Genomic DNA, 57,522 nt, shown 5'->3' with positions numbered 1-57,522 from the left:
GCTGGATGGGACTTGGGTCGGACGTGGACATGACCGGGGCTACGCGGCCCGAGGTCGTCCATACCGGACTTGGCGAGCCACCGGGTATGGGCGAAGTGCTGGATCAGGATTCAGACCTTCTGCCGATCGTTCAGGCCGGTGCCCGTTCGCGCGGCTTTCGCGGTCCGCTCTGGGGTGAACAGGAGGCACGGCTGCGGCACTTCCATGTCGAAATGGATCGCTGGCTGGACGCCGATTCCTGACATTCAGAAGACCGGTGCTACATAAAAAAGCCCCGCGTCCAGTAATGGAGGCGGGGCTTTTTTGCGCAGGGGTACGATCAGAACGGCCTGATTGTCACCGCGTTGTCCACCACCAGTTCGGCGCCGTTGATGAACCGCGATTCGTCCGAGGCCAGGAACAGCACCAGCGCGGCCACGTCCTTGGGATGGCCCGGCGTTCCGGGTGGGAGAACACCGTCAGGTATCTCCTTGGCCTGGCCGATCCGGCCTTCCGCCGTCTGCACCATCGGCGTCTCTATCGAACCGGGGTGCACCGAATTGCAGCGGATCTTGTACCCTTTTTCCTGGCACATCACCGCCACCGACTTGGTCATGGCGCGCACTGCGCCCTTGGCGGCGGAGTAGGCGAAAAAGATCGGATAGCCGAGCAGGGCGCCGGTTGAACTCATGTTGATTATGGAGCCGCCATCGCGCTTGTTCATCAGCGGGATGGCGTGCTTGCAGCCAAGGAACACGCCATCGGACATGATCGCGTTGACCCAGCGGTATTGCTCTAGCGTCGTATCCTCAACGTCGGCGCTGAGCACGACGCCGGCGTTGTTCACCAGCACGTCAAGCCGGCCGAACCGGGCGTCGATCTCTTGCATGACCGCAATCCACTGCGCTTCGTCGGACACGTCCAGCGCCATGGCGACGGCGCCGTTGCCGATCCGGTCGGCCACCGCAAGCGCGGTTTCGAGCTTTACGTCCGTCACCACCACGCTCGCGCCTTCACGCGCCAGCGCTTCACTATCGGCGGCACCCAACCCCGAACCGCCGCCGGTAACCAACGCCACTTTGCCTTCTACGCGGCCCATGCATCTCTCCTGTGTTATGTTTTTGACTTCGCGTTCTTGGGGACGGGTAGGGCGTTCAGGCCGCGCCGTCGTCCTTGAAATAGTCCGGCATGCCACCGGGCCAGATCACGCCCCATTGGGCCTGCCCACCATCGATAACGATGAGATCGCCGTTGATGAAACGGGCCGCCGGCGAGGCAAGGTAGGCGATCGCTTCCGCCACGTCCCAGGCGTTGCCGCGCATGCGCATCGGATTGGCCTTGTGAAACCGCGCCAGCGCTTCTTCGGGATACATGCGGAAGCCTTCGGTCTCGATCACGCCGGGGCCGATGCAGTTCACCCGAACGTTCCACTGCGCCCACTCCGTGGCCAAAGTCTTGGACAGGTAGATCACGCCGGCGCGCGCCGCGCAGGTGTGCGCGGCCTGCGGCATCCCGCGTTCGACGTTGGCGACAATGTTGACGATGTTGCCCGCCTTGCCATCCGCGCGCCAGCGCTTGGCGGCTTCCTGCATCATCCACCAGGTGCCGTTCAGATTAGTGTCGATCACCGCCAGCCAGCCTTTGCGGCTGAAATCGATCGCGTCCTGCGGAAACTGCCCGCCGGCGTTGTTTACCAGCGTGTCCAGCCCGCCGAAGTGATCATGCACCTTGGCGATCAGCGCCTCGACCGCATCGGGATCGCGAATGTTGGTGGGAACGGCCAGCACCTCGCCGCCGGTCTCCTCGCGCACCAGATCGACGGTGGTTTGCAGCTTTTCCCCATCGCGCCCGCAAATCGCAACCTGCGCGCCCAGCTTCGCGGCCAGGAACGCGGTGGCCTTGCCCATGCCGCTTCCCGCGCCGGTGACCAGCACCGTCTGGCCGGCAAGCATGTCATCGCGGTATATCGTGGTCTGCTGTCGCAGGGCATCCCCGTCGAGCCCGCGTGCGGGGCGATCGGGGCCGTCATCTTCCGGGCGGAACACCTTGGCGGTAAAAGTCTTGGGAGCGTCCAAATCTCTGTCCTTGCGATTGGCGGCAGAGAGCGGTCTGCGCCGCTATGTGTCCTCTACCCAACCGGCACGGTAACGCGGCAAAATCAAAAAGACAAACAAGATTGTTTTTACGAGACGGATCGCGGCTTGAGGGAAGGCATTAGGGCGCGGATCTGGTTTTGCAGATGCGCCAGCATGCGCGGCACTTTGGCCTTGTCCATCGCGCCGGTCTGCACGGCGATTCCCATGCCTTCCAGGATCGTCTGCGATAAATTCATCGCCATGTCGAAGGCCTCTTCGGAGCCGCGCCATTCGGGAAACAGCGCTTCGGCCTGGGCATTGAAGCGATCGCGAAATTCTTCCTGCAGGGGAAACAGGATTGCACCCAGTTCCTTGTCTGTGCGCGCGGCCATCGCCAGCTCGTGGAAGGCAATGAATGCGGGCTTCTGGACTTGTGCCCAATAAGTTTCGACCAGCGTTTCAACATCGTGATCGTCCGGCCTTTCGGCAGCCCGGCGAAAGGCGCGCAGCCGCTTTTCATGAAGCTCGATGATCGTTGCCTTGATCAGCGCGGCGCTATTTTCGAAGTGATGCATCATCGCTCCGCGCGAAAGGCCCGCTTCTTCCGCCACGCGCGGCGTTGTCGTTTTTGCGTAGCCATGCTTGACCAGGCATCGCACGGTCGCGTCGATCAGGCGGGCCCGGGTCTGGGCGGCCTTGGTGGCCTGCAACGTACTTCCCGATCCTTTCACGCTCGTCGCCGCCTTTGCCTTTGCAGCAGCAGGCCTGGTCGTACGAAGGGTTCGGGTCTGCGATGAGGCCATGTGATTCGCCTGAATGATGCTGTCACGCGTGTAGGAGGGAACGTTCGCTTACGCCCACGTGCGCTGTTTAGGCAAGCATGGGCGCATCGTGCAATTTCGTACACCGTGCGCCACCTGACTGCTGTTCGCGATGGCCTGCCCAAGATCGAAAACAAAACATACATGACTGATTGTGTTTTCTGATCTGCTTGGTAAGCTGTCACTCAATGAAGTGATCCTCCGCGCGCCCGGCAATCCGGGCGGCGGGACAAAGCACAGACATGGGAGAGCGGGCATGGGCGAACAGCCGATCCTGACTATGGGCGAGATGATACGATCCTCGGCGGCGAGGTTCGCGCAGAGCGATGCTATCGTGATGCCGGACCAGCGCCTGACGTACGCCGAATTGGACCAGGCGGCGCGGGCGTGGGCCAAGGCGCTTATCGCGATCGGCGTTAAGCCCGGAGATAACGTGGGCCTGTTGCTGCCCACGTGCGTGGACTTCATCACTGCCTTCTACGGCATCGTGATGATCGGCGCGGTCGCGGTGCCGGTGAACGCGCGCTACCAGGCCAGCGAACTGGGCTTCGTCGCCAATGATGCGGACCTTGTGACCATCATCACCATCGGCAAAGTGGCGGACGGCCTGGATTTCAGTGCGCGGCTGGAATCGGCCTTGCCCTCCTTGAAGCATGCCGCCGATCCGTGGTCGTTGTCACTGCCGGAAGCCCCGCGCCTCCGCAGCATCGTGTGTCTGGACAACCAGTGCGCGGGATACCTTGTTCCGGCCCGGGCGGCGCTTGCCGGGGGCGAAAAGATTGCCGATGGCGATGTCGATGCCCGGATAGATGCGGTGAACCCGCTCGATACGGCGATGATCCTCTACACATCGGGCACCACAGCGAACCCCAAGGGGGCGATGATCAGCCACCAAGCGCAAGTCGCCAACAGCCGTAACCTTGGCGTGCGCTATGAATGCACCAGCGCCGACAAGGTCTGGTCGCCGTTGCCGATATTCCATATCGCGGGCATCCTGCCGATGACGATGATCCTGGATCTGGGCGGGGTCTACATGACCATCCCGCGCTTCGATGCCGGCGTGGGCCTCGCCATGCTCGGCGGGGAAGGGGCGACGATCGCGTATCCCAGCTTCGTGACCATCATGCAGGATCTCATCACCCATCCGACCTTCAAGGATACGGACTTGTCCGCGTTGCGGATCATGAACTCCAACTTCGCGGTGCAGCCCGAATGGATCAAGCTGGCCGTGGCCGAAGCTATGCCGCACACCATCCAGGTGGGGACGTATGGCCTTACCGAAGCAGCCGGAACGGTATCCACCAGCCGCTTGTCCGATAGCTACGAAGTGCGCACCGGGCGGTGTGGAACGCCGCTGGACGACTGGCAGGTCCGCATTGTCGATCCGGAAACCGGAATGGATTGCGCGGCGGGCGAGCAGGGCGAGATCGTGCTTGGCGGACCGAATGTCCTGAAAGGCTACTACAATGCGCCGGAGAAGACCGCCGAGGCCATTCGCGATGGTTGGTTCTACACCGGCGATATCGGCTCGATCGATGCTGACGGCAACGTGATGTTCCACGGTCGAACCAAGGACATGATGAAGGTCGGCGGCGAGAACGTGGCCGCAGCCGAGATCGAAGCGATGCTGCAGACCCATCCGGCGGTGAAGCTGGCGCAAGTCGTCAGTCTTCCGGATGATCGCTATTCCGAAGTCCCCGCTGCATTCGTGGAATTGAACGACGGGGAAACCGCCAGCGAGCAGGATCTCATCGCGCATTGCAAGGGCCGCATCGCCAGCTTCAAGGTTCCGCGCCATGTGCGTTTCGTGACGCAGTGGCCGATGTCGACCTCGAAGATACAGAAATTCCGTCTGCGTTCCGAACTGATCGCGGAACTGCAAACCGCCTGATCTGCCGGCTTTAAAGCGGCCTCTGGAGTAGACGGATGGAGCCAAAGGATAAATAAAAAAGGCAGTCGTGCTTGTCTTTTTTATTGCATAGGCGGTCTGGAAGGGCTTACATCCCGATCAAGACATGACGTGCCGCGATAGCGAATCCGCAGGTGGCGCAACGGAACAAGGGAACATCGCAATGGATCTGGGACTGTCGGGCAAGAAGGCGATCCTCATCGGCGCGGCGCGCGGCATCGGGTATTCAGTGGCCGAAGTTCTGGCGCGCGAAGGATGCGATATTGCGCTCACCGCGCGCAGCGAAGACAGTGTGAAGGACGCCGTTGCCAACTTGTCCAAGTACGGCACCAAAGTGGTCGGCAAGGCGGTCAACGCCAAGCAGGCGGACGATTACAAGGCGTGGATCAGCTGGGCGATCGAGGCGCTGGACGGGGTGGATATCCTCGTTCCGTTCACTTCCGCCGGCGGCGGCATGGGCAGCGAGAAGTACTGGTACAACGCCTTTGAAACAGACGTGATGGCGGTCGTGCGCGCCGTTGAAGGCGTGATCGAGACGATGACCGAGCAGCAGCGCGGGTCGATTGTCCTGCTGGGCACAACCTCCGTTTCCGAAGCAATGGGCGGTCCGCAGCCGTACAACGCGATGAAGGCCAGCCTCATCACTTGGGCAAAGCAGTTGGCGCTCTGGCACGGCAAGAACGGCATTCGCGTCAACGTCGTGTCCCCCGGCCCGATCGAGTTCGAAGGTGGCAACTGGGACATGATCAAGGGGACGATGGAAAAGTTCTACGCCTCGCAGCTCCGCCAGCAGCCCATGGGCCGCCTTGGCCGTCCCGAGGAGGTCGCCAAGGCTATCGCCTTTCTGGCGAGCGATGCTGCCAGCTGGTGCAACGGATCGCATCTCGTCGTTGACGGGGGCTTCACCAACCGGACCCAGTTCTGATGAAACCGCATGTCATGGGCTGGGACCGGGAGGCGATGGACGTAAAGCGCGTCGTCGACGTGTTCCGCGTCGATCCCGAGTCCGTGGGCAACGGCACCCCGGTGGAACGGTTCCCGGACCCGGAACTGGGCACCGCGCTCATCCCGGCGGCGCGTTACTATTCGCCGGAGTTCATGAAGCTGGAATGGGAGCGGGTGTGGACCAAGGTGTGGCTGCTGGGCGGCCGCGGCGACGACCTGAACGAACCCGGCGATTACATCTGCACTGACATCGGCAAGGAATCCGTGCTGATCGTGCGGCAGGCCGATGGCTCCATCCGTGCCTTCCCCAACGTGTGCCTCCATCGCGGCAACCGCCTGCGTCCCGAAGGGCGCGGCAACGCCGAGAGTTTCCAGTGCATGTACCACCACTGGACATACGGCCTGGACGGCAAGCTCGATCATATCCCGGACCTGTGCACCTTCCATCAGGGCGGCCCTCCGGGGATGACCCTCACCGCACTACCATGCGTCGAATGGAACAGCTTCGTGTGGTTCTCGCTCGACCCCAATGTCGAGCCGTTCGAGGATTTCATCGATCCCCTCAAGCGTCATCTCGAACCGTATCATCCCGAACGGATGGCATGGAAACGCGACGTTACGGTGGAGTGGGACTGCAACTGGAAGGCATCGGTCGATGCATTCAGCGAAACCTACCACGTGCAGGGCATCCACCCGCAGCTCAAGTGGTATCTGGATGACGTCAACGTCCAGATCGACTGCTTCGGCAAGCATAACCGCTACCTGATTCCCTTCGCGGCGGTGTCGCCGCGCGTCGCCATGCCCAGCCAGATCCCCCCCGCGATCCAGGAGATCATGGTGCATGCCGGGATGGACCCGGCCGAGTATGAAGGCCGCGTGTCCGACATCCGGCGCGACGTGCAGCTGTTCAAGCGCGAACACGGTGCCGCGCAAGGCAAGGATTATTCCGAGCTGAACGACGAGCAACTCACGGACGACTATCACTATACGATCTTCCCGAACGTATCGGTGAATGTACATTCGGATGACATTATGCTGTTCCGGCAGCGTCCGCACGCCACCGATCCGAACAAGATGTATTACGACATCTGGATGTTCGAGCTGGTGCCCGAAGGCGAGGAATGGCCCGAGCGGGTCCGTCACCAGACCTTCAAGCATGGCGACAAATCGATCGGCCAAGTGCTCGACCAGGACGCGTTCAACCTGCCGACGGTGCAGACGGGCATGAAGTCCGACTTCTATCCGGGCCTGTGGATCGGCGATCAGGAACTGCGCATCCGCCACTTCCACAAGGTTCTGGACGATTACATCTACGCCGACGGCAAGCAGCCGACCGACCTGTAATGCCATTGAGAGGAAAGCGCGGATGCAACTGAACCGCGATGAGCTGCTGGGCGCCTATGGCCGGATGAAGATCATCCGCGAATTCGAGCAGCGCCTGCACGAAGAAATCAAGACCGGGGAAATCGGTGGCTTCACCCACCTTTATGCCGGCCAGGAAGCGGTTGCCGTGGGCATCTGCGATCAGTTGACGGTGGAAGACAAGATCGTCTCCACCCATCGCGGCCACGGCCATTGCATCGCCAAGGGCTGCGATGTGAAAGGCATGATGAAGGAGATCTACGGGCGGGAAGGCGGTTTGTGCAAGGGCAGGGCAGGCTCCATGCATATCGCCGATCTCGACGTGGGCATGCTCGGCGCCAACGGCATCGTGGGCGGCGGTGCGCCCCAGGCGGTAGGCGCGGCGATTGCGGCGCGAATGGATGGCAAGGGCCGGGTCGGCATCGCCTTTTCCGGGGACGGTGCATGCAACCAGGGCACTACCTTCGAGGCGATGAACCTGGCGGTCGTCACCAAGGTACCCGCGATTTTCGTGTTCGAAAACAACCACTATTCCGAACACACCGGCGATGCCTATGCCGTGGGCACCAACCAGGACATCGCCAGCCGCGCCGAGGCTTTCGGGATGAAGGCGTGGCGCGCCAATGGCTGCGATTTCTTCGAAACCTACGCGGCGTTTGCGGAGCTTCTCGAGTATGTCCGCGCAGGCAATGGCCCGGCGGCGATCGAGCTGGATACCGAGCGGTATTATGGCCACTTCGAGGGTGATCCGCAACGCTATCGCGGCAAGGGTGAACTGGATCGCATCCGGGCGGAGCGGGATTGCCTCAAGGCGTTCCGAGCCCGCGTTACCGGTGCAGCGCTGCTTACCGACGAGGATCTGGACGGCGTTGACGCGCAGGTCATGGCCCTGATCGACGAGGCCGTTGCCGAGGCGCGTGCCGACGCGCAGCCCGACCCGGCGACCGTCGCTGACGACGTCTACGTCGAATATTACTGAAGGATCGCAGATGGCCATCATGAACATCCGCGAGGCGATCGTCTCGACGTTGCACGCGGAAATGGAGCGCGATTCTGACATCATCCTGTTGGGCGAGGATGTGGTGGGCGGCAACGGCACTGCCGGCGGTCCCGAAGCGATCGGCGGGATCTGGGGCACCAGTCCGGGGCTGTGGAAGAAGTTCGGCCCCGAACGCGTGATCGACACGCCCATCAGCGAAAGCGCGATCATCGGCGCGGCGGCAGGTGCGGCGCTTTCGGGCAAACGGCCGGTCGCGGAGCTGATGTTCGCTGATTTCGTCGGCGTCAGTCTAGACCAGATATGGAACCAGATGGCTAAGTTTCGCTACATGTTCGGCGGCAAGACCAAATGCCCCGCCGTGGTGCGGCTGGTCTACGGCGCGGGCATGCAGACGGCGGCCCAGCACAGCCAGTCCGTCTATGCCATGCTGACCGCGATGCCGGGCCTGAAGGTGGTGCTCCCCACAACCCCGGCAGACGCCAAGGGGCTGCTGACCGAAGCGCTGCGCGGCGATGACCCGGTGATGTTCTTCGAACACAAGACACTGTACGGCGTGAAAGGCGAAGTGCCTGACGGGGATCACCGCCAGCGCTTCGGCGAAGCGCGCGTCGTGCGCGAAGGCGGGGACGTGACCGTCGTTGCCTGCGGGCGCATGGTCAGTTTCTCGGAAAAAGCGGCGGACAAGCTGGCAGCTGACGGTATCGGCATGGACTTGCTGGATCTGCGCACCACCAGTCCGCTGGATGAAGACGCGATCCTCGAATCCGTGGAGCAGACCGGCCGGCTCGTGGTCGTTGACGAAAGCCCGCCGCGCTGCAGCCTTGCTGCAGACATCGCGGCGATGGTGACGGAGCGTGCCTTCACCAGCCTGAAAGCACCGCCCGCGATGGTGACCGCGCCCCACAGCCCGATCCCGTTCGCTCGCAACCTCGAACGCGCCTGGGTGCCGTCGCCGCAGAAGATCGAGGATGCCGTGCGCCGCGTCCTTGCGTTCCGCTGAAGGGCACCGGCATGGCCAAACTCACCCCCTTCACCATGCCCAAGTGGGGCATCGAAATGGCCGAAGGCACGATCGCGGACTGGATGGTGGCCGAAAACGCCCCCTTCGATCGCGGCACCGTGTTGACGCTGATCGAAACCGACAAGATCACCAATGAGGTCGAGGCCGAGAAACCGGGCCGCTTCGTGCGCATCTTGGCCAAGCCGGGCGAAACGTACCCGGTGGGCGCTTTGCTGGCGGTGTTGAGCGACGGCGGCGAAGCCGGTGCTGACGAGATCGATGCGGTCGTCGCTGCATTTCGGCCCTCCGAGGCTGGCTTCGGCCCGGATGGCGATGATACGCCGGGCGCGCCCGAACCCACCGATCAGGCACCCCCGGCCAAGGCCGAGCAACCGGTGCCGCCGGGCATTGCGATCAGCCCGGTTGCTTTGGCCGAAGCGCAGCGCCTTGGCGTGGATCTTTCCGCCGTTACTGGCAGCGGGCGCGGCGGACGGATTTTCGCCCAGGACATCCATCAGGCGGCGCGCCCTGAAGCAAAGCCTCACCTGATCGGCGCTTTCGCAGCAACGCCGGACAGTCCGGTTCTTTCGACGCCGGTGGCGCGCCGGCTTGCCGGCCTGCATGGCCTCAAGCTTGAAACGATCACCGGCACCGGGCCGCGGGGCAAAGTCCGCCGGGATGACGTGCTGGCATTGGTGCAACAGGCGGCGCCGCCCGCGCCCGCGCCAGCCCCGGAGCCGAAGGCGGCGCTGGCCTCGGCAGCCCCGCCACCCGCGACTTCGTCTGGCGACGTCGATGTGATGCCGATGTCGTCGATGCGCCGCACCATCGCGCGCCGGCTCACCGAATCGAAGCAGCAGATCCCCCACTTTTACGTGCGCCGCCGCGTGCGGGCCGACAGGCTGATGGCCTTGCGGTCCGCCGTCACCGGCGACAGGCCCAGCATCAACGATTACATCGTCAAGGCCACCGCTCTGGCCCTGCTGGAAGTGCCGGCGGTCAACGTGCAAGTGCACGGCACCGACATCCATCGGTTCGGATCGGCGGACATTTCCGTTGCCGTGGCGACCGAGCGTGGCCTGGTAACGCCGATCGTGTTCGGCGCGGATAGCTTGTCCGTTGGCGCGATCGGCACCGTCATGAAGGGCCTTGCCCAGCGCGCCCGCAGCGGCAAGCTGAAGCCGGAGGAATTTGCCGGCGGCAGTTTTTCGCTGTCCAACCTTGGCGGCTTCGGCGTTGAACAGTTCGATGCGATCATCAACCCGCCGCAAGGCGCAATCCTTGCGGTCGGCACCGCGCGGCCCGAGCCCATCGACGATGACGGGGCGATCAGGATCGTGCCGGTTCTTCACGTGTCGCTGTCCTGCGATCACCGTGCGATCGACGGCGCGGATGCCGGGCGCTTTATGGCAGCGCTCGCAAGCCTGCTCGAACATCCTCACTTGCTTTGAAAGACGACAATCGATGAACTTCAAGCTCACCGAAGATCAGTTGCAGCTGCAGGACGCAGCGCGTCAGTTCGCCCGCGCCGAGCTTCCCGCCATCGCCGCCGAGCTTGAGCGTGACAACAAGCCGCCAAGCCGGGCGCTGCTAAAGCGCTACGCGGAGATGGGTTTTCTGGGCATCAACGTGTCCAGCGAACTTGGTGGCCTTGGCCTGGGCAACATCGAGGCGCTGATCGTGCTGGAAGAGTTCGGCAAGATCTCGTCCGCGGTGGGCTTCCCGATTTTCGAAAGCTCGGTGGGGCCGGTGCGCGCCATCGAACATTTTGCATCGGACGCGCTGAAGAAGCGGGTGGTGCCGGCTGTCTGCTCCGGCGATATGGTGGTGGCGGTGTCCATGTCCGAGCCGGATGCGGGCAGCGCGTTGACCGATCTCAAGACCAAGGGCGTGATCACGGGCGACAAGGTGATCATCAACGGCACCAAGCGGTGGTGCTCTGGCGGTGGCCATTCCGATGCCTATGTGGTGTACTGCCGCCTGTCCGACGAACCGGGCGCCAAGGGCATCGGCGCGGTGCTGGTCGAGAAGGATGCGCCGGGCCTGTCTTTCGGACCCAACGAGCAGTTGATGGGCTTTCGCGGCATACCGTCCTCCGATCTCAACTTCGATGATTGCGAAGTGCCGCTCGACAACGTGATCGTGCATGCCGGCGGCGGCTTCAAGAAGCTGATGGAAGCGTTCGACCTGGAGCGGTGCGGCAACGCCACGATGTCTCTGGCGCAGGCCTCCGGCGCGCTGGAAGATGTGAGCGCCTATGTTCAGGAGCGCAAGCAGTTCGGCAAGGCGATCGTCGAATTTCAGGCCGTGCAGATCAAGCTGGCGGAGATGCAGATGAAGGTGGAAGCGGCCCGGTTGCTGATCTGGCGCGCGGCCTCGCTGGCGGAAGATGGCCTGCCATCCGTTCTGCACAGCTCCACCGGCAAGTGCTTTGCCAACACCATCGCCCGCGAAGTGACTGGCGACGCGCTGCAGTTGATGGGTGCCTACGGATACTCCAAGGACTTCCCGATGGAGCGCCGCCTGCGTGACAGCTGGGGTTGGGGCATTGCCGGCGGCGCGATCGACATCCAGAAAACCAATATCGCGGGTGCCATGTTGGGCCGCCGTTTCGACCAGCGGCGTTAGAAGATTACCCGGCCATGAGGGGGTGACCCGGCATCCGCGCTTTATGGCGCGGGTGCCGGTCATCGCCGATCCCCGGCCCCGGTCAGGGCATGAAGAACCCGCCGTTCACGTCCAGCACAGTGCCGGTGACGAACGATGCCCGCTTTGAAATCAGGTACTCCACGGCGGCGACGATATCGTCCGTCTCACCCAAGCGGCCCGCCGGTATATCATCGACATAGCCGGACTTGTCGCCAAAACTCTCGCTTTGCGGCGTGACGATGCGGCCGGGGGCGATGCAATTGGCAGTGATGCCATGCGCGCCGACCTGCCCTGCCAGCACGCGGGTGAAACCGATCACGCCCGCCTTCGTCGCCCCGTAATGTGCACCGGACAGGCGCGAGCGCATGCGCCCGCCCTGCGACGAGAAGTTGACGATGCGGCCCCATCCTCGTGGCTTCATTAGCGGCAGTAGTGCGCGGCACATCAGGAAAGTGCCGGTCAGATTAACCCCGATAACGCGGTGCCACTCCTCAATGTCGGTATCCTCCACCGCTAGTGAGCGCCCGCCATGGCTGGGGCTTATTCCCGCGTTGTTGATGAGGATATCGGCATAGCCCCATTCCTGGGCGATCCGCCGGGCACAGGCCTCGACACTCTCGTGCTGCGATACGTCGCATTGCACGGCGATGGCGCCGGGCATGGCGTTTGCCATGGTTTGCACGGCATCGCCGTTGACGTCGATCAGCGCGACGCGGTGGCCGAGATCGACAAGTCTTTCGGCGATCGCACGGCCGATCCCTTGCGCGGCGCCGGTGATGACCGAGGACGTGATTTGGTTCATAATCATTCTCCCGAAGAGTATATATGGGGCCTGAAGCTGCCCGTTGGGCCGAGTAACGGCTTGCCTAACGCGTGCAGGCGGAACACTAAGGCTATCGTATGCATGACATCACGACCCGCACCGCGCCTGCGAAGCGACGCCACGTCACATCCATCGCCACGCGCACGAAAATCATCGAGGCGGCTGAAAAGCTGTTCGCTGACCGGGGCATCGATGGCGTGGCGCTGCGAGAGATCGCGGCGGCAGCGGAGCAGGGCAACAACACCGCCGTCCAGTACCACTTCGGTACCAAGGAAGCGCTCGTCTATGCGATCTTCGATTATCGCACCAACCTGTTCGAGCCGTTGCGCATGGCGATGCTGGAGCGCGCCGAAGATGCCGGATTGCTGGGCGATGCGCGCACGTTGCTGGAAATCATGTGCCTGCCCCATCTGACGATCAGCGACGAGAACGGGCGCCACCCGTATTCCGCGTTCCTGGCGCAGTACCTGACCCGTTCGCGCGCCGAGGGTATTCGCCATCCTTACGACGATCCGGAAGTGCCCGTGCCGGCGCTGCGGCGCGTGCGGCAACTGATCGCGGAGCGCATCAGCTATGTGCCGCCCGTGGAACTGCGCCTGCGCGTGGGCTTGTGCAAGTTGATGTTCCTCAACATGCTGATGCGGCGGGATAGCGGCTTCCCCAATTTCGACCAGGGCATCTCTCTGGACGAACTGGTCGACGACACGCTGGTGCAGATGACCGTTGCGCTTACGGCGCCGCATAATCATCGACAGGCCCCGTTGTTCGATGACCTGATCAGACCTGCTGGCCCGTCATAGCGGATTGTCCAGCATCCGTCGGTAGTGGGGCAGGGCGCGGGCGAGAAAGATCGTCCCCGCAGCCGCCGCAGCAGCACACGTGATCGCCAGCGAATCTCCGACGCGGCGTTCGTCCTTGAACACGAAGTCGGTGATAAGCGCGACCACCGTCGGTGCAAACGCCAGCCCGGCGATGCTGATCACGAACACGTAAATCGACGAGGCGATGCCGCGCATCCGGTTGGGCGTCACCAATTGCAGGGCCGACGAGGATAGCGCCTGCGGCACGCTGTACAGGATGCTGGCGATGGTTGCGATCGATAGCGCCGCCTCATAACTGTTCGCAAACATCAGGGCGAGGCTGAGCGGCACCATCAGCACGCAGCATCCAAGCGCAACCGCCAGCAGGCTGTCGCGCCGCCCAAGCCGCTCAACCGCACGCGCGATCCACGGGCTGACGAGGACGCCCAGTGATCCGGTCACAAGCACGGCAACGCCGTATTGCACGCCGACCTGAGACGCCGGGACGCCGAACTTGCGGATCAGCACGGTCGGCATCCAGGCCGGAAAAGCATAGAGGGGGATGATGAAAAGCGGCATTCCAAGGTAGAAGTTGGCGTAGAAGCCGCGCCCGCGCCTGAACGTGTCACGGATCTGCGCGCCGGACATGCGCTGCACTTCACCGTCCCCCGTTGCCGCAGCCGACGCGGCACGCCGCAGCGGCTCCTTCACAACGGTCATCATCGCCGCGATCACCAGGCCGGGTACGCCGGCAAGCAGGAAGACCAGTTGCCACGGCTGCATCGATTGCAGCACCGGGATGCCCGCCAGATGCCAGCCTTGCGCGGCATCGAGCAGCAGGCCGCCAAAGATCAGCGCCAGCCCGCCGCCCAGATAAGGGCCCATCATGTAGATGCTGAAGGCGCGTGGGATCATGCGGGGCGGAAACGCATCGGCGATGATCGACCAAGCGGCGGGCGTCAGGCACGCTTCCGCCCCCCCAACGCCAAAGCGCGCCAGGAACAGCTGCCAGTAACTACGCGCCAGTCCGCAGCAGCTCGTGCCCACGCTCCACAACATCATGCCGAACATCAACACGCGCTTGCGATTGCCGACATCGGCGACGCGCCCGAACACCGGGCTCATGATCACATAGGCAGAGGTAAAGGCGATGCCCTGCAGCAGGCTGAGGCGGGTATCGTCCAGTCCGAACGCGGTCTTGATCGGGCCGACCAGCAGGTTGAGCACCTGCCGGTCGATGAAGCTGCACGTGTAGGCCAGCGTTAGAACGAAGATCAGATACCAGCCCGCCAGCGAGCCGCGCTCCTCCTCGCCGCTGCGCCCAGCGGGTGTCGCCGCGTCGATCGTTGCCGGATCGACGGGCGCGTCGGCGGGAAGGATGGGCGTCATGGCCGGGGGGCGGATACGGCGGCGGGATCGATCTTGCGATCAGGCTCGAAGCCGCGCAGCAATTCGAACTTCTGCACTTTCGTCGCGCTCATCGGCCAGGACTCCACGAAGCGGACGTAGCGCGGAATCTTGTAGCTAGCGATGCGGCCCGCACAGTGGCGGGCGACGTCTTCCTCGCTCATGCGCGCCCCCGGGTTCAGTTCGATGAAGGCCGCGGCGACTTCCATAAGTCGCTCGTCCGGCACGCCGACGACCTGGGCCATGCGGATGGCCGGATGGGTTGCCAGGAAGCTTTCCAGTTCGACCGCGGCAACGTTCTCGCCCCCGATCTTAAGCATGTCCTTGAGGCGCCCTTCGTACACGAGGCGCCCCATTGCGCCGATACGGCCAAGGTCGCCTGTGTGCAGCCATCCATCCGCGTCCACGGCGACGGCGGTTGCGTCGTCGTCATCGAAATAGCCTGCGAAGACACCGAAACCGCGAACGCGAATTTCTCCAGGCTCGCCATCGGGCACGATCGTGCTATCCTGCGCGAAGATCGCAACCTCCATGCCCTCGCAGATCGGGCCGGAGGTTGTGAACAGCACGTCATCGGGATCATCGATGTTGCTGTAGCAGGGCACGCCGGTCGCTTCCGTAAGGCCATAGCTGTTCACGTACTTCGCGCCTGGAAACAGCGCACCATAGCGGCGCATGAGGTCTGCCGGCCCAACGACGTGATTGATCCGCAGCGCTGACTGGTCGTAGCGATCGAACTGCGGATGTGTGACGAGCGCGGAGATGATCGTCGGAAAACCTGCGTAATGTACCGTCGGGCGCCGATCGATCAGAAGCGCCAGGGCTTCGTCCGCGGAAAAGTGGCTCATGCCGATAAAGCACGCGCCGGTCGCGCGGCATCCGGCCATGGGCAGGATCGTGGACATGTGGAACAGCGGCAGCGGATCCCACACGCGGTCCTGTGCGGTGAGGCGGAAGCTGCCTGCCATCCTCTGGCCCATGAGGGTAAGGGAAACGTGGGTCAGCATGCACGCCTTGGGCCGGGACGTCGTGCCGGAGCTGAAGATGATGAGGCCGATATCGTCTGGCCGCACGGCAACCGCGCGTTCGAACACATCCTCGAGCGTCACGTTCTGTGCGCGCGCATCCAGCAACGCCGCCCCCGGCCAGTTGCCCGGCCGATCGTCACCCAGTTCCACCACCAGGCGCAAGGCGGGCGCGGCTGCGACATGCAAGTCGCCGCCACTCCATGTCGCCAGTTCGGGAAAGACCTCGGCCAGCATCGGACGATAATCACAGAACTGCCAGGCATGGCCGCCGACCAGCAACACGCTGATCTGCGACTTGGGGATGACGTAAGCCAGATCGTCAGGCCGGTAGCGCGCGTTGAGCAGCACGGCGCAACCGCCTACCATCTGTATCGCATAGTAGAGGACCACGTAGTCCCAGCAGTTGGGCGCCAGAATGCCTACATGGTCTCCGGCCTTCACGCCCAGACCAATCAGGCCCCGCGCGCGCTGGACGACTTCATCCAGTAGCTGCGCGTATGTCGCTTCCCGCCCGTCATAGACCAGCGCCGGGCGGTCGGCGAAGCGTTCGGCGGCACGTACCAGCGCCCCCCCGACCGTCATCGGATCGGGTGTCATCGCGACAGGGGGGAGGGGGGCGGTGTGGGGCAAGAATGTCTCCGTGAATGAACCGATGGGGCTTGGCGCGCCGATCAGGGCATGCGCCACGTCAACTGCAGCGCCACGGTCCGCGGCATGGCGCCAAAGCCGGCCTGGTCCGCAATCCGGCTGTTGTTGGTGCCGGTGCCAAGGCCCGACCCCGATGCATCGGTGACGCCGGTTACGACGAAGCGATTTGTGAGGTTCTTGCCCAGCAGTGCCAGTTCCCAACGCTCGTCTGCGGTGCGAATGTGGATCTGTGCATCAAGGTTGATGTACGATCCCTGGCGCGACAGCGGCGAACCGAAGGCTGATGTGAGGTAGCTGGAGCTGTACCGGCTGTCGATCCCGAACCCGGCGGTCAGGTTTTCGCCAACGCTGGTGTCGTACTTCATGCCCAGCGTCGCGGTCCAGCGCGGTGCGGCGAACGTTGGTACGCCGTCAAGGTTCTGGCCGGGTGTGCCGGGACGTGCCGGCGTGGTCGCGGTGGCGGGGATCGGCGCCACCAGCAGGCCCGGCGTACAGCCGTTAGCCAGCGATTGACCGCCATAGCACGGCGCGATGCCGTTGCCGTAATCGGCCTTGTTGTAGTTGATCGATCCGTTGATCCCAAATCCGGCCAACCCGTGCGGCGCATAGTCGAACTCAACCTCGACGCCGCGTGTGCGCGCGGACCCGGCGTTCACCGAGTTGTAGCTCAGAGCCGCGGAATCCAGATACGTGACCTGAAGGTCGGTGTATTTGAAGTTGTAGAGGCTGACGTTCAGGCGCAGCTGGCGGTCGAACAGCATGGTCTTGATACCGCCTTCGAACCCTCTCGCCTTTTCCGGGTCGAACGTGAAGAAGTCCGCCGATGTCAGCGGCGTCAGGATCGAACTGTTGGAAAAGCCGCCGGACTTGTAGGCCGTTTTGTACGCACCGTAGATGTTGATGTCGGGCGTGACTTTCCAGGCCACCGTTGCTTCGGGAGACCAGTTGTTGAACGTCTGGTTGGCAACCAGCCGCCGGGTCACGTCATAGTTGATTCCGGCAAAGCGCGGGTTCGCATAAGGCTGGAAGAACGAACTGTCCTTGGTTTCGTGAATATAGCGCACGCCGCCCGTCACTTCGACCTGGGGCACGACCTTCCAGATCACCTGGCCGTAGCCCGATAGCGTCTCGCCGTTCGTCGTCGATTGCTTGGCGTACTGAACGTAGCGATAGCCCTGCGGCGCGGCGCTGTTTTCGGAGTTGGCGTTGATCACCACCTGGTCGAACGTGCGCTTCGTGTTCTGATAGTAGCCGCCCAACAGGAAGTTGATCGGCCCATCGAACTGCGACAACGCGCGAAGTTCCTGGCTGAACGCGCGCCACCGGCTGACTTCGCCGCCCCAGATGTTCACGGTCGGCGAGGACTGATAATCGATGTCAGCAGTCCAGTGGTTGCGGTTGAAATTGTAGTTGGTAACCGACGTGATCGCCAGCTTGCCCAACTGATAGTCGATATTGCCGGTGGTGCCCCAGGACCGGTAATCGTTGAAGTTATAGTCTCTCACGAGCGCGGTCTGATCGGCGATATCCTTGGGCAGATCATTCATCCGGTTGTAGAAACCGGGCGTGCAGGCAACCCCGGGCGTGGTGGTGCTAGTGCCGCCATCGCAGGCGAAGATGTTGTAGTTCCAAGCGCCGCCCCGCGTCTTGTTCAGGCCGAAGTTGGCCTTGATCGTAGCGGTCAGGTTGTCGGTCGCTTCCCAGCGCAGCGTGCCGCGGACAAGGATGTCGCGTTCACGCGGACCGGATTGGCTGGGAGGGGCGACATGCGCGGTGTTGGGCGCAATCGTGCCGGCGGTGGGCGTGTCGCGCGTATTGTAGATTATGTTGCCCGCGCGGTTGTCGAACAGCGATCCGAAATCCTTCGATCCCCGCACGGCAAGGCGAAATCCGACGGTGTCGCTGATCGGGCCGGAGATGTAGCCTTCGCTATAGACCTTGTGCGCGTTGAACTCATACCCGCTGCGTATTTGCGCAGTCAGATGATCGGTTGGGTTGGCGGTGGTGATGGAGATCACACCGGCGGTGGCGTTCTTGCCGAAGAACAGCGATTGCGGGCCTTTGAGAATTTCCATCGAGGCCAGGTCGAAGAAACCTTCGTTGATGGTGCGACCCTGGCCGTAATAGACGCCATCGACGATCACGGCGACGGACTGCTCAACCCCGATCGACAAAGAGTTGGAGCCGATGCCGCGCAATGTAAGCTGCGCGCCTGAGCCCGAAACATTGCGCCCGATCACAAGCTGGGGGGTGGCTGCGGCGATCCGCTCAAGGCTGGTGAGATCGCGCCGGGCAATCTCCTGCGCGGAGAACACCGTCACGGCGACGGGGACTTCCTGGGCAGACTCCGCACGGCGACGCGCGGTGACGACGATATCGCCTGCAGGCACCGGCTCTTCGGAAACCTGCGGGGCAGCGGTCTGCGCGAATGCGGACCCTGCTGGAAATGCTGCGCCCAACAGGGCGGTGCCTGCGAGTAGAATGGCGCGCTGAATCTGCGATGTGCGAATATCGGAGTGCATTTCAGAAGATCCCCTCGACGAACGTTTTCCGCGCTTTTTGCGCTGGTGCGATCCGCTGCGATTATGTCGCTTGTTGCGGTCGATCTGAAATCTACCCCGTTATAAAATTAAGGCAACTGACTTTTTTAAGGTCCACAAAAAATCTTGCTATTTCAGATCAGGCCCGCGCTTTTGAAGGGACGTTACAGTCATCGCGAAGCGATCTCTGAAGTTTTGTAAGCAAAGCGCTTACTCAAACTGCTATTCTCGCCTGCACCCAGTTTTGCGCATCCGGGCCGCTGACCCAGCGCAGTGCGTTGCCCAACAACTGCCTGTACTGCGCGTTCGCATAGGTTGCTTCGCTGTCACCGGGCTGGATGTACACCAGCGGGCTGTTGCCGGCGGGCTTGGCCCATGCCAGCACACGATTGGCGCCTGCCGCGGGCCACGGCTCACCCTTACCGTCAGCAAGCCGCTGAACCGCGCGGCGCGCCGAATAAAAGCGTTCCGGGGTAATATCGGTTTCGAGATAGAGTAGGGGGTGAATGGCAGGATCGTCGAACACGTGCTGCGCGTACAACTCGTCCACCAGCGCGATGCGATTCGGCAGTCCAGCCGTCACCGGATGCGTCGGATCGGCAATACGAGCGGTGTAGGCAACGTCGCCAAGATACCCTGAACTCGCGCGCGGCTTGCCTTCGATCACCGCGTCCCGGTACAGAAACTGCCCGCCTATGGCTCTGGCGTACGGCGGCCAGGCAGGCCATCCGGCGATCGCATGGTGCAGCATCACCATGCCTTTGCCTTCGTGCATCAGCGCCTCGAAGCCAGCGGTGAAACAGGCTGGCGGCTCTACAAAGGCGGGGCGCTGGGCAACGGGCGCGCGAAAATCCAGGCCCGGCATGTCGTAAAACAAGATGGCGTCATACCGGCGCATATGTTCGGGATTGAGCAGGACAGTCGCGGCCGGTTGATCGACCATCGTCGGCTCGCACCCAACCGCCCGCAGCATCGCTTCCAGCTTGTCGCGAGAGAATGCGTGGCCTTTGGTCACAACGAACAGTTCGATGTGCTCTTCCTTGCGGATCATGCGTGCGTGCTTTCAGCGAGCGCGAAAACGAATGGGCAATTCGCGCAGGGGCAGGGTAAGGAAGTTGGCGCGATGGATCGGCTCGGTCAGCGGGCGAGCGAGGGAGATGTCATCCAGTCTTTCGAGGATCGCCAGAATGCCGGTGGCGATTTCCTGCCTGGCCAGCACCGCCCCCACGCAGAAATGCGTGCCAGCGCCGAATGCCAGGTGCAAGCCCGCATTGCTGCGATCCATGTCAAACGCATGCGGGCATGCGAATTTCGCGGCATCGCGATTGGCGGCACCATAGCGCACGATGACAACGGAATCCTTGGGGATCAGCGTGCCGCTCAACTCCACATCGCGGGTGGTGCGACGGCGCAGGCCTTGGGTCGGGCTTTCGAAACGGATGACCTCCTCGACGAAATTCTTGACCCGGGAGGGGTTTTCGCGAAGCCGCGCCATCTGATTGGGATGATTGATCAATTGCATCAGCGCATGGCCGATTGCCGTCATCGTCGATTCGAAACCGCCGCCGATCAACTGACTCATAATGCTCTGCAATTCCGCCATCGACAGCGGTTCTTCATTCTCGCCATGAGCGTTCGCAAGCGCAGAGATCCAGTCGCCGATCGGGTGGACGCGCCGTTCCTCGAACAGACTTGCAAGGTGATGCTGCGCCTCCAGTTCGATGTCCGCATTGCGCAGCAATTCTTCCTCAGTCATCACGTAGGATGCGGGCGCAAGCATCGCATCCGCCCATTTTTTGAAGGTCGCCACCTGGTCGGACGGCAGGCCCATTTCCTCGGCCAGGATAGTGCCGGGCAGCAGCATTGCGTATTCGCTGATGAACTCACACTCGCCTTTATCGACGAATCGGTCGATCAGGCGATGCGCGGTCTCCTCGATGTGCGGGCCCATTTCGCGCACCCGGCTAACCGTGAACACGCGGTCTACCAGTTTGCGATAGCGGGCATGGTCCGGTGCGTCGGTCCGTTGCAGCGTGGCAATATGCGGCCATCCGCGCGCTTCCATGTAGGTACGCAGCTTTGCAGCATTCTCAGGCCCCTGAAGCGAAGCGCGATCGACTTTGTTGGAATACGTGGCCGGGTCAGTCAGCACGGCGCGCAAATCTGCATAGCGCGACACGATGTAAAAGCCCGTTTCCGGCATCCGGTAGATGCCCGGCGCATCCTGCATGGCCTCGTACATCGCGAAAGGGTCGCTTTGCGTCATCGGGTCGAGCAGGCTGAATGATTCGAGCCGCTCCCGCGCGCTGACATCGGCCATGGGGTTCTCTCCTGGTTTTTCTTTGTGTCGATATTATTAGATCATTCGCCTTACAAATAAAGGGCTAATCTTCGCTTTGATGTCACTCCGGGTCTGTTTCTTGACCCACCGCGTGCGGCCCGAATTGGGGCATGTCCGATCAGGTTTTTCCCGATAAATTTAGTGTATCCGCGTCCTCTTCCGCATCCTGCGGCAAGCACTGAAACGCATTCCCACGATTTTTGCGGACATTTCAGGTAAGCGCGTTGCCTTATAAAGTGCATATCGATACCCGGTGGTCAGAAAATATCGGGAGAACAGCATGCGAAGGCTCCAAGGACGGGTCGCCATCGTGACGGGCGGCGCATCGGGTATCGGCAGCGCCACCGTGCAAAGGCTCGCGCAAGAGGGTGCACAGGTCGTCTCCACCGATCTGGCGGCTCAAAGGCACGGGGCCTCGGGTGCCGCCTTGTGCCTGGTTCACGACGTTCGCGACGAGGCGCAATGGATCACGGTGGTGGAAGCAACGCTCCAGCGGTTTGGCAGGCTCGACATCCTGGTCAACAATGCTGGTATCACCGGGGCGCAGCCGATCGAAGAGGTTACCCTGGAGCACTGGAACACCATGCTCGCCGTCAACCTGACCGGCACGATGCTGGGCTGCAAGCATGGCGTGCTGGCGATGCGCGACAATCCGGGCGGACCGAGCGGCTCGATTATCAACATATCGTCGATGGCGGGGTTTATCGGCATGGCGCAGACACCGGCTTACAATGCCACTAAGGGGGGCGTGCGCCTTCTTACCAAGTCGGTCGCGGTGCGCTGTGCCAGCGCGTATCGCGGCATCCGTTGCAATTCGCTGCACCCCGGAGCGATCGACACGCCTATCCACGAGCGGCGCTTGTCAGCGTCACCCGATCGTGAGGCAGCGCGCAGTGCGATGGATGCGCTGCAGCCTGTCGGGCGGATGGGAACCGCCGACGAGATGGCGGCCTGCATCGCCTTTTTGGCCAGCGACGATGCAAGTTTCGTCACCGGCACCGAGTTGGTCGCCGATGGCGGATGGCTTGCCGACGGTGGTAGCACACGCCTGCCGCCCACGGTTGTTCAAAACGATAGCGCAATCTAAGTGGGAGGCATCAGCGCGTGCGCTAGGCGGCGGTTCCGGCCATGCTATCGCGCGCGTTGCGGGTGTAGACCAGATTGATGCTGGTGAACGTGACCGCCTCGGTTCCGTCCGCCAGCACCACTGCATAGCGGGTCTTGGCAGTGCCGCGATCGGCGCGGGATCTTGACGGTTCCAGGCTCACGATCTCACTGGTGACGTGGATAGTGTCTCCTGCACGGATGGCCCGCTTGAGGCGCAGCTCATCCCAGCCCACGCCGCAGACCCAATCGATGTCCCAATTGATCTCGTGATCCATCTGCCGCCACAGCGCCAGCACGAAGATGCCGCTGGCGACCACTTCGCCAAATACGGAATCGCGCGCGCTCTCGGGGTTGGTGTGGAACCACTGGGGGTCGTACTTGCGGGCAAATTCCAGCATCTCGTCCAGCGTTACCGTACGCGGCGCTGACTGGCGGAATTCGCCGAGCACAAGATCTTCGAACGTCCGGCTGGGCTTGGCGGGGGTAAAGGGCGCGCTCACAATCTTCCTTCGCGTTTTTCGTTCAGCACGCGGGCCAGCCCTTGCTGGCTGACCGTGGCGACAAGCGTGCCATCGCGGCGATAGATGTTGCCTCTGCCCAAGGCCAAGGCATCGGTGGAGGCCGGACTGTCCAGCGCATAGAGCATCCATTCGTCCGCCCGGAATTCATCATGGAACCACACGGCGTGATCGAGGCTGCTGCTTTGCAGGAAGTCGTTCGCCCAACCGATACCCAATGGCCCAAGCGCGGTGTGGAAGATGTGCAGGTCCGATGCGTAGACCAGCAGGCGCTGATGCACGTCCAGGGGCCCGTCGACAATGCCGTTGAACCGGAACCACAAGGCGCGTGTAGCGGGACGCGGCGTGCGTTCATCGAACGAAAAAAAGCCGACTGGACGCCAGTCCACCTGCTGGCGCCGACGCCAGAACGGGCGGTGACGCTCGGGCAGACGATCCCCGTAGTTCGCGACCAGTTCGTCCAGGCTCGTCAACTCTTCAGGCGCGGGCACGTCGGGCATCGGCATGCCGTGCCGCCCTGCCTGCTCCGGCGCCTTGAACGATGCCATCATGTTGATGATCGGGACGCCGTCCTGCGTCATGCGCACCATGCGATTTGCGAACGAGCGTCCGTCGCTTTCGCGGGTGACCTGCATCTCAAGCGGGCGGTCGATCAGGCCGGGCTTGAGGAAGTACGCATGCAGACTGTGCGCTGTCTTGTCCTGCGGCACCGTAAGGCGTGCGGCGGCCAAGCATTGCGAAAGCGCCATCCCGCCGTAAAGCCGCAACAGGCTGCTGGGGACCGGCTGTACGCGAAAATGGTCAGGCGCAATTTCATCGAACGCGTAGCCCAGGCGGCGCTCAGTTTCGGGATCATCGACGAACGGGTTTTCATCTATCAAATCGGGTGTCCATAACTTGGTATCGCGTCCTGCGGCGTGGGCTTAGCAGGGGGCACCCAGATTTTCGAAACCGAAACCGCAAGAAGGGTCAACTATCTGCAGCAATTCGACCACGTTGCCGTCGCAGTCCCGGCCATACGTGGCCCGCGTGGCCGCCGATCCCCCGGGTGGACCGTTGAACACCATGCCCAGCGCGGCGAGGCGTTCGTACTCGGCGAAAACATCATCGCAATAGAGGCACAAGTGCGTGATGCCACGGTCGCACATTCGGGGATGGACGGTCTGGGGATCGTTGCTGGTGTATTGAAACACCTCGATATGCAGATTGCCGAGACGGATCATCGCATAGCGCGCGCTGCTGTTTTCAAGGCCCACCATCTGGTCGATGCGCTGGTTGCCGGGCTCCCAGCCACCGGGCGCGCCCGCCAGTTCGAACCCGAACCAGCGCTGATAGTGGTCGATGAACCGTTCAAGGTCCGGCGTCGAAATGGCCAGGTGATGGACGCCGCGGATCATGCCGTCTCGCGCGCGGCCTTCACCGCCTTAACGATCTCGGCATTGGTGGGGTTGCGGCGCAGGGTGAGACCGCCGTTCACCTGCAGCACCTGGCCGGTCATGAAACAGGCGTCGCTCGCCAGCCAGGCCACGGCCTCTGCGATATCGTCGCTGGTGCCCACCCGCCCGAGCGGATATTCCTTTTCGAACGTTTCGATGATCGCGCTGTTTCTGGCGGCTTTTTCCGTCATGGGCGTGGCCGTAAAGCCGGGTGCGACCGAATTTGCGCGAATGCCCCTGTGGCCAAATTCATTGGCGACACAGCGGATCACGTGATCGGCTCCAGCCTTGGTGCCCATGTAGGCAGCATGATCTTCCAGCATGATGGAGGCGGTGGCCGATGAAATCTGGATCAACGAGCCGCCATCGCGCATCACGCGCAGCATCGCCTGATAAAACAGGATGGCGCCGGTGAACTGCAGCGCGGTCATGCGCTCAATCTCCGCCTTGGTCGTCTCCAGAAACGGCTTCAGCAGGCCCCACCCGGTGGCGTTCACGGCGATATCCACGCCGCCGTAAGCCGATTTCGCCGCTTCGCCCAGGCGGGCCAGATCATCTTCACTGGTGAGGTCACATCCGGTTACCGCCAGACCGCCGATGTCCGCCGCCAGCCGTTCGAGTTCCTCGGCCTTGCGCCCCGCAACGATCACGGTCGCGCCATCGGCGGCAAGCCGACGGGCGATCACCTGGGCCATATTGTCCCGGTTCGCCGCGCCGGCAACGACGGCGATCTTTCCAGCCAGATCGGCCATGATCTTTCTCCCGTGGATCAGGCGGCGCGCAGCAAAATCGCGCACACCGCCATGAAATAATCAGTCCTGCTGGACCCAGCGATCGCCCAGCACCTGTTCGACTCGGGCGTGTTCCGGCACCCGGTTGAGGCCAATGCGACGGTCCAGTTCCTCGTGCCAGTGGTAGATGCGTCGCTCCTGATAATTGAGCGGCATCCCCTTGAAGCCAGGGCTTTCCAGGGATTCCTGGATCTGAGGCGCGTACTGCAGATCCTCATAAAGGATCCGTTCCCAGTTGTTCAGTCGGGTCGGCCACAGCGGATGGGGATTTTCGGGATCATGGTCTGGGGCCAGCCAGCTGGACACCACGCGTGTGCGCTTCGTGCCGATGGGCCAGAACTGCAGGATCGGGATGCCGGTTGGGGCCGGGGGCATGATGAAGTTGGGATAGATCTGGTAGCTGACGTTGTTTTTCGCCGGAAATTCGGTGATCGACGCGATCTGCGGCATACCCACGGTGCCGGGGTCCACCCAGTCAGGCCGACGGTTTGGCGTCGCCATGCGGCTGTGGCCACCGGGCCAGAGCGTGACGATCATCGAGCGATGATCGAGGAACCGGTCCACCGTATTGATGTGGATCGACTTCAGGTGATACACCTCCAGAAACGCGTCGAGCAGAACTTTCACGTTGCAGTCGACTTCGTAGCTGCGGCTGTCGACCAGGCGCAAGGTATCCAGCTCGAACTGCTTGAGCTGCTCAGCCATCGGGCCGATATGTTCGATCAGCGTCTGGGCATCGGGGTCGCGGTTGATGAAGATCAGCGAGCCCAGCAGTTCGCAGCGCACCTGCACCAGCGAACGGCAGGACATGTCGAAATCGACGAAATCGCGTTTGTCGCGCACCGCCGTCAGCTTACCGTCGAGGGTGTAGCTCCAGCCGTGATAGCCGCACACGAAGCCGCGTCCTTCGCCGGCTTCCTCGGTAACCAATGGCGCGCCGCGATGCTGGCAGGTGTTGTAGAAGGCCTTGACCTCGCCCTGCAGATTGCGCGCGACGATGATCGGCACGCCCGAATTGCGGGTCAGGAACCACGAGCCGTTGTTCGGCAATTGATCGGTATGGCCCGCATAGAGCCACGCCTTGTCCCACATCATCTCCTTTTCGAGGCGCAGGAATTCGGGATCGGTGTAGCGGGTGCCGGGGATGTCCGGCAGCTTGGGAAAGCCCTCGGGCGGGCCTGTACGATCGCGCTCATAATCCATGCGCGCGAAATCGTTTTCGGGCTTTTGATCTGTAACCAGATCCAGCATCGGCCTTCTCTCCCTTGCCTGCCGCATCCATTTGCGGAGCGGCGGCGACAGAATCAAAAAACATTCATGTCTGTTTGATTCTGTCGACGTGATGCTTGCGATCCTACCCCCGCCGCGATAAAACAGTCAACAGTGATTGTAATTTCATCAGCTGGTTGGCGGGGCGGTCGGTCCGTCGCCGAATTGCGCATCTCGCTTGTTTGCGTACGCGGCGATGCCTTCGCGGCTGTCCGCGCTATCCAGCGTTGCCTTGCCCCATGCATTGCCAACCGCCAGTGCCTGGTCGATATCCATCCCGGTGGACAATTCGTACAACGCGCGCCCGTCGCGGATGGCCTGCCAGCTGTTCGCCAACATCGCTTCGGTCACGGCGATCGCCCGGGTGAGCAGGCGGTCCGCCGGTACCACTTCGGTCACCACCCCCAGTTCGTAAAGGCGGCGCGCGGGCAGCAGTTCACCGGTCAAGATCATCGCCAGCGCGGTGGCGCGCGGGACCTGCGCGGCCAGGCGCTGGATGCCGCCGGCAAAGGCGAACAAGCCGCGTTTCACTTCGCTGACGCCCATCATCGCGTGGTCGGCGGCAAAGACCATGTCGCACGCCATCATGATCTCGAAACCGCCGGCGACCGCCGCGCCGTTCACAGCGGCAATCAGCGGCTTGCTGCGCTTGCGCTCGGTAATCCCGCCAAAGCCGCGCCCCGGTATCAGGCCATGGCCCGCGCCGATCTGTTCCGCTTCCTTGAGGTCCATCCCAGAACAAAAGGCGCGATCGCCAGTGCCGGTGACGATCACGGCGCCGACCGACGGGTCCGCCTCCGCTGCAGTGATCGCCGCGTCCATGGCGCGGGATGTGGGCGCATCCAGCGCGTTACGGGCGGGTTCGCGATCAATCGTCAAAAGACAGATCGCACCGCGTTTTTCGATGACAAGACCATGCGTCATGGTTCTCTCCCGTTGATCGTTCTCTCGTCGAAAACATAATTTTGAAAGGATGCCGATTGAGATCGTTTGAAAAGCTGTATCATCATGGGCTGATCGTTGATGATATTCACGCATCCATGGCGCAGTTGAGCACGGCGCTTGGTGTCGATTGGGCGCCGGTGCGTACGTTCGATCCGCTGCGGGTATGGCTGCCGGACGTTGGTTGGTCGCAAGCGCACCTGCAGGTTACCTACTCGCGGCAAGGCCCGATCCATATCGAGCTTATCCAGGCGGTGCCCGGGGGCGCGTACGATGTGCTGCGCGGCGTATCTCCCGCGCATGTCGGAGCGTGGACCGACGATGTCGGCGCGCACGTGGAAAGTTTGATGGCGGAGGGCTGGCGTCTGCTTGCGGCCGGCGCATCGCCCAAACACCGCTATGGCCAGATGGCCTACATGGTCCACGGGGATGGTCCGGTGCTGGAACTGGTGGGCGAGGCGATCCGCCCGATGATCGAGGACTGGCTGCGGGCCTGACCGGCATCGTCGGCCCGATGCCGCCGGATGGGTCACAAGGTGGCCATGCTGCCCAGCACCACGGTCGCCTGGCTGGACAGCGTGCCACCGTTACCGTGGGCAAGGGCGATGTTCACATCGGGCAGCTGGTTCGCCGCGTCGCCCCGGATCTGGCACGCGGCTTCGATAATGGCGAACAGCCCGTACATGCCGGGGTGGCAGCACGACAGGCCTCCCCCGTTGGTGTTAACCGGCAGGCTGCCGCCCGGCGCGATGGCCCCGCTGCTGACGAACCGGCCGCCTTCGCCCTTGGGGCAAAAGCCCAGGTCTTCCAGGAACAGGATCGTGTTGATCGTGAAGGCATCGTAAAGCTGCGCGGTGTCGATGTCCGAAGTTGAAACCCCGGCCATCGCCATCGCCCGCGCGCCTGATTCCTTCGCAGCTGTCACGGTCACGTCGGGGGCCTGCACAATCGAGTTCCACCATGTCGCAGCCGCCGCGCCCAATAGCGGCACCGCTGTGCGGGCAAGGTCGCGAGCGCGGTCGATGCGGGTCATGACGATGGCCGCCGCACCATCGGTGACGAGGCAGCAGTCCCGCACTGAGACCGGCGTGCTGATCATCCGCGCGGACAGGCAATCCTCCAGGCTTAGCGGGCCCTTGGCGAACGCTTCGGGGTTGGTGTTGGCCCATGCCCGCGCCGCCAGCGCAACCGCGGCCAGATCCGCCCGCGTGGTGCCGTATTCGTGCATGTGCCGCGCCGCCGCCAGCGCATAGGAGGTGAGGGGGAAGATGGGCGCGTAAGGCGCATCCCATTGGTCGCTGGTGATTTTCGTCGCCAGCTTGCCACCATTGCTGCGCTGGTTCGAACCATAGGCGATCAACGCGCAATCGATGTAGCCGGCATCCAGCATCATCGCGGCCACGGCCATGTGGCTCATGAACGACGAGCCGCCCGTGCGGTTGTTGTCCGTGTAGCGCGGCTGCAGGCCGAGGTATTGCGCGAAGGACAGCCCGGCGAAAAAGTCATCCGGTTGGCAGATGAACAGCGCGTCCACGTCCGGCAGGGTCAATCCGGCGTCGGCAATCGCCAGAAGCGCGGCTTGGGCCGTCAGTTCCATCGACGTGTAGCCAGGCATTTCGCCCACCCCGAATGTCGCCAGGCCGGCAATGGCGGTGCGACCGCGCGGGAAAGTATCGCCCATTGTCAGATCTCCGGCACGGCACGGAACAGCAGTAGCGGCACATCGCCGCCCTGATCCACGAAGGCTTCCACGCGCATGCCGATGGCAAGTGTTTCGGGCGTGACCCCTTCCACGCGGCTCAGCAGCCGAGACCCTTCGTCCAGATCGATCAGCGCGACATGATAGGCCGGTGCAGGCGGTTTGCGCTGGATCCAGGACAGCGAATAAACGCTGCCGGCGCCTGACGCCTCGAACCATTCTAGCGCGTCGCCGGTTCCGGGGGCGGCAAGGCGCGGCGGGAAGACCACGCTGCCGTCCGGCGCGCGTTGCAGGAGCAATCGGCCTTGCGCCAATGCTTCGCGCCAATGCGCCTCCGGGCTGGTCATGCCGCCGTCCTCACCGCACCGCGCGATTGCAGATCGGCGATCTCGTCATCCGAAAAGCCAGCCTCGCGCAGCACGTCAAGGCTTTCGCCGCCCAGCGCCGGTCCCGGATCGCCGATCGCGCCAGGCGTTTCGGAAAAGGTGGTCGGGATGCCGGGGAAACGCAGCGTACCTTCGGTAGTATCGCGTTCCTGCCAGAAGCCGGTCTCGACCAGATGGGGGTCGTCCAGCAGGTCGGTCAGGCTCTTGATCGCGGTTGCCGGAATGTGCGCCTCACGGAACAGGTCGACCCACTCCTGCGTGGTGCGCTGTTCGATCGCATCGGCCACTTTGGCCAGAACGGCGGTGATGTTCTGGGTGCGCGAACGCATGGAGGCGAACATCGGATCGCGCGACCATTCCGGGTTGCCCAGCGCATCGAAAAACGCCCGCCAGTGCTTGTCGTTATATATCATCACGCCGATGTAGCCGTCTGCGGTGCGATAGGGCCGGCGCGCCTCGGACGTGGCGCGGGGGTATTCCGGTGGGCCTTGCGGCGGCACGAACAGCGATCCGCACAAATGCTCTACCATGGTGAAGGACACCAGCGTCTCGAACATCGGAACTTCGATTTCCTGGCCAATCCCGGTCTTCTCCCGCGCGTACAGCGCCGCAATGACGGCGTAAGCGCCGGTGAGCCCGGCCACCTTGTCGGCAATGACCGTGGCGGCATAGGTCGGCTCGCCGCCGGACAGCCGTGCCTGCAGATCGACGATGCCCGAGGCGGCCTGCACGATGTCATCATATGCGGGGTAATCCCGGTAGGGTCCGCTGCGCGCAAAGCCGTACAGGTTGGCGTAGATGATCGCCGGGTTAGCGTCGCGCAGCGCCGCATAATCAAGCCCCAGGCGCCCGATGGCGCTGGATCGCATGGAGTGGATGAACACGTCCGCGCCCTTTGCCATGCGCAGCAATGCTGCGCGTGCTTCCGGCTGCTTGAGGTCCAGCACGATGGAGCGCTTGCCGCGATTGACGTTGAGGAACATCGCGCCGCGTGATGCGTCCGGCCCCGGCGGAATGAAGCGCGTGGTGTCGCCCTGCGGGCTTTCCACCTTGATCACGTCAGCGCCCAGATCGGCGAAGATCTGCGTGGCATAAGGCCCCATCAGCACGCTGGTAAGATCAAGCACCCTGACGCCCGCCAAAGGTCCCTTGCCGGTCCCGCTCATTCAAATTCTCCGCTTCCAAAATCTTGATTATTGCCAGCGCGCCTGCCCCGCGTACTCTCGCGTGTATGCACACGAGGGGAGTTTGCCGGAAAATGAAAGTTCACCTGATCGCGGCGGGCAAGTTCCATGACATCGATTATGCCCGCCTCGAACTGCTGAAACTGCTGGCCGAGCAGCCGCGCATCCGCGCCTCGGTGGCGTCCGACTATGCCGATGTTGCCAGCCTGGCGGCGGCGGACCTGCTGATTACCTACACGTGCGACATGGTGCCCACGACCGACGCGCAAGTGGCTGCACTTGAAGCGTTTCTTGCGCGCGGGGGGCGCTGGCTGGCGCTGCACGGCACCAACGCGATCCTGCGTTTCGGTGCGGACGGCGTGGTCGATACGCCTGATGAAGTACCCGCCTTCACCGGCCTGCTCGGCACCCGCTTTGCCGGCCACCCGCCGATCGCCCCGTTCAAGGTTTTCGTGACGCGCGGCGATCATGAAATGACGCAGGGCCTGCGCGATTTCCGGGTGGAGGACGAGTTGTATCTTACCCGCCGCACCGCTGACATCGACGTGCTGCTGCACACCAGCTTCACCGGCCGCTGCGACGAATTTCGCGATGCCGACTGGGACGAGGCGCAAGTGCCCGTGCTGTACGAGCGAGCCGTGGGGAAGGGGGCGATCCTGTACCTGACGCTGGGCCATTGCCGGGGGCATTACGACCTGCAGCCCGTCAGCCCGTTCTGGCCACACCCGCAGCGCTGCGCGTGGAACTACCCGGTCTTTCACGAGCTGCTGCGCCGGGGCATACGGTGGGGAACGGCTCACGCGGCTTGATCGCGCGACTGGGGGCGCAATGCACGCAGCTGCGCCTCCAGTGTTTCCAGCACCGGCTCCACCAGAGCGGCATCCATTGCGCCGGTCAGCAGGTTGACCGCCATGCCTTCCATCGTGGCCTGCGAGATGGCCATCGCCAGCGCGAACTTGGCCGGGCTTTCCTGCCATTCGGGATAGAGCTGCACCGCAAGCTGGTTGAACCGCTCGCGAAACTCGACCTGCAGAGGCAGCAATACGGCTGCGAGGTCCGGGTCGGTCCGCGCGGCTACGGCCAGTTCGTGGAAAGCCACGAATGCCGGCTTTTGGATCTGGCGCCAATAGGCACGCACCATGGCCCGGTGATCGAGTGCGCTCAGTTCCGCAGAGCGGCGGAACGCACGCAGCCGGCGCTCGTGAAGATGCATGATCGTGGCCTTGATCAGTGACGCGCCGTTATCGAAATGGTGCAGCATCGCCCCGCGTGACAGGCCGGCTTCCAGCGCGACCTGCGGCGTCGTGGTGCGCGAATATCCGCTGCGCACCAGCACCCGGATCGTCGCCTCGATCAGCCGCGCGCGCGTCTGGGCGCTTTTTAGCGCCTGCATCGTCGGTTCTTCCGCGCCGGCTCGTTTCACTGGTCCGCGCTCTCCCATGCCAATGGCTACGTCGATCAGCCGGGAGTAACCTAATCCAACCAATAAAAAAAGACATGCATGTTTGCCTTTTTAATCGGAAATGATGTCTGGACCGGGCTGACGGCGGGTCGCGTCCCGCGTCAGCCCCGCCCGCGCGATTTCTCGTATGCGATCCAGGTAGGCAGTCGCTCCGGGAAATCCGCAGGCTTGGGTTCGGCATACGCATGATTGCGCAGCGGAGTGGACAGGATGTTCGGGTACTTGTCGATCGGCACGTAGTAGAGAAACGCGATCGTGCGTTCGGCGAATTTCCAGCCCGCGTCGGTGTTGCGGTACGTGTCGTCATAGCGGATCGCGGTGACCATCATCTGGCCGTTGCGCCACAATTCCGCATGGCCGATGACCCGTCCGGTCGCGTGCTGCGATCCGTCGCCCACGAAATCGAGCTGCACGTCGTGCATGAAGTGATGACCGGGGCCGAGCGCATCGAAGCGACCGTCGTACTGCGCCATGATCGCATCCACGCCGGTGGCATTCATCACGCCGTCTGCGGATTTCAGCACGGCGTCGGGCGCGAACAGGTCGCGGATGGCGGCGATGTCACGGTCGTCGATGGTGAAGCAATACCGGGCGATCAACTGGCGGATCTGCGATTCCGCCTCCAGCCTGGCGATGCGCGCTTCGATGGTAGGCATGATGCTCTCCTTGTTAGGATGGTGCGCGTTTCTGAGGATCAGTTCGGCCCCGGTTTGCGCTCTTGTGCGGCGTTGGCGCCGGCGATCCTGCCGAACACCACCGCGTTGCCGATGGATGCCCCACCTGCAGCATAGCATTGGCCGAACATGCCGCCGGTCGTCTCGCCGGCGGCATAAAGCCCCGGCACGGGGCGGTCGTCGGCGCCAAGTACGCGGGCCTCGGTATCGATGCGAACACCGGTGCCGGTCCAGCAGATGATGGCTGGCCGGATGTGCGCAGCGTAAAACGGACCTCGGGCCACGGGGCGCAGCATCCCGGCGGGTTTGAAGTAATCCAGATCGCTGCCGCTGTGCGCCATTGCATTATAGCGTTCGATCGTGGTGGCGAGGCGGGCGGGCGGCATCTGCAGCTTGTGCGCCAGTTCTTCCACCGTCGGCGCGCTTGTCAGGGTTCCGGCATCCACGTGATCGCGCAACCGCTCTGCCGTCCAGTTGGGGGCGGGCCGGTATTGCGTCGTTTTCGAGGACAGGCGCGCGTCTTCATCGAAGATCGCGAAACAGTCCTGCCCTGGCTGCTCGTCCAGCACGGCGGCGAGAACGGAATACTCGATCGTCTCGTCGATGAACCGGCGTCCATCGCGGTTTACCATCATCACCCAGCCCGGCAGATAGCTTTCCAGATCCCTGGCAAAACCCGGCGTGATCAGCAGCAGGCCGCGATTGGTCTGGCTTACCTGTCCGCCCACTTGCGCGGCCAAGCCAAGTCCATCGCCCAGGCAGGTCGGCGCGCCGATATACCAGTGCAGATCGCCATGACGCGCGGCATCGGGGTAGAGTCGGGCGAGCATTTCCGGGTTGGCGCCAAAACCACCCGTGGTGATCACGGTTGCGGCGCTGCGCACGGCTTGCCCTTCGGTCACGATGCCACACACGCGGCCATCTTCCACCAGCAGGGTATCGACGCGGGTGCCCAGAACCGTATCGATGCCCTTGCCCGATACGTATCCGTCCAGTGCCTCCACAAGACCTGCGCCGTCTCCGGTCGCGCGGTGGCCACGCCGGATCTTGTCCACGCCTGATGCATACAAGTTGTCCTGCGTGAAGCCGACGCCGATGTGCCGTAACCATTCGAACGCCGGGCCGGATTGATCGCACAAAGTCCGTACAAGCGATGGCTCCAGCTTGTACTGGTTCAGCGTCATATAATAGTGGAACATGGCATCGGCGGTATCGTCCACAATGCCGGCTTCCCGTTGCAGCGATGTCCCCGCCGCATAGAACACCCCGCCCGACAAAGCGCTGGAACCGCCAGTGCGGCCGGCAGCCTCCACCAGCAAAACCCGTGCGCCATCATCCGCCGCGACTGCCGCGGCGCTAAGCCCTGCAGCCCCGCTGCCGATGACGATGACATCATAATCGGTCATTGCGCTATCGCTCATGATGCGCGCCTCTCCATGTTTTCAGATCAGAGGCACGCGACCTGACGAGCCAAAACCACCGTCTGTTGGGCCGCAGCATGCAGAGCGCGTTGCGATAAGTCTAGTCCAGTTGACGTAGAAATATCGGATTCTGACTGGACTTGCGCTGGTAAATCCCAAAAACACCGTCATAAGATAAGTTATATGCACCATAAAATTTGGGCATTTCGGCATTTAGCATCACACGGTAACGTCTGCGGGAGGCGGGATTTGACGCGGTTGGTTGATAGGGTCACAGTCATCACGGGCGCCGCCAGCGGCCTTGGCGAAGCAACCGCGCGCCGCTTTGCGCGCGAGGGCGCAAAGCTCGTGCTTGGCGATATTCGCGAGGATGCGGGCAGGGCGCTGGCGCAGGCGCTCGGCGCGTCTTTCCTGCTGTGCGACGTGACGCGAGAGGGGGATGTGCAGGCGTTGGTGGAGCATGCCGCCACGCATCACGGCAGGCTGGACTGCATGATCAACAACGCCGGTCAGCTTGGTGCGCTGGGGCGCATACAGGATATCGACGCTGCCGCCTGGGGCGACACGATGGCTATCCTGCTCAACAGCGTCTTCTTCGGGATGAAGCACGCCGCGCGCGTGATGCGCCCGGCGCGAAGCGGGGTGATCCTTTCCACCTCCAGCGTGGCGGGCATGGTGGCGCTGGGTCCGCATGCCTATACCGCCGCCAAGCACGCCGTGCTGGGTCTAACGCGGTCAGTAGCAGCCGAACTTGCCGAGGACGGGATCCGCGTCAACGCGGTGGCGCCGGGCAACGTGCCGACACGGATGACCGAGATGGCCTATGGCGATGCGGACGCGATGCGAAAAGCGTCGCAGGCGCGCAACCCGCTGCGGCGCGTGGTGACGGCGGACGAGATCGCCGGCGCTTTCGCCTATCTCGCCAGCGATGATGCGATCAACATTACCGGGCAGGTCATCGCGCCGGATGCGGGGCTCATGGATTGCCGCATGGACGCCAGCTACTACGCCAAGCCGCCGTCGTTCTTCGATGCCTATGGCAATAGAGGCTGATCAGGCCGGTGGATGCAGCGCGCGAATCTGGCTTTCCAGCGTGCCAAGCAGGGATGGCACCATCGTTTCGTCCAACGCGCCGGTCATCAGGCTCATCGCCATGCCTTCGATCAGCGTCTGGGAAAGGGCGATGGCCTGCGCAAGACGGTCAGGTTCTGACTTCCACTCGGGAAACAGCGCCAGCGCCTCTGCGTTGAAGCGCTCACGATACTCCACCTGCAGCGGGTGCATGATCTGCGCGAGTTGCGCATCCGTGCGCGCGGCAAGCGCCAGTTCCTGAAAGGCGATGAACGCGGGCTTCTGGACCTGGCGCCAATAGCCCTGGATGATGGCCGCCGGATCGTGCTCGCGCACTTCGGACGATCGCCGAAAGGCGCGCAGGCGGCGTTCGTGCAACTCGACGATGGTCGCGCGGATCAGCGTGGCGCTGTTCTCGAAATGGTGGAGCATGGCCCCGCGTGACAGTCCCGCACGGGCGGCAACCAGCGGGGTGGTGGTGCCGGAATAGCCAACGTCGACGAGACACGCGATCGTCGCTTCCACCAAACGGCTGCGCGTTTGCGCGCTCTTGATCGATTGGCGGGTCGGCGCGGCAACGGGTGCGGGTTCATGGTTTTCGACCATCACAGCGCTATGGGAGGCTGAATTATCGGTCACACCGAACCTGTCGTGACGGGCGATGGAAGGGCGATGTTAAACGACATGGATCGTCGTTATGGCTCCGGCCGCTATCGGGCAATCCCTTATCTACGCGTGCGCTATAGGCCTGATGCATCAGATATGGGGTGCCGATGCTTCCCGGAACCGCAGGGAAAGACCGTGATATAGCTTTTCCTTGCACACCAGCTGGGCGGCAAATTCACCGATCAGCGCGGAGGCGAGCAGCGGCATCATCAGGCCCCGGCTGGCGGTGGTTTCCGAGATGATGATCACGGCGGTTAGCGGCGCCCGCACCACGCCGGTAAAGTAGGCGACCATGCCGAGCAGCACCACCGCCCCCGATGGATAACCGGGAAAGATGCCGCGCAACAGGTCGCCGATGCCCGCGCCGATGGACAGCGAAGGGGCGAAGATGCCGCCCGGCAGGCCTGACACTGCCGTAGCCAGTGTCGCCGCAAACTTGGCCGGCGCGAACCACAGGGGCACGCCGCTGCCTTTTATGATGCTGTTCGCGGTCTCGTAACCGGTGCCCCAGGTGAGGCCGGTTGCAAACCCGACTACGGCCACCAGCACCCCGCAAAGGCCGGCGAACGCCACAGGGTTTGCGCGCGCCCACACCATCGGGCGCAGCGCCGTGGTGCCCGCGCCCAGCATCAGCCGCGAAAACAGTCCGCCCGCCAGACCGCCGACAACGCCCGCCACCGGGGTTGCGATCAAGGCCTGGCTGACGCCAAGCGTCTGGCGCATTTCGCCGAAGTAGATGTAGTCGCCGGAGACGCCCAGGCTGATCATGCCTGCGATCAGCACGGCGGCCATCACCAGCAGGGTCATGCGCTGTTCATACGCGGCGGCAAGCTCCTCGATCGCGAACGCCACGCCGGCAAGCGGGGTGTTGAACGCTGCGGCAACGCCAGCGGCGCCCCCGGCGATATAGACCGACGAGCGGATGGGAATGCGGAGTAGGCGGTGCATCCGCCCCATGATCGCAGCCGCGATCTGCACAGTCGGCCCCTCACGCCCCACCGACGCGCCGACCAGTAGCGCCCCAGCAGTCAGGAAGAACTTGGCGATGGCGGCCCGGGTGGAAACAAGGCCGGAAAGCGCGGCTTCGGGATTTTCAGTCGCGGCCATGACCTGGGGTATGCCCGAGCCTTTGGCGGTGGGCGCAAACCGAATGGTTGCCCACGCGATCAGGGCGAAGCCGATCGGCGTGACCACCAGCGGCGCCCACGGGGTGCGGGTAACATAAGCATGGAATGCGCCATTGGCCCGGTCGGCCACGTGGGCGAAGATCAGCGCGACAAGGCCGACAAGCACCGCCCCCCCGATGATCGCCACGCGGCGGCGCCACACCAGCGCTTCCGGGCCATGCCGGCGCAAGGCAATGCGGATGCGGCGGGGGAGCAGGCGCTTGAGCGACATCGGTTTGGAACATCCCCCGGTTCGGTATCGGATCCGCCGCGTGTTACCGGGCGATCCATGCAGCCCCGATCGGACCTTTAAGCGTTCCTGCACGGATGCACAAAAACGCTGGCTGGGGCGGCAGGATTCGAACCTGCGAATGCCGGTACCAAAAACCGGTGCCTTACCACTTGGCGACGCCCCAACGCAGAGAAGGCGCGCTTAGCGACTAAACCGGGCGCTGAAAAGAGCTTTTCCCAGCGCTCCGGTTCGCCGCTCAGGCTGCGGCCAGAACCGCGTCGATATCGGCGGCACTGTGACGTTCGGCAACAAAGCCGTCGCCCTTGCGATTGACGATGCGGCCACGGCGCACGCCCTCACGCGCGCCCACGTCCTCGCCCCAGCGCACGAGGTTGGTATAGCTGGCAACGTCAAGGAACGTGGCCGCATCACCGTACGCATCGCCGCGTACGAAGCCGCCGAGCCAGCCATAGGACGCGATGTCGGCGATCGTGTAATCGTCACCCGCCAGATAGCGGGTTTCGGCCAGCCGCTTGTCTGCCACATCGAAGATGCGCTTGGCTTCCATCGCATAGCGATCGATCGGATATTGGTACTTTTCCGGCGCATAGGCATAGAAATGCCCGAATCCGCCGCCAAGTAGCGGTGCTGTGCCCATCTGCCACATCAGCCACGACATGCATTCGGCGCGCTGCGGGCCAGAGGACGGCAGGAACGCGCCGAACTTTTCCGCCAGGTAAAACAGGATCGCGCCCGATTCGAACACGCGAACCGGTTCGCCCTGCGAATAGTCCAGCAAGGCCGGGATCTTGGAATTCGGGTTTACCGAGACAAAGCCGGACGAGAACTGGTCGCCGTCCGCGATGGACACCATCCAGGCATCGTATTCGGCATCGCTGTATCCGGCTGCGAGCAGTTCCTCGAACATGATCGTGACCTTCTGGCCATTGGGCGTGCCGAGCGAGTGCAGCTGAAACGGATGCTGCCCGCGCGGCAGTTCCTTGTCGAAACGCGCGCCGGCGGTGGGCCGGTTGATGCTGGCAAACTGGCCGCCATTAGGCTGGTCCCACGTCCAGACCTTGGGCGGGGTGTAAGTGGGATCAGCCATGCGAATGCTCCTGAAAAACGGACGAGAACGATGCCGCACAGGTAAGTGTGCCAAAGTGCGCCTGCAACCGGTGGTACGCGTTTCTGCAGGCCGCCTTAGTCTGCAGGCCGCCTTAGCCGATCTTGCGAATCCAGCCGTGCGTATCGGGCGCTTCCCCGCGCTGGATCGCAACCAGGCGATTCTTGAGCTTGCCGGTCAGCTGGCCAGGGCCGCCGCTGCCGATCGTGAACGAGCCATCGCGGCCCGTTACCTTACCCACCGGCGTGACGACGGCGGCAGTGCCGCAAGCGAACGTCTCGACCAGCTTACCCGAGGTCGCATCGTCGCGCCACTGGTCCAGGCTGTAGCGGCCCTCGCGAACCGTCAGGCCTTCTTCGCGGGCCAGTTGCAACAGGCTGTCGCGGGTGATGCCCGGCAGGATCGTGCCGGTCAGTTCGGGTGTGAGCAACGTGCCGTCGTCAAACGCGAAATACAGGTTCATGCCGCCCAGCTCCTCGATCCACTTGTGCTCGGCAGCATCGAGGAACACGACCTGATCGTGGCCGCGTGCGATCGCTTCGGCTTGTGGGACCAGGCTGGCGGCGTAGTTGCCACCGCACTTGGCCGCACCGGTGCCACCGGGCGCAGCGCGGGTGTAGTCCGACACCCAGATGGAAACCGCAGGGCTGCCGGACTTGAAGTAGTTGCCGGCGGGGCTGGCGATCACGATGAACTTGTATTGCTTGGCCGGGCGCACGCCCAGGAATGCCTCGGTCGCGATCATGAACGGGCGCAGGTACAGCGACGCGCCGTCCCCTTCCGGGATCCAGGCCTGATCGATCTGGACCAGCCGTTCGATGGCTTCGACAAAGACCGCTTCTGGCAATTCGGGCATCGCCAGGCGCCGCGCCGAATCGTTGAACCGCCTGGCATTGGCTTCCGGCCTGAACAGCGCGATCGCACCGTCAGCCTGCTTGTACGCCTTCAGCCCTTCGAAGATTTCCTGCGCGTAATGCAGCACGGCAGCCGCCGGATCGAGAGGGATGGGCTGACGCGCCGTAATCACCGCATCATGCCAGCCGTCCGCTTCCGACCAGTCGATCGTCACCATGTGATCGGTGAAGTTGGTGCCGAAACCGGGGTTGGCGAGCACGTCTGTGCGGGTCTGTGCATCTACCGGACCGGGATGGGCGACAGTGCTGAAAGTCAGGCCGGCGGGGGCGAGAGTGGCCATCGAACGGTATTCCTCTATCTGCAGATCGTGCTGCGCCTTGAACGAAAATTACCAATCCGGCAAGTTCAAAGCAACATTTAGTAAGGCGCACTTTCTGATAGCACGATGCGTTCGATGTAGGAAAGTATTGTAGCGTTTTTGCGGGGGCTGAGCGCGGGCATGGTCCAAATGAGAAGGGCCGCACCGGCAATGCGGTACGGCCCTTCACATGGTCAGCGGCCGGGAAGTGCCGCCAGCAAAGCCTTTATCGCCAGATTGAATTCAGCGATAATGCCTCGCTACGGAAACTGCCGACCCCTCTGCTGAACCATGAGACATCGGATCACCTCCTTTCGCGCTGTTGAGCCATAATCACCGCATGACGCGGCTGGGGCAACATTCACACCTGGGCGCGTTTCCCGGGGACTGCTGCCTTGCCTGAAATGTGATACATTCCGCATCGCACAACAAGCCTTGAAAACAATTTTTTTGCCGTCATTATCGGGGTTTCGGTCAGGTTATCCCCAGCCATAAACCGGCCTACGGTCGGGCTCGCGCATCGAGTTTTAATGCGCGACCGGCCTCCATTGTCCCTACAATTTTGCGGGCTCGGCGATAAGTGGTCAGGTGTCTTGCCGACGATCGTAGCATGTGACATGCGTAGGCAATGGCCGAAAGAATTAAGCTTTACCAACGTCTCGCGCAGCAGATCGAACAGTCCATTCGTGTAGGACAGTACGGACCCGGCACCCGTTTGCCGGCAGAGCGCGATCTGGCCGAGAAATTCAAGGTCAGCCGGCCCACTGTACGGGAAGCGATGATCGCCTTGGAAATCCGGGGCCTTGTGGAGGTCCGGCATGGGTCGGGCGTCTACGTTTCCGGCGATCTGCCTGTCGATCGGGTGCCTGCGGAGCTTGACGTCGGCGCGTTCGAGTTGATCGAGGCGCGGCTGATGTTCGAAGGGGAAGCTGCAGCGCTGGCCGCGACGGTCATGACCGAGGCTGAACTGGCGCAGATCGGCGAGATCCTGCAGCGGATGGAAACGGTCGATCCGGCTTCGGCGGAGGAACTGGCGCTGGACCGTCAGTTCCACATGGCGATCGCGGAAGGCACCCAAAGCTCGCTGGTGGCGCAGACCATCGAACATCTGTGGGATTTGCGGGAACGCTCGCCCTTGTGCCGCCACATGTTCGAGCAGGCGCGGCGGCTTGGGATCAATCCGCGCCCGTCCGAACATCACCGGATCTACGATGCCTTGCGCGCAAGGGAGGCAGAAGAGGCTCGGCTGGCGATGCGCATGCACCTGATGCGGGTATCGGAAGATCTTCTGGCCGTCACGGAGCTTGAACTGATCGAGAACGCCAAGCGCGAAATCGGCGAGAAGCGCCGCCGGATCGCCGGTGCGCCGGGGTTTTCCGCCGTGCCGCGGTGATCGCGTGCGTGACGCATAACGCACGTGCTCGTTCCGTCAGTTAGGCACAGGGAACGCCTTGATGTCGAAGGCGTTTAGCGGCAATTGATTCCCGTTGCGCTGCCATGTCCGGACAAGCGCGTCTCGATGGCAGGGTGATGCACAGTAACCAGGTTCGCAATGCCCCCCGCATTCTGCAGGGATTGGATCCGCGAACTGCGTTCGCGCTGTTTTTGGCGGTCATGTTTTTTGTCGCCAGCGGCACCATCGCGTACATGAACCTGCGCACGCTGCGTGACGATCAGGCCAAGATATTCCATTCGCATGATGTGATCGTGGCGATGGGTGACCTGACATCGGCGCTGCAGGATGCGGAAACGGGGCAGCGCGGGTATCTGCTCACCGGCAATACCAAATATCTTGACCCCTATACCGCCGCGCTTGCGGACGTAGATGCGCACTTCGCTACGATCTCCAAGCTGACGGTAGACAACTCCGAGCAACAGGGGCGTCTGGCGCCGCTGCGCCGCCACATCGATGCGAAGCTGACGGAGTTGCACGATACGATCGCCGCGCGGCGCAATCAGGGCGAGCAGGCCGCGCTGGCGATTGTCGGCACCGATCGCGGCAAGGCGGAGATGGACGAGATACGCTCTCGCCTTGCCGCCATGCAGCAGGCAGAGGAACGCTTGCGGCGCGAACGGCTGGTCGAAATGGACCTAGCGTATCGCTCGGCTGCGATCAGCGGCATTCTTTCCTGCGTACTGGGGATCGGTCTGACCTTGGCGATTGCGCTGCTGGTGCGGCGCGCGGGGCTCGCGGCAGCGCGTCGCGAATGGCTGCAAAACGGCCAGGTGCGGCTGGCCGAGGTGCTCATGGGAGACCAGAACGCCGAGCAGCTTGGCAACAGCATCCTCGGGTTTCTGGTGCGCTACGCAAACGCGCAGGCCGGCGCGGTGTTCGCCGCGGCTGACCAGCATTATCGGCGCGTGGCATCCTACGGTGTGCCGGCGCAAACCACCATCGTCGAACGGTTTTCCTCGCACGAGGGGCTGCTGGGGCAAGTGGCGGATGCTGGCGAGGCGATTGTCGTGTCCGACATTCCCGATGGTTATCTCACCATCGGTTCGGCCCTCGGGCAGCATAAACCGCGTCATCTTGCCATCGTGCCAGCGTCCTCGGATGGCCGTGTCGAAGGCGTGGTCGAGCTCGGTTTCTTCCAGACTGTCGATGCGCTGACGCTGGAATTACTGGCGGATGCGTCCTCTCAGATCGGCGCCGCATTGCGATCGGCCCGCTATCGCTCGCAGCTTCAGCACCATGCCGAGGAATTGCAGGTGCAAAGCGAGGAACTGCGCGTCTCCAACGAGGAACTGGAAGAGCAGGGCCGCGCGCTCAAGGAATCACAGGCGAGCCTGGAGCAGCAGCAGGTCGAGCTTGAACAGACCAATTCGCAATTGGAGGAACAGGCCCAACTGCTGGAAAACCAGCGCGACGACCTGGCCCGGTCCAACGCGGCGGTAGAGGCCAAGGCCAGGGAACTGGAGCAGGCGAGCCGGTACAAGTCCGATTTCCTGGCCAACATGAGCCATGAATTGCGCACGCCGCTCAATTCCCTGCTGATCCTGTCCAAGCTGCTGGGTGACAACCGGACGGCGAACCTTACCGATGAACAGGTGCAGTTCGCCCGCACCATCGAGTCTGCCGGCAATGACCTGCTGGCGCTGATCAACGACATTCTGGATTTGTCGAAAATCGAGGCAGGCCACCTGCAGGTCCGCCCCGAAGCGTTTCTTGTCGAACGCCTGGCCTCGGACCTGCGGCAGGTATTTCAGCCGATCGCCAAGGATCGCGGCCTTGCCTTCGAGATCGACATCGCCCCGGGCTGCCCGGCGGAGATCGAGACGGACCGCCAGCGGATCGAGCAGATTTTGAAGAACCTGCTGTCCAATGCCTTCAAGTTTACCGCGTCTGGCAGCGTGCGGTTGGAAATCGAGGCAGACGACCCTGATGCTCTGCGCCTGACCGTGGCGGATACGGGAATCGGCATCCCCGAAGAGCAACAAGCCGCGATTTTCGAAGCGTTTCGCCAGGCTGACGGAACCGTCAGCCGAAAGTATGGCGGGACCGGATTGGGCTTGTCGATCTCACGCGAACTGGCGCGCCTGCTGGGCGGAGCGGTCGGCCTTACGAGCAAGGCTGGGGAAGGCAGCCGGTTTACCCTAACGATCCCCAGGATCTATCAGGGCGACGCCGAGCGTGTGGGTGATGTACCGCGTGCGTCCGTGGCTCCGCCGCTTCCCACCGCCACGCTCCCTGGCAAGGGCCGCTCTCATGCCCCAGCGCTTCTGCGGCAGGTGGAAGATGATCGCGACCGGCTGGAGAACGCCCAGCGCTCGCTGCTGGTGGTGGAAGACGACGCCATTTTTGCAGGGATCGTGCGCGACATGGCACGGGAAATGCGCTTTCAGTGCATCGTTACCGGGACGGCGGAAGAAGCCCTGCAGCTTGCCCGCACGCACAAGCCCAACGCCGTGGTGCTGGACGTTGGCCTGCCCGACCAGTCCGGGCTGGCGCTGCTCGATCGCCTCAAGCGCGACGTGGAAACGCGGCACATCCCGGTGCACGTGGTGTCCGGCAGCGATCATACGCAAACCGCCCTGGCGCTGGGCGCGATCGGCTATCTGGTAAAGCCGGTGAAGCGCGAGGAACTGGCCGATGTGCTGGAAGCACTGGGTGACAAGCTGGCGTCAGCCGAACGGCGTGTCCTCATCGTTGAGGACGACGCGGTGCAGCGCGATGCCGTCAGCCGGCTGCTGGCGGGCGGCGGCGTCGAAACGGTAGGCGTGGCAACCGCCGCGCAATGCCTGGAAGCACTGCGCGACCAGACCTTCGATTGCATGGTGCTGGACCTGAACCTGCCCGATGCGAGCGGGTTCACCCTGCTGGAGACGCTGAGCAAGGAGGGCACGTATGCGTTTCCGCCGGTGATCGTCTACACCGGCCATGACTTGTCGGCGGCGGATGAGCAGCGGCTGCGCCGGTATTCCGATTCCATCATCATCAAAGGCGCGCGCTCGCCCGAACGGCTGCTGGACGAGGTATCGCTATTCCTGCACCAGGTCGTCACCGAACTGCCTGCCGAGCAGCAGACCATGATCCGCGCGGCCCGCAATCGCGACGCGGTGCTGGAGGGGCGCAGGATCCTGGTGGTCGAGGACGACGTGCGCAACGTGTTCTCGCTCACCAACATTCTGGAGCCGCAGGGCGCCAGCGTCGAAATTGCGCGCAACGGCCAGGAAGCGCTGGATGCGCTGGCAAAAGTAGCGGACGGCACCGCGCCCGCCATCGATCTGGTGCTGATGGACGTGATGATGCCGGTGATGGACGGTCTTACCGCGACGCGCGCCATCCGCAAGGATGGGCAATGGGTGAAGCTGCCGATCATCGCGTTGACCGCCAAGGCCATGCCGGACGATCAGGACCGCTGCATCGAGGCTGGCGCGAACGACTACATGGCCAAGCCGCTGGACGTGGACAAGCTGCTTTCCCTTGTCCGGGTATGGATGCCGCGCTGACCGTCATGGATGAACTCACCACCGAGGACATCGAGATACGCCTTCTGCTGGAAGCGCTGTATCGGCGATACCATTACGACTTTCGCAATTACGCGCAGGCCTCCATCAAGCGCCGCTTGCGCCAGGCGCGCCAACAACTGGGTGTGGCGACGTTTTCCGCCCTGCAGGACCGGCTGCTGCACGACCCGGAGGCGGCTTCGCGGGTGGTCCGGTTGTTGACCGTGCAGGTCAGCGACTTCTTTCGCGATCCCGGCTATTTCCGGGCCATTCGGGAAAAGGTGGTCCCGCATCTCAAGACCTATCCCTCGCTGAAAGTGTGGATCGCAGGGTGCAGCGCCGGCGAGGAACTGCATTCCTTCGCGATACTGTTTCGGGAGGAGGGGCTGGAAGATCGTACCTTGTTCTACGCCACCGACATCAATCAAAGTGCGCTGGATGCGGCCGCGCAGGGCATCTATCCCATCAGCCGATTGCAGGCTTTCACCGAGAACCATCGCTTGTCCGGCGGTCGCTCGTCACTGTCGGATTACTACACCACTGGCTATGGCGGCGCGGTGTTCGACAAGTCCTTGCGTGAGCGCGTGGTGTTCTCCGACCACAGCCTCGTCACCGATGCGGTATTTTCGGAAATGCACCTGATCTCGTGCCGCAATGTGATGATCTATTTCGACCGGCAGTTGCAGGACCGCGCCTTGGGCCTGTTCAGCGATTCGCTGATCCGCAACGGGTTTCTGGGGCTGGGGTCCAAGGAATCCTTGCGCTTTTCGGCGCGTGCCGATGATTTCGTCGATTTCGTAAAGGATGAAAAAATCTACCAGAGGCGCATGGCATGATCGTGTCCGGCGGGGCGGTGGCGATCGGTGCTTCGGCGGGCGCGATCCAGATGCTGCTGCGTATTCTGCCGGCATTGCCCAAGACTTATCCGCTGCCGGTTTTCGTGGTGGTGCATGTGCCGCCCGGGCGCAGAAGCGAACTGGCCACGCTGTTCGCCGGCAAATGCCGGATCGCGGTGCAGGAGGCGGAAGACAAGCAGCCCGTCATTGCCGGCACGATAACCTTCGCGCCGCCTGACTATCACATGCTCATCGAAACCGATCGCACCCTGTCGTTGTCCACCGATGATCCCGTGTTCTTTTCCCGGCCATCCATCGATGTCCTGTTCGAAAGCGCCGCCGACGCCTATGGCGCTGCGATGACTGGCGTGATCCTGACCGGGGCAAACGAAGACGGAGCCAATGGCCTGCGCGCCATCGGGCTGTGCGGCGGGCGCACGATCGTGCAGAACCCGGCTACCGCTTATGCCCGCGCGATGCCCGAAGCCGCGCTGGCGCGGTGGCCGAGCGCCTGTGTGCTGGGCCCCGACCAGATCGTGGAAAGCCTGATCGCGGCGGTGGATTCATGAGCGAGCCGATGGCGCCTGTGAATTTCCTTCTGGTCGACGATCTACCGGCGAACCTGCTCGCACTCGAGGCCCTGCTGGCGCGCGAAGGCCTGGTCCTGCTCAAGGCGAACTCGGGCGAGGAGGCGCTGGAACTACTGCTGCGACATGAGGTTGCGCTGGCGTTTCTGGATGTGCAGATGCCCGAGATGGACGGGTTCGAACTGGCTGAGCTGATGCGCGGCAACGAGCGCACGCGCAACGTCCCAATCATTTTCGTGACCGCCGGCAGCACCGATGCGCAGCGCCGGTTTCGGGGCTACGAATCCGGCGCCGTGGACTTTATCCAGAAGCCGATCGAGCCGGCGATCCTGCGCCACAAGGCCGATGTGTTTTTCGACCTGTATCGCCAGCGCCAGCAGATCGCCGCCCAGCGCGACGAACTGGCGAGGGCAGCGGCGGCGCTGCGCGAAGCGGACCGGCAGAAGGACCGCTTCCTCGCCATACTCGCCCATGAACTGCGCAACCCGGTGGCGGCGCTGCTGGGCGGCCTCGATCTGCTGGAGCGTCCGCGCGCTGCGGCGCGCGGCGACGAGATACGCGGCCAGATGCAACGCACGCTGCGGCATCTGGCGCGGCTGGTAGAAGACATCCTTGACGTTACCCGTGTGAGCGAAGGCAAGATTTCCCTCAAGATCGAACGAACGTCGCTGGCCGATGTCGTTGCCTCCGCGCTTGATGTCAGCCGGCATACGATCGAGACGGAGGGGCACACGTTCGAGGTGGAATTGCCCGCCGATCCGGTGTGGCTGGACGGGGATCTCACGCGCTTGTCCCAGATACTCGCCAACCTTTTGAACAACGCAGCGAAATACACCCCGCCCGGCGGCGTGGTGGGGCTAAAAGCGCGATGCGTGGGGGAACAGGTGGAAATCGCCATCTCGGACAACGGCGTAGGCATACCCGCGGACCTGCAGCCGCGCATCTTCGATATCTTCGCTCAAGTGGACAGCCATCGCAATCGTGCGCGCGGCGGGCTTGGCATCGGTCTGGCGCTGGTCAAGCAGTTGGTGGCTCTGCACAGCGGCACCATCGCGGTTGCCAGTGACGGTGCCGGCCAAGGCACCACATTCACGGTTAGCCTTCCCACAGTTCGGAATGATTCGCCTCTGCCGGCTGCGTGATCGCAAAGCAGCATTTGCCCGTGCCAGGTGGCAGCCACGCTGTGCAAGTCGTTCATAAGCGGCTAGTGCGGCATGGGTGCCGCAACCGAAAGATGGAACAGGAACAGGTTTTTTGCGCAAGACAACGATCTGCCTGGCTGCCGGCGCTGCCCTGCTTTCCGTTCCGGCCCTGGGGGATGCCGCCCCGTTCGAGCTGACCGGGCCCGATCTGCGTGTCGCCGTGACGCGCGGCAACGTCACGCTGCCCATCGCGCAGGTGCCCAGCCTTGCCGAAGGGGACACGGTTACCGTCAGCGGTGCGTTTCCGAAGGATCAGGGCGCGCAGTTCCTGCTGATGTCCGCCTTCCTGCGCGGCGCCACCAACCCGCCGCCCAAGGATTGGTTGTCTTTTGCGGAAACCTGGAAGGGGAAGGACAAGGAAAACACGCTCAATCTGATGGTGCCCAAAGGCGCGCGCCAGATGGTCGTGCTGCTGGTCCCGCAGACCGGCGGGGCCAAAGGCGCGCTTAGCGATGCCGTGCGCGGCAAGCCGGGCGAATTTGTACGGGCAAGCCAGGAACTGAACCAGGCCTCGCTTGACCATTCGCGGCTTGCCACGTTCCTCGCCGCGATCGGTGCGCAGGGGGACACCCGGCCTGAAGCGTTGCGCAGCGTTGCGCCAACACTGGCGCGCAGCCTGTCGATCAAGCTGCAGGAAGATTGCCTGTCCAAAGTGATCGAGCAGCAGGCCTCGTGCCTCGTCCAGAACAAGGACGCGCTGGTGCTGAGCGACCTGCATTCCAATTCGCTGGCGGACACGTTGACGGGAACGCCCACTGACCTTGCGATCCAGCTCAGCTATACGCGGGAGGCAGGCGCAGGCTATTACAGCAGCTACATCGCGGTGGCGCGTGATGTCGCCAAGATCTTCGGGGCGTTCAACAACCCGCAGTTCAACTATCAGCCTGCGCTCACGATGCGCAAAGGCGATGTCCTGTCCTTGCTGCTCAACGCTGCGCCGTCGTTCGCCAAGCCCAAGTCCGTGATGCTCGCCGCCTTGCCGGCCGTGGAGGATGACAAGCTGCCCCGCCTGCGCAGCACCGCGTCAGGGCCGATCTGCGCCGCCCGCCCCCGCGTTGTGCTGCCGGTGGAAGGGGCCCCGCTGGTATTTTCCACCGACTTTGCTCACGCGATGAAAGCGCGGCTTACGTCTGCTTCCGGGCAGACCGTGGAGGTGCCGGTTACCGCGCAAGCGGAGCAGGGCGGCTACGTGCTGAGCGCTGGCGCAGTGCCTGGCGGCTTTACCGGCGCCATCACCGCCCGTCTGCAAGGCCAGTGGGGCTTTGTGTCCTTCGATGGCCCGGAATTTCATCTGGAGCAGCCAGACACGAACGGCTGGAAGGTCGCGGATGGCGGCGGCTCGTTGGTCGTCGGGCGTGATAACGCGGTGACCCTCGAAGGCGTGGCCCCGTCCTGCATCGATGGTGTGGCGCTGCGCCTTGCGGACGGATCACCCCAGCCGGTCAAATTCACTGCGCAAAGCGGTGGCAAGTTATCCGTCTTGCTGCCGCTGGATGGCGTCGCGCCCGGTGAACTGACGGTGGAGATACGCCAGATCGGCAGCGAGCCCGTCCTCGTGCGTATGAAGGCGCATGTGCAGGCCAGCAGACTTGACGGGTTAGAGATCCATGCCGGCGATGATCGCGGCGTTCTTACGGGACAACGGCTCGATCAAGTGCGGTCGGTGACGATGGACGGGCTGGACTTTGCCCCGGCAGGTTTGACGCGGGACGGGAAGGTCGACCACCTGCAGTTGCAGGCAAGCGCAGGTGGCAGGGCCGCCGCGAAAGACACAGCCACAAAGGCGATCGTTGCGCTGCAGGATGGTCGCACCGTCTCGATGACGGTCCACATCGCCCCTGCGCGGCCCGTTGTGCAGGTATTGAACCGCACCGTCTATCCTGCGGCCCCTGCGCCGGATATCAGACAGTTGGACATCAAACCGGGCGACCTGCTGCCCAACACCGCCGACCTGGTATTCTCGGTCAAGGCCGCTGCCGGCGCCCCCCTGCAGGCGAGCGACGCGATCGAGATAGTGGCTACCGATGATGGTCCCACACTCGCGCGGTTGACCAGCGGCCACGGGCTGACGCTGTCGGGAACCGATGTGGCCGTGGCCACGCTGAAAGCGTCGGACCTTCCGGCGGGAACGCACGGTCCCTTACGGTTTCGCCTTGTTCGAGAAACTGCAGGAGCGGGCGACTGGGTGCCGCTGACCACCGTAGCGCGGCTGCCGCAAATCACGGGTGTCACCTGCGCCAAGGCTGGGGACACGTGCACGGTCACGGGCCGGGACTTGTTTCTGATCGAAGCCGTTGCGACCGATCCGGCCTTTCGCAAGGGACATGCGGTGCAGGCTGGTTTTACCGGCGCGGCAATCACCATTCCCGGTCCGCCGACCAACGGAAAGTTGTATGTGCATTTGCGGGATGCGCCGCAGGAAGCCCTAGCACTCTCCGTGCGATAGCGCCTTTCTTCCGCCTGTTTTGAACGCGTGATGGATAATTGCTGTCCTGCAAAATTCATACGGAACGAAATGCGCTGTGCGCGTGTTCGACGATGCGTTGGAACAGGAGCTTGCCGATGCCCAAGACCGTGACCTTTGAGACGCCCGATGGCGAAGAGGTAGAAATCGACCCCGCCGATGTCGTGGACATTTCCACTGGCACCGAGCCGGACTCCACCACGATCGAACTGGAGGACGGGGACGAAATCGTAGTAGCGTCGACCAAGATCGAGGTCGTGGCCGAACTGGGTCTCAATCCGCTTGATTACATCGACCCTGAAGATGAAGACGATGCGATGAAGCATCTGGACGACGAGGATTACGATCCCGACGCGTAAAGCGTAATCCGCATCCGTGTAAGTCCCATGCCGTGCCTGAGGTTATGAAAGGGGAACCCCGGCGATTGGCCGGCTATTCTCACAAGGTATCCGCAAAGGACTTGTGATGTATAGCCTGCAATTCGCCGCCCCCAGCCACGGTTCGCCGATCACTTTTACCGATAGCCTTTTTTCCGACGATTTTCAGCGCAAGCTGGCGCATTGGAACCATTGCCGGTTGGCCCCGCAGTTCCCGCAAGGGGACTGGATGACGACGCTCGACGACGATACCCACATGCTGCGTGTGGAAGGGGCATTTCTGGAAGCGCTGCGCGCCCATGTTGCCGATGCGGTTGCGGATGTGCCGACGGAACCGGGTGCGTTCGTTTGCTGGTTTGAGGATCTGGCCCAGACCGGTCCCGGCCAGCACGATCCCTTGTTTCCGTGGCTTGCTGCGCACGCGACGCGTGACGAAATCCGCTGGTTTTTCGAGCAGGAAGCGGCTGGAGAGGCGGGCTTCGACGATCTGGTGGCCCTGACACAGGTCAAGTTGCCCGATGCGGCCAAGCTGGAACTGGCGCGCAATTACTGGGACGAGATGGGCCGGGGCAACGCCAAGGGCATGCATGGCCCGATGCTGCAGATCGTGGCGGACGCGCTGGCGGTCAACCCGTCCATCGACACGACGGTGGGAGAGAGCCTGGCGCTGGCTAACGCCATGACGGCTATGGCCACGTCGCGCCGCTACGCCTGGCATTCGGTAGGAGCGCTTGGCGTTATCGAACTCACCGCGCCGGGGCGTTCGGCGCTGGTGGCGCAAGGGCTGCGGCGGATCGGTCTGAATGACCGTGAGCGACGCTATTTCGATCTGCACGCGGTTCTCGATGTGAAGCACAGCGAAGACTGGAACCGCGAGGCGCTCTATCCGCTCGTCAGCGAAGACCCACGCCGCGCGGTTGCGATCGCAGAAGGCGCATTGATGCGGCTGGAGTGCGGCAAGCGCTGCTTCGCGCGGTATCGCGCTCATCTCTGGAACGGGCAGTCGGCCACGACTTTAGTGACCCACTGAGCGGTCCGCTCAGTCTGCGGGCGGGACGGGAAGCTGAAGGTATGCGATCAGCCCGCCGCTTGTTGCGGTTGCAAATGACAGGTGGCCGTTAAACCGCATCATCAGGCGATGCGCGGTGGGAATGCCAAGCCCGAACCCGCCGGTATCGCGGGCACGTGCCTCGTCCAGGCGGTAGAACGGGTCGAGGATCGCCTCGAAAAACTGCTCTGGAATGCCGGGGCCTCGGTCTTCCACCACAATGCGCCAGCCAGTGCCGGATCGCTTGGCCGATAGGATAGCCTTGTCGCCGTACTGGATGGCGTTTTCCACCAATGCCGCCAGCGCCAGCACCAGCGGCTCGCGAAACGTGCGCAGGACTACCCGTTCTCGCAAATCAACAATCGCCCGCCCGTGGTAAGGCTGCGCCACATGTGCCAGCAACGCCCCCAGATCGACGTTTTCGGGTTCGGCATCGATGTGCTGAGCCCGCAGGAACCGTTGCAGTGAGGCGAGCAGGCTTTCCATCTCGGCCACGCTGGCAAGGATCACGCCGCCCAGTTCAGCATCGTCCATCAACTCGCCCGCGATCTTCTGCCGCGCCAGCGGCGTGCGAAGATCGTGGCTTATTGCTTCGAAAGACCGCGCCTGGTCCTGTAGGAGCCGCGCGATCCGCTCCTGCATCACATTCATGGAATGCGCCAGCTTGCGCAAGTCCGGCGACCCGCTTTCGCGCACCGCCACTTGACGGCCTTGGCCGATCGCATCAGCGGCATCGATCATGCGGCGCAAGGGCCGGGTCAGAAGGTGCAGGACGATGAGGCCGATCGACAGGCACAGCACCGTGGCGGCCAGCGTCAGTGTGGTGGCCCGCAGGGCCGCAGGCCACATAGCATCGATGTCCGTCGCCCGAAAATTCAGCCAGCGTCCGTCCGCGAGGCGTATCGAGCCGACGAGATCCTCCTTGCTGGTCGAGGCGTGCTGCAACGCCAGCCGCAACGACCGGTTCGCAAGCGAAGGTTCCCATTCGACGATGCGCCGGCCAATGTAGGTTGCCTTGTCGTTGGCGGGCGATGACGCCACCGTGGGTTCTTCCGCCACCGATGCTGCAAGGTGCCGGGTCGTCATCGTGGAGGCTGTGCGCGTCGGATCAGCTGCGTGGATACGGTCGCTGACCACCAGCAGTTCGGCAATCCGGCGTGCGTGATCCTCGTTCAGCGCCTGGCGGTCTATGGACTGGTAGAACAGCAGGCTGGCGACAAGCTGCATGGTCCCCAGCACGAGGAACACGATGCCGACATAGCCCGCGAACCGCAGGGCAGGGGGGCGTGCCAACGATCCAATCCTCTCTCGTCAAAGACTTCGCGGGGCCGGCATCCGGGAAGAACCCGCCAGGCCCGATCGTCTCTCGTTTGCCGATGTTCTGCGATCCTGGGCGCGCCCGGCTGGCAATAGCGGTTCCACCCCTTGCCGTGCGCGTCAATGGCGATTGCGCCCAGCAACGATTTGATACTCGTCGGTCGTGGCCTGATCGAAAGCCCGGAACTGTTCAATCTGTCAGTCACGCGCCTGCCATGCCATGGCTACCGTGCGTCCGGCGGACCACGGCCACGCCCCGGTGGATCCGCATGGAGAGAGATCATGATCAACCGCCGCATCGTCCTGCAATCGCGTCCCGTCGGTGTGCCGGAGCAGGGCAATTTTCGCATGGAGGAAGCACCGATTCCCGATCTGGCGGACGGTGAGGTGCTGCTGGAAAACCACGTGTACGCTATCGATCCTGCCGTGCGCGGGATGCTGGATGACGTGAAAAGCTACATGCCGCCCGTAGCCATCGGCGGGCTGATCCCGGCAATGGTACTGGGGCGGGTGGTCAAATCCCGCAACCCGGACTTTCGCGAGGGCGACTACGGGCGCGGCTTTGTCGGTTGGGAGACGCACTCCGTAATCACGCCGGGCAACGTGGGTTTCGAGAACGTGACCGTGGCCCAGGACCTGCCGCTTACCGCATACATGGGGGCATGCGGGTGGTCGGGGATCACTGCTTACGTCGGCCTCAAGCGCTATGGTGAGATGCGCAGCGGCGACGAGGTGCTGGTGAGCGCGGCGGCTGGCGCGGTCGGATCGGTGGCGGGGCAGGTTGCGCGGCTGTCCGGCTGCCGGGTGATCGGCACCGTGGGGTCGGCGGACAAGGCCCGCATCGTCACCGACGTGCTGGGCTTTGATGGCGCCATAGATTACCGCGCGTGCGAGGATCTTGATGCCGAGATCGCGCGGCATTTTCCGGACGGCATCGACCTATATTTCGATAATGTGGGCGGGGTGACGCTCGATACAGTGCTACCGCGCATGAAGGCGTTCGGGCGCATTCCGGTGTGCGGCATGGTCGCCAACTACAACCACCAGACCGACCCGTATCGCCTGCGCAACATCTGGCAGGTGCTGGTAAACCGCATCACCATGCGCGGCTTTCTGGCTTATGAAGCGGCGGACATGGTGCACGAAGCGGAAGAGGCGCTGGCAGACTGGGTACGCTCGGGCGAGCTGATCGCCACGGAAAATGTCGCCACCGGGCTGGAGGCTACGCCGGATGCGTTCATCCGCCTGATGTCAGGGGAAACATCGGGCAAGACACTGGTGCGGATCGATGAGAATGTGTCCACTCTGGCGGACTGGAAACCCCACGCCGTGGCGTGAAGGGTCGGCGTGCTGCCGGGACCTATACACCCGGCAGCACCTGATCGGCAAACCCCCAACCGCGCAACGTGCGCGCCCGTTCGATGAGGGCGTCCGCATCCGCGATCGTGTAGGGATGAGCATCCTTCATGTCGCCCAACTCATCCCAGCTGACCGGCACCGCCACTGGAGCGCCAGCGCGGGCACGCGCGGAATAAGGCTGCACCGCCGTAGCGCCGCGCTGGTTGCGCAGCCAGTCGATGAAAATGCGACCCTTGCGCTTGGCCTTGCTCATGGTGGCCACATAGCGGTCCGGTTCGGCCAGGCTCATCGCTTCGGCAAATCTGCGGGCAAAGTCCTTGTGCACGTCCCAGTCGTGTTCGGGGCGAAGCGGCACAACCACGTGTATGCCCTTGCCGCCCGACAGCATGGCGAACGAGATCAGCCCAAGGTCCGCCAGATGCGCGCGAATGTCGGTCGCCGCTTTGATGCAGGCGGCGAAATCCAGCCCTTCGTCGGGATCGAGGTCGAAGATCATCCGATCGGGCTGCTCTACCGCCTCAATCTTCGCGCCCCAGCCATGAAATTCGATGGTGCCCATCTGCACGCACGCCACCAGTCCTTCCGCGTCGTCCACATAAAGATAGTCTTCGGCGCCGCCGTCCTTCTCGCGGATCGGCACATGATGCACGTGATCGCCGAAGGTCCCGCTATCGTGCTTCTGGAAAAAGCACTTCTTGCCCCGGCCCTGCGGACAGCGCACCAGGCTGATCGGGCGGTTTGCGGCAAACGGCAGCAGCAGCGCGGCGACGTCCGCGTAATAGTCGGCCAACTGGCCTTTGGTTTGTCCGCCTTCCGGAAAGATCACGCGACCGCGGTTGCTGACCGCAACGTCGATGGCGGCGACAGGAGCAGGCTCTGGCCGCTCGGCCACCACGGCCTTCGCGCCCTTGTCTGCGCGCAGGCCTAGAAAGCTGCCATGCCGCACGCGACCGTCGGCAGTGAGTTCGGCAAACGCAATCTCGGCGACCAGCTTGGGCGTGACCCAGGTAGCGCCACGCGCCTCCAGCTTGGGCACATCAACGGGCGCACTTTTGCGTTCGAGTTTGTCGAGGCGCGCGGCGAGGTCAGCCAGCGTGTCGGCATTGAACCCGGTGCCCACCTTGCCGCGATATGTCAGTGTTTCGCCTTCGTACTGGCCCAGTAGCAACGAGGAAAAGGGCCGCCCCTTGGCTTGCGATTTCGCCCAGCCAACGATCACGAATTCCTGCCGCCGTGTGCATTTCACTTTCACCCAGTTGCGGGAACGACGGCCCGAATATGTGGCGTCCACGCGTTTGGCGATGATCCCTTCCTGCCCGGCAGCGCACATCGCGTGATACAGTTTCTCGCCCGATCCGATAACGTGATCAGCAACGAATATCGGCGGCTGAGCGTCAGCAAGCAGGGCCTCCAGGCGTTCCTTGCGCTCGATGTTCGGCATGGCGGCAATAGCGATGCCATCTATTTCCAGCAGGTCGAAGGCGTGAAATTCCAGCGCATCCTCGTCCGACTGGCTGCCGTGCCCGCGCTTGAGCACGGATTGCAGGCTGGAAAAATCGGGATTGCCCTCGGCACCGCGCGCGATCACTTCCCCGTCGATAAGGCAGGGCGGCAGGTCTAGCGCTGCGATATGTGCGCACAGTGGGGCGAACTTGTCGCTCCAGTCATGCCCGGCGCGGGTGTAGACGCGCACGTGCGATCCTGCTGCAGCTATCAGCGCGCGATAACCGTCGAACTTGATCTCGTGCATCCACAAGTTGCCCGCCGGTACCGCATCCACCAGCGTGGCCAGTTGGACGGCCCGGAAGGGCGGTGGCTTGGCTGCCGCTTTGCGCCTGGACGCGGCCTTGCGCCCGGTGTGGGCCGCCGCCTTTGCCATTTCCCTGGTGAACGCATCGCCTTTTTTGTCCGCCAAGCCGTGCGCACCGACCTTGTCGGCGGCGATCTGCGCCATCGTGCGACCGGTCAGTACGCTGGTCAGACCTTGCTCTACCAGAACGTCGCCATCGCTGGCGAACGGATCCTTGACCTTGCGCAACAACCAGTTCTCGCGCTTCTCGCCGGGCCGCGGCTTCATGCGCACCAGCAGCCATTCGCCCTTCATCCGTTCGCCATCCAGCGTGAAGTGCAAGTGGCCATCTTCGATGTCCTTGGCGCTTTTTCCGACGATCGGGGCCCACGTTCCGCGATCCCACACCATTACGGTCCCGCCGCCATATTCGCCCTTGGGAATGATCCCCTCAAACCCGCCGTAACTGAGCGGGTGATCTTCCGTCCGCACCGCCAGGCGCTTGTCATCAGGATCTGCGCTTGGCCCGCGCGTGACGGCCCAGGATTTGAGCACGCCGTCCACTTCGATGCGGAAATCCCAATGCAGCCGGGTGGCAGCATGCTTTTGCACCACGAAACTGCTGCCGCCGCTGGCGTGGGACGATTTCCCGGAAGGTTCGGTGGTTTTGCCGAAATCGCGCTTACGATTGTATTCGGCAAGCGTGTCGGGCTTTTTCATCGCATGCGATCCCGGTTAGGCACGCTTGCGCGAGCGGGTGGTGGCAGACGATGACTTAGCTGCGGCCCCTGACTTCGTCGCCTTTGGTTTGACAGTGGTTTTGGCCTCGGTCGTTTTGGCAGGTTTGGACTTTGCTGCCGTTTTGGCGGTATCCTTGCCCGCCGCGCCGACCGATTTCTTGAGCGCTGCCATAAGGTCGATGACGTTGCTTTTGCTGTCACCGGGTTCACCCACATCTTCCAAGATGCGCGTCTTGCTTTTCGATTTTGCCTTCTTGTCGATCAGACGATGCAATGCATCAACGTAGCGATCGTGAAATTCTGCCGGTTTGAACGGGGCGGTTTTCTTGTCGATCAATGTCGTTGCAAGGTCTAGCAAGTCCTCGTCTGGCGTCACCTCGCCGATGTCCCGAAAATATCCTTGCGCCTTGTGGACTTCGTCGGCGTAGCGAAGCACTTCCAGGATCAGTCCGCGGCCGCACGGTTTGATGGACACCAGCTGCTCGCGCCCCCGCACCGCCAATTGGCCCAGGCCTACCTTGCGTGTCTTGCGCAAGGCTTCGCGCAATACCGAGTACGCTTCCTCCGCAAGATCGTCTGCGGGCACCACGAAGTAAGGCTTTTCATAATAGAGGACGTCAATCTCGTCTGCTTCGACAAACTGCACCAATTCCAGCGTCTTGCGGCTCTCGATCTTGACCGCTTCGATCTCTTCCTCGTCAAGCAACACGTAATTGCCTTTGGAAACCTCATACCCCTTGATGATCTCGTCCCGGTCTACTGGCCCTACACCGGCAGCGACCTTTTCGTAGCGTATGCGCTGCCCGCTGGGCTCATGAATCTGGTGAAAGGATATGGCCGCACCGGAACGTGTTGCCGGGTATATTTCAATAGGTATCGAAACAAGAGCCAGGCGAATCTGCCCTGACCAATATGCGCGCGCAGCCATGACCGTGTCCTCCTGCACACAAGAAACGGTGTGAAGGGCGCAGGTTCCCGTCAGGCAATCGCACGGCGATAAACGGCACGCTGGCTTGCTGATTTCAAGGGGCGCAACCTCACCTGGCGGCGCAGCGCGTATTGACGATTAGGGCGCGGACTCATTACGCATTGCACCACAGTCGCACGCAGATGAGCTTGATGGCAGCGAGATAGTTGGCAGCATCCTTTTCGTATCGAGTGGCGAT

At 63.0% G+C, this 57,522-nt stretch carries 50 protein-coding genes and 1 tRNA gene (1 of these 51 only partly in view); 22 read left to right on the top strand and 29 right to left on the bottom strand.

Features of this window, described 5'->3' with window-relative positions; genetic code table 11:
* Window positions 1-242: the 3' end of an aromatic ring-hydroxylating oxygenase subunit alpha gene (locus ASE49_RS04460; RefSeq protein ID WP_056768923.1), read on the top strand. 1,111 nt of this gene lie to the left of the window's left edge; the window shows 242 of its 1,353 coding nt (coding positions 1,112-1,353); its start codon lies beyond the left edge, outside the window; the stop codon is at window positions 240-242.
* Between the two features lie 77 nt (window positions 243-319).
* Here ASE49_RS04460 and ASE49_RS04455 read toward each other — a convergent pair whose 3' ends face one another.
* The 3 genes from ASE49_RS04455 to ASE49_RS04445 all read right to left on the bottom strand — a co-directional run bounded on the left by ASE49_RS04455 (window position 320) and on the right by ASE49_RS04445 (window position 2,785).
* Window positions 320-1,078, bottom strand: a complete 759-nt coding sequence (locus ASE49_RS04455; protein ID WP_200921962.1) for an SDR family oxidoreductase — start codon at window positions 1,076-1,078, stop codon at window positions 320-322.
* A 55-nt stretch (window positions 1,079-1,133) separates the two neighbouring features.
* Window positions 1,134-2,054 carry an SDR family oxidoreductase gene (locus ASE49_RS04450; RefSeq protein WP_056768922.1) on the bottom strand — a complete coding sequence of 307 codons (921 nt, stop codon included), beginning with the start codon at window positions 2,052-2,054 and terminating at the stop codon, window positions 1,134-1,136.
* Window positions 2,055-2,161: 107 nt separating this feature from the next.
* Window positions 2,162-2,785, bottom strand: coding sequence for a TetR/AcrR family transcriptional regulator (locus ASE49_RS04445; protein ID WP_235522836.1), 624 nt, complete (start codon window positions 2,783-2,785; stop codon window positions 2,162-2,164).
* A gap of 346 nt (window positions 2,786-3,131) precedes the next feature.
* Here ASE49_RS04445 and ASE49_RS04440 point away from each other — a divergent pair, with 346 nt between their 5' ends.
* The 7 genes from ASE49_RS04440 to ASE49_RS04410 all read left to right on the top strand — a co-directional run bounded on the left by ASE49_RS04440 (window position 3,132) and on the right by ASE49_RS04410 (window position 11,719).
* Entirely contained in the window at window positions 3,132-4,766 is a 1,635-nt protein-coding gene (locus tag ASE49_RS04440; RefSeq protein WP_056768920.1) for a class I adenylate-forming enzyme family protein, read from the top strand.
* A gap of 181 nt (window positions 4,767-4,947) precedes the next feature.
* Window positions 4,948-5,709: an SDR family NAD(P)-dependent oxidoreductase gene (locus ASE49_RS04435; RefSeq protein ID WP_056768919.1), complete on the top strand. Its 762-nt coding sequence runs from the start codon at window positions 4,948-4,950 to the stop codon at window positions 5,707-5,709.
* Window positions 5,709-7,073, top strand: a complete 1,365-nt coding sequence (locus ASE49_RS04430) for an aromatic ring-hydroxylating oxygenase subunit alpha (RefSeq protein WP_235522835.1) — start codon at window positions 5,709-5,711, stop codon at window positions 7,071-7,073. The genes ASE49_RS04435 and ASE49_RS04430 overlap by 1 nt, the downstream gene beginning before the upstream one ends.
* 22 nt (window positions 7,074-7,095) lie before the next feature.
* The gene (locus ASE49_RS04425) at window positions 7,096-8,070 is read left to right on the top strand and encodes a thiamine pyrophosphate-dependent dehydrogenase E1 component subunit alpha (RefSeq protein WP_056768918.1); all 975 of its coding nucleotides are present in this window, start codon (window positions 7,096-7,098) and stop codon (window positions 8,068-8,070) included.
* A 10-nt stretch (window positions 8,071-8,080) separates the two neighbouring features.
* On the top strand, window positions 8,081-9,091 hold the full coding sequence (locus tag ASE49_RS04420) for an alpha-ketoacid dehydrogenase subunit beta (RefSeq protein WP_056768917.1): 1,011 nt from the start codon (window positions 8,081-8,083) through the stop codon (window positions 9,089-9,091).
* 11 nt (window positions 9,092-9,102) lie between these two features.
* Window positions 9,103-10,542: a 2-oxo acid dehydrogenase subunit E2 gene (locus ASE49_RS04415; protein WP_056768916.1), complete on the top strand. Its 1,440-nt coding sequence runs from the start codon at window positions 9,103-9,105 to the stop codon at window positions 10,540-10,542.
* A gap of 13 nt (window positions 10,543-10,555) precedes the next feature.
* The gene (locus ASE49_RS04410) at window positions 10,556-11,719 is read left to right on the top strand and encodes an acyl-CoA dehydrogenase family protein (RefSeq protein ID WP_056768915.1); all 1,164 of its coding nucleotides are present in this window, start codon (window positions 10,556-10,558) and stop codon (window positions 11,717-11,719) included.
* Window positions 11,720-11,801: 82 nt separating this feature from the next.
* Here the strand turns inward: ASE49_RS04410 and ASE49_RS04405 are convergent, their stop codons facing one another.
* Entirely contained in the window at window positions 11,802-12,542 is a 741-nt protein-coding gene (locus ASE49_RS04405; protein WP_056768914.1) for an SDR family NAD(P)-dependent oxidoreductase, read from the bottom strand.
* A gap of 98 nt (window positions 12,543-12,640) precedes the next feature.
* On the opposite strand from ASE49_RS04405, the gene ASE49_RS04400 reads away from it, so the two are divergent.
* Window positions 12,641-13,363 (top strand): TetR/AcrR family transcriptional regulator, encoded by a 723-nt coding sequence (locus tag ASE49_RS04400; RefSeq protein WP_056768913.1) that lies wholly within the window; start codon window positions 12,641-12,643, stop codon window positions 13,361-13,363.
* Here the strand turns inward: ASE49_RS04400 and ASE49_RS04395 are convergent.
* The 5 genes from ASE49_RS04395 to ASE49_RS04375 all read right to left on the bottom strand — a co-directional run bounded on the left by ASE49_RS04395 (window position 13,358) and on the right by ASE49_RS04375 (window position 21,306).
* Window positions 13,358-14,752: a spinster family MFS transporter gene (locus ASE49_RS04395; protein ID WP_056768912.1), complete on the bottom strand. Its 1,395-nt coding sequence runs from the start codon at window positions 14,750-14,752 to the stop codon at window positions 13,358-13,360. The two genes, ASE49_RS04400 and ASE49_RS04395, sit on opposite strands and share 6 nt — an antisense overlap.
* Window positions 14,749-16,428, bottom strand: a complete 1,680-nt coding sequence (locus tag ASE49_RS04390; RefSeq protein WP_162234223.1) for an AMP-binding protein — start codon at window positions 16,426-16,428, stop codon at window positions 14,749-14,751. The genes ASE49_RS04395 and ASE49_RS04390 overlap by 4 nt, the downstream gene beginning before the upstream one ends.
* Before the next feature lie 41 nt (window positions 16,429-16,469).
* Window positions 16,470-18,968: a TonB-dependent receptor gene (locus ASE49_RS04385; protein ID WP_056768910.1), complete on the bottom strand. Its 2,499-nt coding sequence runs from the start codon at window positions 18,966-18,968 to the stop codon at window positions 16,470-16,472.
* A 232-nt stretch (window positions 18,969-19,200) separates the two neighbouring features.
* The gene (locus ASE49_RS04380; protein ID WP_056768909.1) at window positions 19,201-20,037 is read right to left on the bottom strand and encodes a ThuA domain-containing protein; all 837 of its coding nucleotides are present in this window, start codon (window positions 20,035-20,037) and stop codon (window positions 19,201-19,203) included.
* A 12-nt stretch (window positions 20,038-20,049) separates the two neighbouring features.
* On the bottom strand, window positions 20,050-21,306 hold the full coding sequence (locus ASE49_RS04375; protein ID WP_056768908.1) for a cytochrome P450: 1,257 nt from the start codon (window positions 21,304-21,306) through the stop codon (window positions 20,050-20,052).
* Between the two features lie 301 nt (window positions 21,307-21,607).
* Here ASE49_RS04375 and ASE49_RS04370 point away from each other — a divergent pair, with 301 nt between their 5' ends.
* The gene (locus ASE49_RS04370; RefSeq protein WP_082456299.1) at window positions 21,608-22,414 is read left to right on the top strand and encodes an SDR family NAD(P)-dependent oxidoreductase; all 807 of its coding nucleotides are present in this window, start codon (window positions 21,608-21,610) and stop codon (window positions 22,412-22,414) included.
* A 22-nt stretch (window positions 22,415-22,436) separates the two neighbouring features.
* On the opposite strand, the gene ASE49_RS04365 is transcribed toward ASE49_RS04370, so the two are convergent.
* The 6 genes from ASE49_RS04365 to ASE49_RS04340 all read right to left on the bottom strand — a co-directional run bounded on the left by ASE49_RS04365 (window position 22,437) and on the right by ASE49_RS04340 (window position 27,372).
* Window positions 22,437-22,934, bottom strand: a complete 498-nt coding sequence (locus ASE49_RS04365; RefSeq protein WP_056768907.1) for a MaoC/PaaZ C-terminal domain-containing protein — start codon at window positions 22,932-22,934, stop codon at window positions 22,437-22,439.
* A complete protein-coding gene (locus ASE49_RS04360) occupies window positions 22,931-23,833 on the bottom strand; it encodes an acyl-CoA thioesterase (protein ID WP_056768906.1) in 903 nt (300 codons plus the stop codon). Before ASE49_RS04360 ends, ASE49_RS04365 begins: the two co-directional genes overlap by 4 nt.
* Window positions 23,834-23,875: 42 nt before the next feature.
* A complete protein-coding gene (locus ASE49_RS04355; protein ID WP_056768905.1) occupies window positions 23,876-24,349 on the bottom strand; it encodes a VOC family protein in 474 nt (157 codons plus the stop codon).
* Window positions 24,346-25,140, bottom strand: a complete 795-nt coding sequence (locus tag ASE49_RS04350; protein WP_056768958.1) for an SDR family oxidoreductase — start codon at window positions 25,138-25,140, stop codon at window positions 24,346-24,348. Before ASE49_RS04350 ends, ASE49_RS04355 begins: the two co-directional genes overlap by 4 nt.
* A gap of 60 nt (window positions 25,141-25,200) precedes the next feature.
* Entirely contained in the window at window positions 25,201-26,430 is a 1,230-nt protein-coding gene (locus ASE49_RS04345; RefSeq protein WP_056768904.1) for an aromatic ring-hydroxylating oxygenase subunit alpha, read from the bottom strand.
* 147 nt (window positions 26,431-26,577) lie between these two features.
* Window positions 26,578-27,372, bottom strand: a complete 795-nt coding sequence (locus tag ASE49_RS04340) for an enoyl-CoA hydratase/isomerase family protein (protein WP_056768903.1) — start codon at window positions 27,370-27,372, stop codon at window positions 26,578-26,580.
* Between the two features lie 56 nt (window positions 27,373-27,428).
* On the opposite strand from ASE49_RS04340, the gene ASE49_RS04335 reads away from it, so the two are divergent.
* Window positions 27,429-27,887 (top strand): VOC family protein, encoded by a 459-nt coding sequence (locus ASE49_RS04335; RefSeq protein WP_056768902.1) that lies wholly within the window; start codon window positions 27,429-27,431, stop codon window positions 27,885-27,887.
* Window positions 27,888-27,919: 32 nt separating this feature from the next.
* Here the strand turns inward: ASE49_RS04335 and ASE49_RS04330 are convergent, their stop codons facing one another.
* Genes ASE49_RS04330 through ASE49_RS04320 form a run of 3 tightly spaced genes read right to left on the bottom strand, consistent with a single transcriptional unit; the run spans window position 27,920 to window position 30,641 of the window.
* Complete coding sequence (locus tag ASE49_RS04330) at window positions 27,920-29,071, bottom strand: acetyl-CoA acetyltransferase (RefSeq protein ID WP_056768901.1); 1,152 nt, start codon at window positions 29,069-29,071, stop codon at window positions 27,920-27,922.
* 2 nt (window positions 29,072-29,073) lie between these two features.
* A complete protein-coding gene (locus ASE49_RS04325; protein ID WP_056768900.1) occupies window positions 29,074-29,436 on the bottom strand; it encodes a Zn-ribbon domain-containing OB-fold protein in 363 nt (120 codons plus the stop codon).
* Window positions 29,433-30,641, bottom strand: a complete 1,209-nt coding sequence (locus ASE49_RS04320; protein WP_056768899.1) for a CaiB/BaiF CoA transferase family protein — start codon at window positions 30,639-30,641, stop codon at window positions 29,433-29,435. The genes ASE49_RS04325 and ASE49_RS04320 overlap by 4 nt, the downstream gene beginning before the upstream one ends.
* Before the next feature lie 92 nt (window positions 30,642-30,733).
* Between ASE49_RS04320 and ASE49_RS04315 the strand changes: the two genes are divergently transcribed.
* A complete protein-coding gene (locus ASE49_RS04315) occupies window positions 30,734-31,468 on the top strand; it encodes a ThuA domain-containing protein (protein WP_056768898.1) in 735 nt (244 codons plus the stop codon).
* Here the strand turns inward: ASE49_RS04315 and ASE49_RS04310 are convergent.
* The 3 genes from ASE49_RS04310 to ASE49_RS04300 form a co-directional block, all read right to left on the bottom strand.
* Window positions 31,456-32,052 (bottom strand): TetR/AcrR family transcriptional regulator, encoded by a 597-nt coding sequence (locus tag ASE49_RS04310; protein ID WP_056768957.1) that lies wholly within the window; start codon window positions 32,050-32,052, stop codon window positions 31,456-31,458. The genes ASE49_RS04315 and ASE49_RS04310 overlap by 13 nt on opposite strands.
* A 170-nt stretch (window positions 32,053-32,222) precedes the next feature.
* Window positions 32,223-32,777: a nuclear transport factor 2 family protein gene (locus tag ASE49_RS04305; protein WP_056768897.1), complete on the bottom strand. Its 555-nt coding sequence runs from the start codon at window positions 32,775-32,777 to the stop codon at window positions 32,223-32,225.
* A gap of 38 nt (window positions 32,778-32,815) precedes the next feature.
* Window positions 32,816-34,216 carry an FAD-dependent oxidoreductase gene (locus ASE49_RS04300; protein WP_056768896.1) on the bottom strand — a complete coding sequence of 467 codons (1,401 nt, stop codon included), beginning with the start codon at window positions 34,214-34,216 and terminating at the stop codon, window positions 32,816-32,818.
* A 258-nt stretch (window positions 34,217-34,474) separates the two neighbouring features.
* Here ASE49_RS04300 and ASE49_RS04295 point away from each other — a divergent pair, with 258 nt between their 5' ends.
* Window positions 34,475-35,269: an SDR family oxidoreductase gene (locus ASE49_RS04295; RefSeq protein ID WP_200921961.1), complete on the top strand. Its 795-nt coding sequence runs from the start codon at window positions 34,475-34,477 to the stop codon at window positions 35,267-35,269.
* Here the strand turns inward: ASE49_RS04295 and ASE49_RS04290 are convergent, their stop codons facing one another.
* The 5 genes from ASE49_RS04290 to ASE49_RS04270 form a co-directional block, all read right to left on the bottom strand.
* Window positions 35,270-35,893: a TetR/AcrR family transcriptional regulator gene (locus ASE49_RS04290; protein WP_056768894.1), complete on the bottom strand. Its 624-nt coding sequence runs from the start codon at window positions 35,891-35,893 to the stop codon at window positions 35,270-35,272.
* 150 nt (window positions 35,894-36,043) lie between these two features.
* On the bottom strand, window positions 36,044-37,351 hold the full coding sequence (locus ASE49_RS04285; protein ID WP_056768893.1) for a chloride channel protein: 1,308 nt from the start codon (window positions 37,349-37,351) through the stop codon (window positions 36,044-36,046).
* Between the two features lie 109 nt (window positions 37,352-37,460).
* Window positions 37,461-37,535, bottom strand: a tRNA-Gln gene (locus ASE49_RS04280).
* A 72-nt stretch (window positions 37,536-37,607) separates the two neighbouring features.
* Window positions 37,608-38,459, bottom strand: coding sequence for a glutathione-dependent disulfide-bond oxidoreductase (yghU, locus tag ASE49_RS04275; protein ID WP_056768892.1), 852 nt, complete (start codon window positions 38,457-38,459; stop codon window positions 37,608-37,610).
* 112 nt (window positions 38,460-38,571) lie between these two features.
* Window positions 38,572-39,672 (bottom strand): branched-chain amino acid aminotransferase, encoded by a 1,101-nt coding sequence (locus ASE49_RS04270; RefSeq protein WP_056768891.1) that lies wholly within the window; start codon window positions 39,670-39,672, stop codon window positions 38,572-38,574.
* 646 nt (window positions 39,673-40,318) lie between these two features.
* Here ASE49_RS04270 and ASE49_RS04265 point away from each other — a divergent pair.
* The 8 genes from ASE49_RS04265 to ASE49_RS04230 all read left to right on the top strand — a co-directional run bounded on the left by ASE49_RS04265 (window position 40,319) and on the right by ASE49_RS04230 (window position 51,133).
* Window positions 40,319-41,083, top strand: a complete 765-nt coding sequence (locus ASE49_RS04265) for a FadR/GntR family transcriptional regulator (RefSeq protein WP_056768890.1) — start codon at window positions 40,319-40,321, stop codon at window positions 41,081-41,083.
* Window positions 41,084-41,304: 221 nt separating this feature from the next.
* A complete protein-coding gene (locus ASE49_RS04260; RefSeq protein WP_235522834.1) occupies window positions 41,305-44,640 on the top strand; it encodes a response regulator in 3,336 nt (1,111 codons plus the stop codon).
* 5 nt (window positions 44,641-44,645) lie between these two features.
* On the top strand, window positions 44,646-45,473 hold the full coding sequence (locus ASE49_RS04255; RefSeq protein WP_082456303.1) for a CheR family methyltransferase: 828 nt from the start codon (window positions 44,646-44,648) through the stop codon (window positions 45,471-45,473).
* The gene (locus ASE49_RS04250) at window positions 45,470-46,042 is read left to right on the top strand and encodes a chemotaxis protein CheB (protein ID WP_056768888.1); all 573 of its coding nucleotides are present in this window, start codon (window positions 45,470-45,472) and stop codon (window positions 46,040-46,042) included. The genes ASE49_RS04255 and ASE49_RS04250 overlap by 4 nt, the downstream gene beginning before the upstream one ends.
* On the top strand, window positions 46,039-47,202 hold the full coding sequence (locus ASE49_RS04245) for a hybrid sensor histidine kinase/response regulator (RefSeq protein ID WP_056768887.1): 1,164 nt from the start codon (window positions 46,039-46,041) through the stop codon (window positions 47,200-47,202). The genes ASE49_RS04250 and ASE49_RS04245 overlap by 4 nt, the downstream gene beginning before the upstream one ends.
* 112 nt (window positions 47,203-47,314) lie before the next feature.
* Entirely contained in the window at window positions 47,315-49,708 is a 2,394-nt protein-coding gene (locus ASE49_RS04240; protein ID WP_056768886.1) for a hypothetical protein, read from the top strand.
* A 116-nt stretch (window positions 49,709-49,824) separates the two neighbouring features.
* A complete protein-coding gene (locus ASE49_RS04235; protein WP_056768885.1) occupies window positions 49,825-50,085 on the top strand; it encodes a hypothetical protein in 261 nt (86 codons plus the stop codon).
* A gap of 106 nt (window positions 50,086-50,191) precedes the next feature.
* Complete coding sequence (locus ASE49_RS04230; protein WP_082456296.1) at window positions 50,192-51,133, top strand: iron-containing redox enzyme family protein; 942 nt, start codon at window positions 50,192-50,194, stop codon at window positions 51,131-51,133.
* Between the two features lie 9 nt (window positions 51,134-51,142).
* On the opposite strand, the gene ASE49_RS04225 is transcribed toward ASE49_RS04230, so the two are convergent.
* Window positions 51,143-52,444: a sensor histidine kinase gene (locus tag ASE49_RS04225; protein WP_056768884.1), complete on the bottom strand. Its 1,302-nt coding sequence runs from the start codon at window positions 52,442-52,444 to the stop codon at window positions 51,143-51,145.
* Window positions 52,445-52,750: 306 nt separating this feature from the next.
* Between ASE49_RS04225 and ASE49_RS04220 the strand changes: the two genes are divergently transcribed.
* The gene (locus ASE49_RS04220) at window positions 52,751-53,806 is read left to right on the top strand and encodes an NADP-dependent oxidoreductase (protein WP_056768954.1); all 1,056 of its coding nucleotides are present in this window, start codon (window positions 52,751-52,753) and stop codon (window positions 53,804-53,806) included.
* 22 nt (window positions 53,807-53,828) lie between these two features.
* On the opposite strand, the gene ligD is transcribed toward ASE49_RS04220, so the two are convergent.
* Both ligD and ku read right to left on the bottom strand, forming a co-directional pair.
* Entirely contained in the window at window positions 53,829-56,336 is a 2,508-nt protein-coding gene (ligD, locus tag ASE49_RS04215; protein WP_056768883.1) for a DNA ligase D, read from the bottom strand.
* A 15-nt stretch (window positions 56,337-56,351) separates the two neighbouring features.
* Window positions 56,352-57,284 carry a non-homologous end joining protein Ku gene (gene ku, locus ASE49_RS04210; protein ID WP_056768882.1) on the bottom strand — a complete coding sequence of 311 codons (933 nt, stop codon included), beginning with the start codon at window positions 57,282-57,284 and terminating at the stop codon, window positions 56,352-56,354.
* Window positions 57,285-57,522: the final 238 nt, after the last annotated feature.

The sequence above is a fragment of the Novosphingobium sp. Leaf2 genome, assembly GCF_001421325.1.
Lineage (GTDB): Bacteria > Pseudomonadota > Alphaproteobacteria > Sphingomonadales > Sphingomonadaceae > Novosphingobium.
Note: the sequence above shows the minus strand (reverse complement) of the source record. Positions and strands in the feature narration are given on the sequence as shown.

Excerpts from the sequence above, each read along its gene's own strand:
- ASE49_RS04455 (WP_200921962.1), bottom strand. The coding sequence starts at position 1,078 with ATGGGCCGCGTAGAAGGCAAAGTGGCGTTGGTTACCGGCGGCGGTTCG.
- ASE49_RS04440 (WP_056768920.1), top strand. The coding sequence starts at position 3,132 with ATGGGCGAACAGCCGATCCTGACTATGGGCGAGATGATACGATCCTCG.
- ASE49_RS04435 (WP_056768919.1), top strand. The coding sequence starts at position 4,948 with ATGGATCTGGGACTGTCGGGCAAGAAGGCGATCCTCATCGGCGCGGCG.
- ASE49_RS04430 (WP_235522835.1), top strand. The coding sequence starts at position 5,709 with ATGAAACCGCATGTCATGGGCTGGGACCGGGAGGCGATGGACGTAAAG.
- ASE49_RS04425 (WP_056768918.1), top strand. The coding sequence starts at position 7,096 with ATGCAACTGAACCGCGATGAGCTGCTGGGCGCCTATGGCCGGATGAAG.
- ASE49_RS04420 (WP_056768917.1), top strand. The coding sequence starts at position 8,081 with ATGGCCATCATGAACATCCGCGAGGCGATCGTCTCGACGTTGCACGCG.
- ASE49_RS04415 (WP_056768916.1), top strand. The coding sequence starts at position 9,103 with ATGGCCAAACTCACCCCCTTCACCATGCCCAAGTGGGGCATCGAAATG.
- ASE49_RS04410 (WP_056768915.1), top strand. The coding sequence starts at position 10,556 with ATGAACTTCAAGCTCACCGAAGATCAGTTGCAGCTGCAGGACGCAGCG.
- ASE49_RS04405 (WP_056768914.1), bottom strand. The coding sequence starts at position 12,542 with ATGAACCAAATCACGTCCTCGGTCATCACCGGCGCCGCGCAAGGGATC.
- ASE49_RS04400 (WP_056768913.1), top strand. The coding sequence starts at position 12,641 with ATGCATGACATCACGACCCGCACCGCGCCTGCGAAGCGACGCCACGTC.
- ASE49_RS04395 (WP_056768912.1), bottom strand. The coding sequence starts at position 14,752 with ATGACGCCCATCCTTCCCGCCGACGCGCCCGTCGATCCGGCAACGATC.
- ASE49_RS04385 (WP_056768910.1), bottom strand. The coding sequence starts at position 18,968 with ATGCACTCCGATATTCGCACATCGCAGATTCAGCGCGCCATTCTACTC.
- ASE49_RS04380 (WP_056768909.1), bottom strand. The coding sequence starts at position 20,037 with ATGATCCGCAAGGAAGAGCACATCGAACTGTTCGTTGTGACCAAAGGC.
- ASE49_RS04375 (WP_056768908.1), bottom strand. The coding sequence starts at position 21,306 with ATGGCCGATGTCAGCGCGCGGGAGCGGCTCGAATCATTCAGCCTGCTC.
- ASE49_RS04370 (WP_082456299.1), top strand. The coding sequence starts at position 21,608 with ATGCGAAGGCTCCAAGGACGGGTCGCCATCGTGACGGGCGGCGCATCG.
- ASE49_RS04355 (WP_056768905.1), bottom strand. The coding sequence starts at position 24,349 with ATGATCCGCGGCGTCCATCACCTGGCCATTTCGACGCCGGACCTTGAA.
- ASE49_RS04350 (WP_056768958.1), bottom strand. The coding sequence starts at position 25,140 with ATGGCCGATCTGGCTGGAAAGATCGCCGTCGTTGCCGGCGCGGCGAAC.
- ASE49_RS04345 (WP_056768904.1), bottom strand. The coding sequence starts at position 26,430 with ATGCTGGATCTGGTTACAGATCAAAAGCCCGAAAACGATTTCGCGCGC.
- ASE49_RS04340 (WP_056768903.1), bottom strand. The coding sequence starts at position 27,372 with ATGACGCATGGTCTTGTCATCGAAAAACGCGGTGCGATCTGTCTTTTG.
- ASE49_RS04330 (WP_056768901.1), bottom strand. The coding sequence starts at position 29,071 with ATGGGCGATACTTTCCCGCGCGGTCGCACCGCCATTGCCGGCCTGGCG.
- ASE49_RS04325 (WP_056768900.1), bottom strand. The coding sequence starts at position 29,436 with ATGACCAGCCCGGAGGCGCATTGGCGCGAAGCATTGGCGCAAGGCCGA.
- ASE49_RS04320 (WP_056768899.1), bottom strand. The coding sequence starts at position 30,641 with ATGAGCGGGACCGGCAAGGGACCTTTGGCGGGCGTCAGGGTGCTTGAT.
- ASE49_RS04315 (WP_056768898.1), top strand. The coding sequence starts at position 30,734 with ATGAAAGTTCACCTGATCGCGGCGGGCAAGTTCCATGACATCGATTAT.
- ASE49_RS04310 (WP_056768957.1), bottom strand. The coding sequence starts at position 32,052 with ATGCAGGCGCTAAAAAGCGCCCAGACGCGCGCGCGGCTGATCGAGGCG.
- ASE49_RS04305 (WP_056768897.1), bottom strand. The coding sequence starts at position 32,777 with ATGCCTACCATCGAAGCGCGCATCGCCAGGCTGGAGGCGGAATCGCAG.
- ASE49_RS04300 (WP_056768896.1), bottom strand. The coding sequence starts at position 34,216 with ATGAGCGATAGCGCAATGACCGATTATGATGTCATCGTCATCGGCAGC.
- ASE49_RS04290 (WP_056768894.1), bottom strand. The coding sequence starts at position 35,893 with ATGGTCGAAAACCATGAACCCGCACCCGTTGCCGCGCCGACCCGCCAA.
- ASE49_RS04285 (WP_056768893.1), bottom strand. The coding sequence starts at position 37,351 with ATGTCGCTCAAGCGCCTGCTCCCCCGCCGCATCCGCATTGCCTTGCGC.
- yghU (WP_056768892.1), bottom strand. The coding sequence starts at position 38,459 with ATGGCTGATCCCACTTACACCCCGCCCAAGGTCTGGACGTGGGACCAG.
- ASE49_RS04270 (WP_056768891.1), bottom strand. The coding sequence starts at position 39,672 with ATGGCCACTCTCGCCCCCGCCGGCCTGACTTTCAGCACTGTCGCCCAT.
- ASE49_RS04265 (WP_056768890.1), top strand. The coding sequence starts at position 40,319 with ATGGCCGAAAGAATTAAGCTTTACCAACGTCTCGCGCAGCAGATCGAA.
- ASE49_RS04260 (WP_235522834.1), top strand. The coding sequence starts at position 41,305 with ATGTTTTTTGTCGCCAGCGGCACCATCGCGTACATGAACCTGCGCACG.
- ASE49_RS04255 (WP_082456303.1), top strand. The coding sequence starts at position 44,646 with ATGGATGAACTCACCACCGAGGACATCGAGATACGCCTTCTGCTGGAA.
- ASE49_RS04250 (WP_056768888.1), top strand. The coding sequence starts at position 45,470 with ATGATCGTGTCCGGCGGGGCGGTGGCGATCGGTGCTTCGGCGGGCGCG.
- ASE49_RS04245 (WP_056768887.1), top strand. The coding sequence starts at position 46,039 with ATGAGCGAGCCGATGGCGCCTGTGAATTTCCTTCTGGTCGACGATCTA.
- ASE49_RS04235 (WP_056768885.1), top strand. The coding sequence starts at position 49,825 with ATGCCCAAGACCGTGACCTTTGAGACGCCCGATGGCGAAGAGGTAGAA.
- ASE49_RS04230 (WP_082456296.1), top strand. The coding sequence starts at position 50,192 with ATGTATAGCCTGCAATTCGCCGCCCCCAGCCACGGTTCGCCGATCACT.
- ASE49_RS04220 (WP_056768954.1), top strand. The coding sequence starts at position 52,751 with ATGATCAACCGCCGCATCGTCCTGCAATCGCGTCCCGTCGGTGTGCCG.
- ligD (WP_056768883.1), bottom strand. The coding sequence starts at position 56,336 with ATGAAAAAGCCCGACACGCTTGCCGAATACAATCGTAAGCGCGATTTC.
- ku (WP_056768882.1), bottom strand. The coding sequence starts at position 57,284 with ATGGCTGCGCGCGCATATTGGTCAGGGCAGATTCGCCTGGCTCTTGTT.